The sequence below is a fragment of the uncultured Rothia sp. genome (assembly GCF_963507905.1).
Classification (GTDB): Bacteria; Actinomycetota; Actinomycetes; order Actinomycetales; family Micrococcaceae; genus Rothia.
On record NZ_CAUOUU010000013.1, the window covers coordinates 1 to 57,671 of the forward strand.

General features: G+C 59.0%; 47 protein-coding genes (1 of these 47 running past the window's edge). 28 read left to right on the top strand and 19 right to left on the bottom strand.

Translation table 11 applies throughout. The annotated features are described in order from the left end of the window. Positions 1-218: 218 nt before the first annotated feature. Positions 219-566: a hypothetical protein gene (locus tag RQ593_RS07905; RefSeq protein WP_311450262.1), complete on the top strand. Its 348-nt coding sequence runs from the start codon at positions 219-221 to the stop codon at positions 564-566. An 88-nt stretch (positions 567-654) separates the two neighbouring features. On the opposite strand, the gene RQ593_RS07910 is transcribed toward RQ593_RS07905, so the two are convergent. After that, on the bottom strand, positions 655-1,401 hold the full coding sequence (locus RQ593_RS07910; protein WP_070541689.1) for a hypothetical protein: 747 nt from the start codon (positions 1,399-1,401) through the stop codon (positions 655-657). Between the two features lie 311 nt (positions 1,402-1,712). On the opposite strand from RQ593_RS07910, the gene RQ593_RS07915 reads away from it, so the two are divergent. After that, a complete protein-coding gene (locus RQ593_RS07915; RefSeq protein ID WP_044143532.1) occupies positions 1,713-2,282 on the top strand; it encodes a hypothetical protein in 570 nt (189 codons plus the stop codon). A 326-nt stretch (positions 2,283-2,608) separates the two neighbouring features. Next, positions 2,609-3,274, top strand: coding sequence for a hypothetical protein (locus tag RQ593_RS07920; RefSeq protein ID WP_311450263.1), 666 nt, complete (start codon positions 2,609-2,611; stop codon positions 3,272-3,274). Positions 3,275-3,362: 88 nt separating this feature from the next. Here RQ593_RS07920 and pdxT read toward each other — a convergent pair whose 3' ends face one another. Continuing rightward, positions 3,363-4,001 (bottom strand): pyridoxal 5'-phosphate synthase glutaminase subunit PdxT, encoded by a 639-nt coding sequence (pdxT, locus tag RQ593_RS07925; protein WP_311450264.1) that lies wholly within the window; start codon positions 3,999-4,001, stop codon positions 3,363-3,365. 106 nt (positions 4,002-4,107) lie between these two features. Beyond that, positions 4,108-5,013 carry a pyridoxal 5'-phosphate synthase lyase subunit PdxS gene (gene pdxS / locus RQ593_RS07930; RefSeq protein WP_049333865.1) on the bottom strand — a complete coding sequence of 302 codons (906 nt, stop codon included), beginning with the start codon at positions 5,011-5,013 and terminating at the stop codon, positions 4,108-4,110. Positions 5,014-5,255: 242 nt separating this feature from the next. On the opposite strand from pdxS, the gene RQ593_RS07935 reads away from it, so the two are divergent. Continuing rightward, positions 5,256-6,896, top strand: a complete 1,641-nt coding sequence (locus tag RQ593_RS07935; RefSeq protein WP_311450265.1) for a Na+/H+ antiporter — start codon at positions 5,256-5,258, stop codon at positions 6,894-6,896. A gap of 212 nt (positions 6,897-7,108) precedes the next feature. After that, on the top strand, positions 7,109-8,644 hold the full coding sequence (locus RQ593_RS07940; protein ID WP_311450266.1) for an MATE family efflux transporter: 1,536 nt from the start codon (positions 7,109-7,111) through the stop codon (positions 8,642-8,644). Between the two features lie 89 nt (positions 8,645-8,733). Here RQ593_RS07940 and nadE read toward each other — a convergent pair whose 3' ends face one another. Continuing rightward, the gene (gene nadE / locus RQ593_RS07945) at positions 8,734-9,567 is read right to left on the bottom strand and encodes an ammonia-dependent NAD(+) synthetase (protein ID WP_311450267.1); all 834 of its coding nucleotides are present in this window, start codon (positions 9,565-9,567) and stop codon (positions 8,734-8,736) included. Between the two features lie 288 nt (positions 9,568-9,855). Between nadE and RQ593_RS07950 the strand changes: the two genes are divergently transcribed. Then, positions 9,856-10,158 (top strand): recombinase, encoded by a 303-nt coding sequence (locus tag RQ593_RS07950; RefSeq protein ID WP_294642651.1) that lies wholly within the window; start codon positions 9,856-9,858, stop codon positions 10,156-10,158. 119 nt (positions 10,159-10,277) lie between these two features. Here RQ593_RS07950 and RQ593_RS07955 read toward each other — a convergent pair whose 3' ends face one another. The 5 genes from RQ593_RS07955 to RQ593_RS07975 form a co-directional block, all read right to left on the bottom strand. Beyond that, positions 10,278-10,673 carry a Fic family protein gene (locus RQ593_RS07955; protein WP_311450268.1) on the bottom strand — a complete coding sequence of 132 codons (396 nt, stop codon included), beginning with the start codon at positions 10,671-10,673 and terminating at the stop codon, positions 10,278-10,280. After that, the gene (locus RQ593_RS07960) at positions 10,673-10,936 is read right to left on the bottom strand and encodes a type II toxin-antitoxin system Phd/YefM family antitoxin (RefSeq protein ID WP_049340141.1); all 264 of its coding nucleotides are present in this window, start codon (positions 10,934-10,936) and stop codon (positions 10,673-10,675) included. Before RQ593_RS07960 ends, RQ593_RS07955 begins: the two co-directional genes overlap by 1 nt. A gap of 129 nt (positions 10,937-11,065) precedes the next feature. Continuing rightward, positions 11,066-15,106, bottom strand: coding sequence for a S8 family serine peptidase (locus tag RQ593_RS07965; protein ID WP_311450269.1), 4,041 nt, complete (start codon positions 15,104-15,106; stop codon positions 11,066-11,068). A 393-nt stretch (positions 15,107-15,499) separates the two neighbouring features. Continuing rightward, entirely contained in the window at positions 15,500-19,486 is a 3,987-nt protein-coding gene (locus tag RQ593_RS07970) for a S8 family serine peptidase (protein WP_311450270.1), read from the bottom strand. A 245-nt stretch (positions 19,487-19,731) separates the two neighbouring features. After that, a complete protein-coding gene (locus RQ593_RS07975; RefSeq protein WP_397545903.1) occupies positions 19,732-23,679 on the bottom strand; it encodes a S8 family serine peptidase in 3,948 nt (1,315 codons plus the stop codon). Positions 23,680-24,043: 364 nt separating this feature from the next. Between RQ593_RS07975 and RQ593_RS07980 the strand changes: the two genes are divergently transcribed. The 7 genes from RQ593_RS07980 (at position 24,044) to RQ593_RS08010 (ending at position 32,136) form a co-directional block, all read left to right on the top strand. After that, the gene (locus tag RQ593_RS07980; protein ID WP_311450272.1) at positions 24,044-24,682 is read left to right on the top strand and encodes a hypothetical protein; all 639 of its coding nucleotides are present in this window, start codon (positions 24,044-24,046) and stop codon (positions 24,680-24,682) included. Then, entirely contained in the window at positions 24,679-25,494 is an 816-nt protein-coding gene (locus RQ593_RS07985) for a type VI secretion protein (protein WP_311450273.1), read from the top strand. The genes RQ593_RS07980 and RQ593_RS07985 overlap by 4 nt, the downstream gene beginning before the upstream one ends. A 116-nt stretch (positions 25,495-25,610) precedes the next feature. Further along, positions 25,611-26,561 (top strand): hypothetical protein, encoded by a 951-nt coding sequence (locus tag RQ593_RS07990; RefSeq protein ID WP_070687189.1) that lies wholly within the window; start codon positions 25,611-25,613, stop codon positions 26,559-26,561. A gap of 183 nt (positions 26,562-26,744) precedes the next feature. Continuing rightward, the gene (locus RQ593_RS07995; protein WP_311450274.1) at positions 26,745-27,866 is read left to right on the top strand and encodes a pyruvate ferredoxin oxidoreductase; all 1,122 of its coding nucleotides are present in this window, start codon (positions 26,745-26,747) and stop codon (positions 27,864-27,866) included. Between the two features lie 294 nt (positions 27,867-28,160). Further along, positions 28,161-28,631, top strand: a complete 471-nt coding sequence (locus tag RQ593_RS08000; RefSeq protein ID WP_012904287.1) for a DUF4870 domain-containing protein — start codon at positions 28,161-28,163, stop codon at positions 28,629-28,631. A 236-nt stretch (positions 28,632-28,867) separates the two neighbouring features. Next, positions 28,868-30,160: an adenylosuccinate synthase gene (locus RQ593_RS08005; protein ID WP_012904286.1), complete on the top strand. Its 1,293-nt coding sequence runs from the start codon at positions 28,868-28,870 to the stop codon at positions 30,158-30,160. A gap of 374 nt (positions 30,161-30,534) precedes the next feature. Then, the gene (locus RQ593_RS08010; RefSeq protein ID WP_080973386.1) at positions 30,535-32,136 is read left to right on the top strand and encodes a glycosyl hydrolase family 28-related protein; all 1,602 of its coding nucleotides are present in this window, start codon (positions 30,535-30,537) and stop codon (positions 32,134-32,136) included. A gap of 56 nt (positions 32,137-32,192) precedes the next feature. Here RQ593_RS08010 and RQ593_RS08015 read toward each other — a convergent pair whose 3' ends face one another. Then, positions 32,193-32,897 carry an S-layer homology domain-containing protein gene (locus tag RQ593_RS08015; RefSeq protein ID WP_070675301.1) on the bottom strand — a complete coding sequence of 235 codons (705 nt, stop codon included), beginning with the start codon at positions 32,895-32,897 and terminating at the stop codon, positions 32,193-32,195. Between the two features lie 261 nt (positions 32,898-33,158). Between RQ593_RS08015 and RQ593_RS08020 the strand changes: the two genes are divergently transcribed. Next, positions 33,159-34,196: a magnesium and cobalt transport protein CorA gene (locus RQ593_RS08020; protein ID WP_311450275.1), complete on the top strand. Its 1,038-nt coding sequence runs from the start codon at positions 33,159-33,161 to the stop codon at positions 34,194-34,196. 37 nt (positions 34,197-34,233) lie between these two features. On the opposite strand, the gene RQ593_RS08025 is transcribed toward RQ593_RS08020, so the two are convergent. From RQ593_RS08025 to RQ593_RS08035, 3 genes are all read right to left on the bottom strand, one after another. Then, positions 34,234-34,917 carry a hypothetical protein gene (locus tag RQ593_RS08025; protein ID WP_049358853.1) on the bottom strand — a complete coding sequence of 228 codons (684 nt, stop codon included), beginning with the start codon at positions 34,915-34,917 and terminating at the stop codon, positions 34,234-34,236. Positions 34,918-35,181: 264 nt separating this feature from the next. Continuing rightward, positions 35,182-36,234 (bottom strand): iron chelate uptake ABC transporter family permease subunit, encoded by a 1,053-nt coding sequence (locus RQ593_RS08030; RefSeq protein WP_311450276.1) that lies wholly within the window; start codon positions 36,232-36,234, stop codon positions 35,182-35,184. A gap of 25 nt (positions 36,235-36,259) precedes the next feature. Further along, the gene (locus RQ593_RS08035; RefSeq protein ID WP_070605139.1) at positions 36,260-37,549 is read right to left on the bottom strand and encodes an iron ABC transporter permease; all 1,290 of its coding nucleotides are present in this window, start codon (positions 37,547-37,549) and stop codon (positions 36,260-36,262) included. 123 nt (positions 37,550-37,672) lie between these two features. Between RQ593_RS08035 and RQ593_RS08040 the strand changes: the two genes are divergently transcribed. The 3 genes from RQ593_RS08040 to RQ593_RS08050 all read left to right on the top strand — a co-directional run bounded on the left by RQ593_RS08040 (position 37,673) and on the right by RQ593_RS08050 (position 40,854). Beyond that, on the top strand, positions 37,673-38,692 hold the full coding sequence (locus RQ593_RS08040; RefSeq protein WP_294457642.1) for an iron-siderophore ABC transporter substrate-binding protein: 1,020 nt from the start codon (positions 37,673-37,675) through the stop codon (positions 38,690-38,692). Positions 38,693-38,972: 280 nt separating this feature from the next. Then, positions 38,973-39,884, top strand: a complete 912-nt coding sequence (locus RQ593_RS08045; RefSeq protein ID WP_296546750.1) for a YwqG family protein — start codon at positions 38,973-38,975, stop codon at positions 39,882-39,884. Between the two features lie 49 nt (positions 39,885-39,933). Beyond that, a complete protein-coding gene (locus RQ593_RS08050; protein ID WP_296546751.1) occupies positions 39,934-40,854 on the top strand; it encodes a YwqG family protein in 921 nt (306 codons plus the stop codon). 94 nt (positions 40,855-40,948) lie between these two features. Here RQ593_RS08050 and RQ593_RS08055 read toward each other — a convergent pair whose 3' ends face one another. Next, complete coding sequence (locus RQ593_RS08055) at positions 40,949-42,550, bottom strand: ATP-binding protein (RefSeq protein WP_311450277.1); 1,602 nt, start codon at positions 42,548-42,550, stop codon at positions 40,949-40,951. A gap of 379 nt (positions 42,551-42,929) precedes the next feature. Between RQ593_RS08055 and RQ593_RS08060 the strand changes: the two genes are divergently transcribed. The 8 genes from RQ593_RS08060 to RQ593_RS08095 all read left to right on the top strand — a co-directional run bounded on the left by RQ593_RS08060 (position 42,930) and on the right by RQ593_RS08095 (position 51,730). Next, a complete protein-coding gene (locus RQ593_RS08060; protein ID WP_311450278.1) occupies positions 42,930-44,390 on the top strand; it encodes an O-acetylhomoserine aminocarboxypropyltransferase/cysteine synthase family protein in 1,461 nt (486 codons plus the stop codon). Continuing rightward, positions 44,390-44,896 carry a CoA-binding protein gene (locus tag RQ593_RS08065; RefSeq protein ID WP_070634268.1) on the top strand — a complete coding sequence of 169 codons (507 nt, stop codon included), beginning with the start codon at positions 44,390-44,392 and terminating at the stop codon, positions 44,894-44,896. The genes RQ593_RS08060 and RQ593_RS08065 overlap by 1 nt, the downstream gene beginning before the upstream one ends. Positions 44,897-45,627: 731 nt before the next feature. Beyond that, positions 45,628-46,779, top strand: coding sequence for a PLP-dependent aspartate aminotransferase family protein (locus RQ593_RS08070; protein ID WP_049346545.1), 1,152 nt, complete (start codon positions 45,628-45,630; stop codon positions 46,777-46,779). A 312-nt stretch (positions 46,780-47,091) separates the two neighbouring features. Continuing rightward, a complete protein-coding gene (locus RQ593_RS08075; protein WP_311450279.1) occupies positions 47,092-48,252 on the top strand; it encodes a PLP-dependent aspartate aminotransferase family protein in 1,161 nt (386 codons plus the stop codon). A gap of 98 nt (positions 48,253-48,350) precedes the next feature. After that, complete coding sequence (locus RQ593_RS08080; RefSeq protein WP_049353456.1) at positions 48,351-49,196, top strand: transporter substrate-binding domain-containing protein; 846 nt, start codon at positions 48,351-48,353, stop codon at positions 49,194-49,196. Between the two features lie 270 nt (positions 49,197-49,466). Further along, complete coding sequence (locus RQ593_RS08085; RefSeq protein WP_049338280.1) at positions 49,467-50,285, top strand: transporter substrate-binding domain-containing protein; 819 nt, start codon at positions 49,467-49,469, stop codon at positions 50,283-50,285. Between the two features lie 28 nt (positions 50,286-50,313). Continuing rightward, entirely contained in the window at positions 50,314-50,988 is a 675-nt protein-coding gene (locus RQ593_RS08090; RefSeq protein ID WP_311450280.1) for an amino acid ABC transporter permease, read from the top strand. After that, positions 50,981-51,730 carry an amino acid ABC transporter ATP-binding protein gene (locus RQ593_RS08095; protein ID WP_311450281.1) on the top strand — a complete coding sequence of 250 codons (750 nt, stop codon included), beginning with the start codon at positions 50,981-50,983 and terminating at the stop codon, positions 51,728-51,730. The genes RQ593_RS08090 and RQ593_RS08095 overlap by 8 nt, the downstream gene beginning before the upstream one ends. Positions 51,731-51,829: 99 nt before the next feature. Here the strand turns inward: RQ593_RS08095 and RQ593_RS08100 are convergent, their stop codons facing one another. After that, positions 51,830-52,621 carry a TRIC cation channel family protein gene (locus RQ593_RS08100; protein WP_311450282.1) on the bottom strand — a complete coding sequence of 264 codons (792 nt, stop codon included), beginning with the start codon at positions 52,619-52,621 and terminating at the stop codon, positions 51,830-51,832. Positions 52,622-53,036: 415 nt separating this feature from the next. On the opposite strand from RQ593_RS08100, the gene RQ593_RS08105 reads away from it, so the two are divergent. Continuing rightward, complete coding sequence (locus RQ593_RS08105) at positions 53,037-53,672, top strand: L-alanine-DL-glutamate epimerase (protein ID WP_311450283.1); 636 nt, start codon at positions 53,037-53,039, stop codon at positions 53,670-53,672. A 127-nt stretch (positions 53,673-53,799) separates the two neighbouring features. On the opposite strand, the gene RQ593_RS08110 is transcribed toward RQ593_RS08105, so the two are convergent. The 3 genes from RQ593_RS08110 to RQ593_RS08120 form a co-directional block, all read right to left on the bottom strand. Further along, positions 53,800-54,240, bottom strand: a complete 441-nt coding sequence (locus RQ593_RS08110; protein WP_311450284.1) for a GNAT family N-acetyltransferase — start codon at positions 54,238-54,240, stop codon at positions 53,800-53,802. Between the two features lie 144 nt (positions 54,241-54,384). Continuing rightward, positions 54,385-54,915 carry a carboxymuconolactone decarboxylase family protein gene (locus tag RQ593_RS08115; RefSeq protein WP_005507263.1) on the bottom strand — a complete coding sequence of 177 codons (531 nt, stop codon included), beginning with the start codon at positions 54,913-54,915 and terminating at the stop codon, positions 54,385-54,387. Between the two features lie 3 nt (positions 54,916-54,918). Beyond that, complete coding sequence (locus RQ593_RS08120; protein ID WP_005509190.1) at positions 54,919-55,500, bottom strand: peroxiredoxin; 582 nt, start codon at positions 55,498-55,500, stop codon at positions 54,919-54,921. 225 nt (positions 55,501-55,725) lie between these two features. On the opposite strand from RQ593_RS08120, the gene RQ593_RS08125 reads away from it, so the two are divergent. Beyond that, positions 55,726-56,358: a GNAT family N-acetyltransferase gene (locus RQ593_RS08125; RefSeq protein WP_297605228.1), complete on the top strand. Its 633-nt coding sequence runs from the start codon at positions 55,726-55,728 to the stop codon at positions 56,356-56,358. Positions 56,359-56,376: 18 nt separating this feature from the next. On the opposite strand, the gene RQ593_RS08130 is transcribed toward RQ593_RS08125, so the two are convergent. Continuing rightward, positions 56,377-56,694 (bottom strand): acylphosphatase, encoded by a 318-nt coding sequence (locus RQ593_RS08130; protein WP_049327397.1) that lies wholly within the window; start codon positions 56,692-56,694, stop codon positions 56,377-56,379. A 265-nt stretch (positions 56,695-56,959) separates the two neighbouring features. Here RQ593_RS08130 and RQ593_RS08135 point away from each other — a divergent pair, with 265 nt between their 5' ends. Next, positions 56,960-57,671 carry the start of a DHA2 family efflux MFS transporter permease subunit gene (locus RQ593_RS08135; protein ID WP_311450285.1) on the top strand. The gene runs 872 nt beyond the window's last position, so the window shows 712 of its 1,584 coding nt (coding positions 1-712); its start codon is at positions 56,960-56,962; its stop codon lies beyond the right edge, outside the window.

The window sequence follows — 57,671 nt, forward strand, 5'->3', positions numbered from 1 at the left end:
CCCTGCGACGTGTTTTAAATGATTTTTTTTATAATTGTGGGGGGGGGGGGGGGAGCTGTTTACCTCTTGAATAGGGTCTATGTGTGCTGTAAAGTAACCCACAATACGTTATACACGTGTTGCAGACTACTTGTTTTTGAGAAGTTTTCACCAATGATGGTGCGCCATCAGCTCGTCACCGGCGTAGCGAGCGAACCCCAACATGAAAGGCGGTTCCCATGTTCTTCGATATTTCTCTGATCCCGCTGGCGGTTTTGATCCTTGTGGGTCAACTGAAAAAAGCACCACCAAGGTTGCTAAACAACCCTAGCTATCAAAAGGAGAGGGAGCAGGTGCTAAAGCATCGGCGCATCCTGGATACGCTCGGCGTGGGTTTTGCTCTTGCCCTGATGATTATTCAGTGGGGTAACCCCGCGTTATCGCTTGCCTTTCGGGCGTGCGTTATTTGGTTGATTCCCAGCCAGCTGTATGATCTCTGGCAGAAGTTCAATGTGTCGCGTGGGGTACTCTTCGCGTGTGCTATCGCGCTGATTGTTATTGAGTTTGGGTTGGCGCTCCTACCCTAACCTGAGCCGTATAACAGTTGTGGCGGTGACCGAATAACGGTCACCGCCACAACTATTTTTAAACAGACTCAGATTAGACGGGGTTCGATTAGACAGGGTTGTCGGGGCTGGGCAGGGTTACCACCTCAGACCAGCGAGTATCCTTAGCGGCCGCACGGTTCGCGTCGCTCTTCTGCTTCACATCGGCGGGTGCCTGCTGCGCCCACGCCTCAAAAGCAACAATGTAGTTCTCGGGGTAGTTTGCCGCGAGCAGCTCCTGTCGGGTCGGGAAGTACTCCTTGCCCTCTCGAATATCGACATAGTTGCTTGCCTTGTAGGGGTCGGCGCTCTGGATGTCAGTGCGCGGGCCGGAGGCTACCTTTCCGCTTGCCACGTTATTGTCATCGATAGCGCGTACCCATGCCGCAGCGTAGGTGTGATCGGCCTTGTTCTTCTCGTACAGTGCCAGGCACTCGGATCCTGCTGATTCAGCTTCGGCGCGGGTGGGGAAGTTCGCCTGGTTGCGCACAACATGCCGTGCAGATACATAGGAAGGGAGCGCAGTACCGCGGTCGGCGCTGATGGCTTCCTGCTGCTTGAGGGTTTGAGCTTTCGCGGTTTCGTCAGGTTCAAGACAGGGGGTGGAGCTCTTCTTCGCCGCGGAAGAGGAGGCGGACCCGGTGGAGCTTGCTGCTGACGGGGAGGAAGCCACGGTCGTATTCGAGGGTGCCGGAGTGCTGGATGCCGTGCTGGTGGAGCTGCCGCAGGAAGCAAGAAGCATGGGAAGAATCGCCAACGCGGCACCGCGTCGTAGACCGCTGGAACGGAGCGAAAGAAAAACAGGGGTGTGGGTCATGAGACCACCTCACAAGAGGGATGGAACGATATATTGCGTCTAAACATACCCAAATATTTGATACATGGTCAATGGAAAATACCATCTTAGTTTAAAACCAACACTCTAGACGCAAGATGTGCAACCCAGTAGTCTTAAAGTTCTGACCTGCTTAAACATGAGGTAGACGGGGTAAGAGTGCGGAGGGTTTGCAGGTCGCCTACTTGTCTTAGCATTGGCTTCGGGGCTTAGTGGATAAGAAAAACAATATTGAGGCTATGCGTTCGGTGTTCCGCTACTAGCTTTTTATGCTACTGAAAGGAAATGGCATCATGAATTCTACTTATAAAATGTTCGCCGTAAATGAGAAAATAATTTTGTATATCTTATTTCTCATTGTATTGCAATTTTTCTATATTTTCCCAACTGCCCTGTATGCAGATTTCTATAGATTTGTATCGCCATGTGATAGGTGGCAAAGTGCATATTTCGACTATATACCCTTCTTTGTGGTGGGAGTTGTATCAGCTAGCTTATGGCAGACTTTTAGTATGTGGCTGGGTGTAAAGCTTCGTATAGGAATTTTTTGGATCGCATCGCTATATTTAGTTTTTAAAATGTATGGGACTTATGAAATTTTAAAAGGCAATATCTTAAGTTCATGTAAAGTCCCTACAGAATATATGCATGGAATATTGTGGCCATATGATCTACAGGCATTCATTCTCTGGGGTCCCGATATTATCTCATGCGTTATTTTTATAGCAGTTTTTATTGCATGTTCTAAGCGTAGCTACTGGGTGCCAACCCTCGCAGCTATAGCCGCATTTGTTGTGCAGTGCGTCATCTTGGTACTGCTCTGGGAATACGTTAGGGGACTTATCTATTTCCTCCTGCAGTAGCGTTGGGCCGTTGAGGTGCAGGCTTTTACGGAGTTCGAGGTTGCATAAAGGGCGCTCCAACCGTGCCCCTCTGGATATGTTGGCTTCTGCTGATTATCGGGCAAATAACAATATCTGATGCTGGTGTCTTTGTGCCGTATTTGCTTCAAGAGCCCGGTTGCTTCCGTGTTTGCACAAGTCAAGACGCTGAACAAGCTTGTCCGTCGATTTTCTTTCGAGCTGTTGGATTTTAAAAAATAAACATAATTTTCTCTTGACCACGTATCAAAACCGCCCGTATAGTGAGGGTCAATTCGGTATGTTCCAGCCCACAATGAGGTGACATTATGGCCCTGAATTCTAGGACCCCCAACCCCCGCTATAACGCACTGCGATACGGCGCCGCTCTCTTAACCCTGCCCCTGTTCCTTGCCGCCTGCGGTAGCGCGAACACAGCGGCAAGCAGCACCTCCTCGCCCTCCACTGCGAGCGCCTCAGCAACGGCAAGCACCACGCCGCACATCAGCTGCTCCTCATACTCCGCTGAAGATCTCGCATCAGCAGAAGCCGCTAAACCCGTCCCGCGCACCGATGAACAATACCCCGCGTACATCGAGTACCGGCACATCCTCGGAGACGGCGGCCACATCATTGAGCCCAGCGAAATCGACAGCAAGTGCCACGCCGCACTCAAAGCAGGGCGGAGCACCCTCCCCGAATACGTTCAAAACGTCGATGCCTACAACGCTCAGCCCAGCGTCGGAGTAACCGACCCCTTCGCTGGCAGCGAGTACCGAGACATCAAGAACCGCAACGAATTCATCCCCCACTGCGCAGACCTGGAAGAAGCCGCCTACCTCGAGATGATTATCCGTCTCTACGAAAAGTGGTACGAGGCAGCCCCCGCAGACATCAAGACGCTCAGCGATGCGAACCGTGCACGATTCCTCGCCACGAGCGCCTACCAGCAGTGGAAGGCCCAGCCCCAAACGCCCAGCAGCTCCCGCGCATAAACCCGCTCAAAAACAGTTGTGGCGGTGACCGAACAACGGCCACCGCCACAACTCTTTAACGGGTCTACAACGAGCCTCGGGGGAGGGGCTACTTGCCCTTCACCTCACGCGCCAGAGCCAACAGCTCCTCATGCACGGTCGTATCGCCCGTCACCTCCGGGTGGAAAGAAATACCAATCAGGTTGCCCGAACGCACACCCACAATCTTCCCCTCATGACGAGCCGTCACCTGCACACCCTCACCAGTACCGGTCACAATCGGCGCACGAATAAACGCCGTATCAATAACCACCTCATCACCGGCAGGAGTCAGCCACGGCAGACGCACCTCCGCAGAATCAACCTGCGAACCAAACGCGTTACGACCCACCGAAACATCCAGGACACCCAGCGACTGCTGACCCGGCGCCGGATCATCAATATGCTTCGACAGCATAATCAGGCCCGCACACGTACCCAGGGTCGGCAGGCCCGAAGAAATCGCCTCAATCAGCGGCTCACGCACACCAAAAATACGGGTCAGACGGTCAATCGTCGACGACTCACCACCCGGCAGAACCAGCGCATCCAGACCCTCAAGCTGCTCACCGGTACGCACCCAACGCACCTGCGCGCCCAGGGACTCCAGCATCAACGCGTGCTCACGCACACCGCCCTGCAGCGCCAAAACACCAACCGTCAAACCCTCACCCGGCAAAACACCGGTAGGCTGAACCTTCTCAACCATCACCGCTCCCTTCACAAAACAACAAAACAAGAAGGGGTGGGACCCGCCTCAGCGAACCCCACCCCCTCATCAAACACTCATCCCGCATACGGGGTGCGCGCACGAATTACCAGCCGCGCTCCGCCAGGCGGTGCGGTGCCGGAATGTCAGCAACGTTAATGCCGACCATAGCCTCACCCAGGCCGCGAGAAGCCTCAGCGACCTTCTCCGGGTCGTTGTAGAACGCGGTAGCCTTCACGATAGCCTTCGCGCGAGCAACCGGGTCGCCCGACTTGAAGATACCGGAGCCAACGAACACGCCGTCAGCACCCAGCTGCATCATCATCGCAGCGTCAGCGGGGGTAGCCACGCCACCGGCGGTGAACATGACGACGGGCAGCTTGCCGGTCTGAGCAACCTCAAGAACCAGCTCGTACGGTGCGGCCAGTTCCTTAGCCTTCACGTACAGCTCGTCAGGCATGGTGTTGTACAGGCCCTGCAGCTCAGCAATCTGACGCTTAATGGTGCGGATGTGCTTGGTCGCCTCAGAGACGTCACCGGTGCCAGCCTCGCCCTTCGAGCGAATCATAGCGGCACCCTCGGTGATACGGCGCAGAGCCTCACCCAGGTTGGTAGCACCGCACACGAACGGAACCTTGAACTGGTGCTTGTCAATGTGGTTGACGTAGTCGGCGGGGGAGAGAACCTCGGACTCGTCAATGTAGTCGACCTTCAGGGTCTCCAGAATCTGAGCCTCAACGAAGTGGCCGATGCGTGCCTTCGCCATGACCGGGATCGAAACAGCATCAATGATGCCCTCAATCATGTCCGGGTCAGACATACGAGCCACGCCGCCCTGCGCACGAATATCCGCGGGAACGCGCTCGAGAGCCATGACGGCAACAGCGCCAGCATCTTCAGCGATCTTAGCCTGTTCGGGGGTGACGACGTCCATAATGACGCCGCCCTTGAGCATGTCGGCCAGGCCGCGCTTAACAAGCGGGCTGCCGGTTACGGTGTTGTTATCAGTCATGACCTTATCTTCTCACGTTCTGAGTGTTCGCGCGCACTCACGGGGTCGGATTTTCTGTTCTCTGACACAGTACGACCCCAAGTTCACGTCAGAATGACACAAAACGTCATGAAAGGTAACCGCACCCAGCGACTAGACAGCCCCCGCCAGCGAGCGCCGGGAATAAAACTGCAGGGAATAAAACCGCGGGTGTACTCTTTAAACCCCTGAAGTACACCGGAGACCCCCAGCAGAGGAACAGCATGCTTGAATCCCTCATCGCGCTCTCACTAGCCATCCTGGTGGGAACCATCATTGCGCACAAGACGCATATCACTCCCGCCATTGTGCTGATATTCATTGGCCTGGCTATCGGCATTATGCCCGCCCACGAACTGCACGAAGTTCAGAGTATCGGCCTGCCGCCGCACGTCATCCTCGAAATCTTCCTGCCCGTGATGCTGTTCTGGGAGACCCGAAACACCTCCTGGCGTGAGGCGCGCGCTCGTCTGCGCGGCATTCTGCTCTCGGGCACGGTGCTCGTAATTTTCACGGCGTTCGTTATCGCCTGGGTGCTTCACACATTTATGGGCGTCTACCTGTGGCATGTGGCGCTGATTATCGGTGTGGCGCTCGCCCCCACCGATGCTGTGGCCGTGGCAACGCTCAACGGCAAACTCCCCAAATCTTCCATCACCACCCTTAAAGCGGAAGCACTCATTAACGACGGCACCACCCTAGTTCTTTTCGCACTCGCCCTGCAGCTTGCGGGTGGTCATGAACTTACCCTGGGGACTGCATCCGGAATGTTCTTCTTCTCGTTCCTGATTGGAACTCTCGTTGGCCTGGCCGTCGGATGGGGTGCAGATAAGCTGCGTGCGCACATCGGCAACCCCATGAACTTCAGCGTGTTCATGTTTACCGTGCCGTTTATTGCTTTCTTGCTCTCTGAAGAGATCGAGCCTTTTGAGGGCATGAAAGGTTCCGGAGTGGTGGCTGTGGTGGTCGCCGCTTTCTACCTGACCTATCGCGGACCGGATACCATCAAACCCCAAAACCGTTTCTACGGTCTGCCCATCTGGTCGTTTGTCTCCTATGTCATGAACGGTGCGCTCTTCGTGCTCGTGGGTGTTCAGCTGCCCAGCGCCACAGCGCCTGTGGATGATGTTCTTCGTGAATACAACTATGCGTGGGCTTTGACGTTCGCCGTGATTGTGGTGGCATGGCTTGTTTCCATTGCGGCGCGTTTTATTTTCCTGCACGTCTCGATCGGTATTATTCGTGCCCTTGACCGTTCAGAAAAGCAGAAGCAGCTGCGCACAACTTTCCGTGGCCGTGTAGTGAGTACCTTTGCGGGACTGCGCGGCGGTGTTTCCCTCGCGGTGGCTCTCTCCGTGCCGACTGATGTTCCCGCGCGTGACTTTATTATCTTTGTTGTTGCGGGCGTGGTTCTGCTGTCGATGGTGGTTCAGGGGATGCTCCTGCCGCTCGTTATTAGGTGGGCGAAAATTCCGGTTGATACCACCGAAGAAGATGAGATTAATGAAGCAGTGCGCACGATCATTGCCGAGTCCTTCGACTCTGTGGCTGAGATTGGCCAGGAAATTGGTGCACCACAGTGGATTATCGACCGCGTTGCCGATGAACAGATGTACAACGCGAGTATACACCGCAACCTGCACACTGTTCGTAAAGACGGTGCGAATGCGCCGGAAGAAGCCCGCCGCATTATTGAAGCGGGCGACCTTGAGAAAGAGCTGCGTCTGCGGCATTTGGAGAAGCAACGCAGCGTGCTCAAGCGCCTGCGTAATGAGCGCACAATCGACACGAATGTGCTCCACGCGATTCAGGAAATCCTGGATATTGAGGAGGCTCGCGTGCTTGGTCCGGTTGAGCTCGAATAGCTCACGCTCCTACATGCGATACGTATGAGGCGAGGCGCCCCACCCCTAATAGCGGGGGAGGGGCGCCTCGCCACTTTTTATATCTAAACCTCTAGACCCGCCACCACGTGAAAACGGTACAATACACTAGCCCGTTTTTTGCGCGGACCACACTTTATCCCGCGTCATTCACCGCGCACCGGATACAACACAGACCAGAACCACAGGAATCTATGACACCTCAGCAGACTGAAAACACCGCGCCCAAAAACGGCGCCTTCGAAAACACCGCGCCCGCCGCAGGACACGGTCCGCACGGTCCCCACGGCCCGCACGGCGCAAGCGAAGACCCGCAGAACATCTACCTGCTCAAAGACGCCCCCATCCTTAAGGCGCTCCTCTCCCTCGGCGTGCCCATGGCACTCGGCCTCGCCATCACCAGCATCTACAACGTGGTGAACTCCTACTTCGTCGGCCACTACGGCGGCACCGAAGACCTCGCCGCTACCAGCTACGGCGTGCCCGTCTTCGGCGTCATCATGGCAATCGCAGGCCTGTTCGGCCTGGGCTCCTCAACCCTCGCCTCCCGCAAGCTCGGTGAAGGCCAGCCCGCCCACGAAATTCACCGCGTCACCTCCTTCGCCCTCTACTCGGCGCTCGGTGCCGGTATCGTCGCGGCCGCTATCGGCTTCATCCTCGCTGACCCGATCACCAGCATCATGGGTGCATCCGGCGGCTCCTACGAACCGACCCGCATCTACGTGCACCTCATGTTCCTCGGCGCGCCCCTCGCTATCGGCATGTTCACCCTCGAACAGCTCGTCCGATCCGAAGGCTACGCCAAACAGTCCATGTACGGCATTATCGTCGGCACCGTCGTCACCTGCATCTTCGACGTGCTGTTCATCGCCATCATGGGCATGGGCGTCGCCGGTGCCGGTTGGGCAATGTTGCTGGCGAACGGCGCATCCATGCTGTACTACCTGCTGTTCCTGATGCGTCAGAGCGAGAACTTCTCCGCGAACATCCGCGACTTCTCCCTCGACCCCGCCATCATCAAGCCCGTGGTTGCGGTCGGTGCCGCCGAGCTCATTCAGAGCCTCAACCTGATCTTCGCCGCCCTGCTGCTGAACAACCTCGCCGCCTCCTACGGTGACGACACCGTCGCGGCGTTCGGCCTGGCAATGCGCCTGAACATGGTGCCCGAAATGCTGTGCATGGGCCTGTGCATGGGCGGTATCCCGCTGTACGCCTACGCGTACGGTGCCCGCAACGGCGCCCGCGTGAAGGAGGCGCTGCGCACCGCAACGATCCTGTCCGTGGCGACCTCTGCGATCATCACCATTCCGGTGCTGATTTTCCGCCGTGAACTGCTCGCCGTGGTTGGCGATGCAAGCCTCATCGATACCGGCGAAGAGGTCATGATCGCGCTCATGCTCGCCGCCGTGTTCAACGCGGTCAGCATCGTGTTTGTGTCTTGGTTCCAGGCGTCCGGTAAGGGCGGCCCGGCAATGCTGATGACCATCGGTATTGCGTTGCTGTTCTTCCCCGCCGTGTACTTCGGCAACATGTGGTTCGGATTTAAGGGTCTGACCTGGGCGTTCCCCTTCACCCAGGTGCTCGCCTGCGCGCTGGGCCTGGTGCTGTTCCTCGCCACGGGTGGCGCGAAGGTACCGCCCGCTGAAGCTGAGGTTGAGACTGAAGGTTCTGAGGATTCGGACGTTCAGGATGCTCAGGTTTCTGGCGCACAGCCCGAACAGAAGGCATAGTCCTCGGTCTGCAAAAGCATAGTAAAAGCCCCGAACTCCTACCAAGGGAGTTTGGGGCTTTTACGTTAGGTCATTTGCCGGTTGAGGCGCTAGTTCTTCCACCAGGAATCAAAAATCGTCACCGGAGTAGTACGCTTATGGCGGCTACGCAGGTAAATCTGCTCCAGCTTCGCAGCTGCCGCCTCGTCGATTTCCTTACCCTCCAGGTAGTCATCAATCTGCGGGTAGGTCAGACCCAGCTCATCCTCATCGGTACGGCCGGGCACACCGTCCAGCAGATCAGCCGTCGGCGGCTTAGCCCACAGACGCTCAGACGCACCCAAAACACGCAGCAACAGCTGGTTCTGGCGCTTATTCAGGCCGTACAGCGGCAGCAGGTCCGCGCCGCCGTCACCGAACTTCGTGAAGAAACCCGTAATGGACTCCGCCGCGTGGTCGGTACCGACCACCAGGTAGCCGGGGTCGCCAGCAATCGCGTATTGGGCAATCATGCGGGCGCGCGCCTTCACGTTGCCCTTGTTGAAGTCGCTGATCTGCTCGCCGGTCGCGGCAGTGTAGGCGCTGTCGAAACCGTCGACGGCTTCGGCAATGTTAAAGGTCAGGGAGCGGGTGGGCTGGATGAAACGCAGCGCCTCCTGCGCGTCTTCTTCGTCGTGCTGCACACGGTAGGGCAGGCGCACCGCCACGAACTCGGTGGTGCGGCCGCGCTCGTTGAGGCGGTCCACCGCCAGCTGGCAGAGGCGACCCGCCAGGGTGGAGTCGATGCCGCCGCTGATGCCCAGTACCAGGCCGCGGCTTCCGGTGGCTTCCAGGTAGTCGCAGATGAACTGGATGCGGCGCTCCACTTCTTCGCGTGCCTGCTCTTCGGTCATGTTGGGCTTGACGCCCATTTCACGGATGATCTGTGCCTGTAATTCACGCATGACTTAAGTGTACGCTCCACCTTATAGCCCGTGCGGTGAACCGCCGAGGGAGGCGAGGTAGTGTTCCACACGGTGCGTTCAGCGCGGCGTACGCGGCGGGTTCAGTATCGTTTCAGCCCTGAAAATACACAGCATACTCACCGGTAAAAACCCTGTGCGACAACCCGTGCGGCTGTTAGCATGAACATACGGTTCAAATACCGTTCAAAATAGCCGGTGATGAGGGAGAACACCCACACACCCGCTACGCCACAGAACACGTCAACCAAGGACGGTGAAGACAGCACCATGGCAAAGACAAAAACTGAACTCTACGACGAGCTCGTAGACATCGAAACCAGCCTCGAAAACCACCCGCTCACCTCGGGGAAAATAGCGGAGGCGAACATCATCGTCGAGCAGATGAAGGAGCAGGGCGCCACCCAGGAAGAAATCAATGAGGCACTCATCCGGCAGGGGCTGCCTTCCCTCGTGGAGATAGGCAAGAGTACCTTGACGCAGTCTTTCAGCCTCTGGAAGCTGAGTCACCGCAAGTTAAAGGTGGAAGCCGCCATTGAGAAGCTCAACCGTAAAGAAGCCCGCCAGCGCTAACTAGGCCGCCTCGGGCAGGGCGAGGCAAGCAAATACCCCCGGCAGATGCGTACGGCATCCACCGGGGGTATTTCTTATAAAAGCACAGTGTTTTCGTGCCCTTGGAAGTGGAAACGTACTCACTCGAGACTAGAAGTAAGATGCGAATGAACGTATTGAGTGAACTCTTCAACGCTACAGTCATGAGTGACTAATCCGATGATTTTGTTATACAGATGAGTAGAGTCATCTACTAAATAGAGACCGTGACACTCTAGAAGGGCACCAAGGAGCGCAACCGCTACACGCTTATTGCCGTCAACAAAAGGATGTTGACGAATAATCTCTGCACAGAGATGAACGGCCTTATCTACAATGTGCGGATATAGCTCTTCTCCACCAAAAGTTTGGTAAGGGCTCTGAAGAATTCCTTCGAGAATATCAAGGTCTCGAACGCCTGCAGACCCTCCAAAGCGGTTGATAAGCAACTGGTGGATAGCTAAAGCAGTATCAACGGAGATATGTGCAGAGGACATCACTGGCTCAGACGTTCAAAGACGCTTTCGTAACGGTCAATGAAGCTAGTCGCTGCCCCTAAAATCTTCTCCTGATCGATAGTTTCAGAAGAAGTCTTCGCTACGGCTTCTTTGTTATCAGAAGTGGAATCTACTCCCAGAGGAACAATCTTGAAAGCAGGCTGATTGCGCTTAAATACAGTGATTTCTTCACCTTCCTGAATGACCTGATTAGTCACGGAAGTGAGGTTGGCACGTAGTTCAGAAAATCCAACGGTGAGCATAGTATCTTTCCTTTGTACTATTTCTTGTACAAATTTTAGCACTATATCTACTGATGAAGTCAGCCCACAGAAAAGGCCGTGCCGGGGCAGAAAACTCCACCCCGACACGGCCCTCACATCCGCATCCGACTAGCGGTTATTCAGCACGCGCACGTTGTAGCGGTGCAAGAACGCCGCCATCGCGCCACGCTCAATCGGCTGAACCGGACGGAACGAACCATCAGCCCAACCAGTCGTAATACGCTGCTCAGCCAACCACGAAATCTCACGATAGAACTGGCTACCGGCCGACACGTCACTAAACGGCGACGCCACCGGAGCAGAATACGCCGGTGAACCCGCAAAACGGTAGAAGAACGCCGCCATAGCATCACGATTCACCGCAGCATTCGGACGGAACGTACCATCCGACCAGCCGGTCGTAATACCGCGGGCACGCATCCACTCAATCTCCTTGAAGAACGGGTGATCACGCGGCACATCCTTAAAGCTCGGGGTGCTCGGCGCAGTGAACTGCGGCGAACCCGCCATACGGTAGAAGAACGCCGCCATCGCGCCGCGCTCCACCGAACCGTTCGGGCGGAACGTGCCGTCAGGGTAGCCGGTCGTAATACGACGCTGAGCCAGCCAGTTAATGTCATTCACGAACGGGTAATCCGCCGGAACATCCTTGAAGTGCGCGCTCGCGGCGGTATCCTCAGAGTTCGACGAGACACGCAGAACCTGCGCACGCTCACCCGCAGCTCCATTCACGCCGGACAGGTCGCCGGTCGCATTGTGCATGTGCAGGAACAGCGCAGAAACGTTCTTCGCGTCGCCGTTACGGTGCGCCACCAGCTGAGTCTCCGGTGCATCCACGAACAGGTTCGGCACGCCCGCCGAATCGCCGCTGAACCACAGCTTCGGCGTCGCATAGTTGAACACCACCGAATCAGTCGTATCAACCACGGTCGTAGCGGAGAACGCACTAGAAGTGGTCACCGAGTACGAAATCTCGGTGGATTCGGCGTTCGGGTCCAGACCCAGAACGCTCAGCGGAACAGTCATCACCAGGGTGTTCGAATCCATGATGTTGGTGTCCGTATCACCCCAGGTGCCGTTCAGCGGGTACAGGGCGTTCTCAATTGCCACCCACTTGCCGTTGCTGCGCTTAGAAACCTTCACCAGCGGGTAGTCCAGGCCCTTCTCACGCACCGTCTGCAGGCGGTAGTCGCTCGTGCCGTCCTTGTTGGTATCAACGAACACGTAGTAGGAGCCGCGCGGGGTCACCTCCTGCCAGTTACCCCAGGTGGAAATACCGAAGGACAGGCGCGCATCGGAGGTGTCCTTGCCGGCAGCCTTCAACTCAGCCACGTTCGAGGCGGCACCCACGTACTGCAGGTCCATGCGGGAATCCGAGCCGACACCCAGCTTCGCGGTGGGGATGCGCGGGCTCGAAGCGCCCAGCTCAAAGGCACCCAGCAGGGAGCGGTAACCGCCCTGATCCACTGCGGTTCCCTGCAGGGTCAGAGTCTGCTCAGTCGCGCCGGAGCCCTCCGCGTCGAAGGCGATATCGGAGCCAGCCACACGCATCGCGGAGACAGGCTTCGGTGCCACGTGCAGGGGCATGCGCAGGGTCTTCACCGCAGCCGAGGAGTCAGCATCGGTCAGAATCAGGCGGCCCGAAGCGCTCGCAATGTACTGGCGGGCGCCCGAAATGGTCACCGTACCGGTCGAGTAGTTCACCGAATCCTGGTTCGGGTACATGGACGGGTCGCGGGTCTTCTCCAGCTTCGACGGGTCAATGCGCACCGTCACGGTGAACGTTGCCTTCTGGCCGGCACCCACAGACACGGACTGCGGGTAGGAGAACTCCACACCCGGGATGCTCGTGCTGCCCTCATAGTTCAGGGTGTAGGTGTGCGCCACCGAGTCGGTGTTCTCGACGCTCACGCGGTGCTGCAGGGTCTGCACACCGGCGTTCGGGGTGTACTCGAGCACGCCGAAAGTGTCCGAAACCTGTTCGGGGCGTGCCGCGTTGAACAGCATGACGCGGTCAGCCACCGCCGCACGCGTGTTAATGCGGCCGGTACCCACACGGTCCACCGCGTAGGGGTTGCCCCAGGCGTCCTGCATGTGGTGGTCGGCGGTGTTCATGATGGCGGTCTTAATCATGCGCGGACCGTACTCCGGGTGCGCCTGCATGATCAGCGCCGCAACACCGGCAACAAAGGGCGTGGACATGGACGTACCGGTCTTCACGCTCGAACCGGTACCGCTACCAACCTCGATGGAGGAAATGTTCGTGCCCGGTGCCGCAACATCCGGCTTGGTGATGCCGTGCGAACCGTGCAGACCACGCGCGGTGGAGGTGTTCGCCTGATCCAGCTTGCCGTTGGGCACGCGAATCGAGTCGCGCAGGTTCTCGCCGAGCTGCAGGGTCAGCTCACCCGAATCAATCTGCGCGGAAAGGCGGTCCACCTGGCTCTTTGACAGACGCACGCCCGGAATGGAGGAGTTACCGCCGATAGCGGTGTCACCGACCTCAGTGTTCGAGGTGAGCACCACGCCGGTCGCGCCCGCCGCCTGCAGGTTGTCGAAGCGCACCTTCGAACCGCACGGTGCGGAGCCGTCAGCGTCTGCCCAGTCGATGAGAGCCCACTTGCCCTTCAGAGCGGCGGCTTCCTCTTCGGTGAATGCTTCACAGCCGTAGCGGTTGCGGGAGGCGGCACGCACCACCGTGCCGCGCAACTGCTCCTCGGTCGCCTTTGCGTAGTCGAAGTTCACCGAGTAGTCGCCGTAGGTGTCCGCCTCGTTTGCGGGGGCAAGAATCTTCACGCGGTCCACCAGCTGGGTTGAGCCGATGGAGTTCGCCACGGTCAGGCCGTAGGCGCTGGTGCCGGGGCCGCCCGAGTTGGAGTAGGTGTCGCCCACGGCGTTGTAGTTGTTGGCGTTACCCGCCGCAACCACGGAGAGGATGCCCTCGCGGTAGAGGGAGCCGACCGCGTAGTTCACGGTCTCATCGAACACGCCGAACTCGTTACCGAGCGACAGGTTTGCGATGTCGGCGCGGTCCGAGAAGTCGCCGTCATCGTTGGGGTCAAGCACGCGGTCTAGGCCCTTGGGGACGAACGCGGTAGTGCCCTTACAACCGAAGATGCGCAGGCCAATCAGCTGGGCGTCCGGTGCGGAGCCGGGGCCGATCTTCATGTCCTTGAGCTGCTCTTCGGTGAGCTTGGAGTAGTCGCCGTGGAAGGTGCTACCGTCCGCGTTCACGCCGTAGCCTGCCGCGGTGCCCGCCACGTGGCTACCGTGGCCGCCGCAGTCGAGCGGGTTGTTATCCGGGTGGGGCGTGGAGGTTTCCTTCTTGCCGGAGTTGTAGTCGTCACCGACCAGGTCGTAGCCGCCAAGGAACTTCTTCGGATCGTAGGTGCCCTCGGGAATCGTGTCGGAAGCCTTCGCCTTCTCGAAGGCTTCCTGCGTGCCGGGGCCACCCAAATCGGCGTGCGTGTAGTCGATACCGGTATCGAGCACGACAATCTTCACGCCCTTGCCGGTGTAGCCGGTGGAGGCGGGGTTCGCCGGGCTCTTCGCCCACACGGAGAGCGTGTCCGTATCAATGAGGGTGCCGCTGTTCTGCGGTGCCATGTCCTCAATGATGCTGATGCGTTCCACATCGTCACGGTTCGCGAGCGCACGAATCTGCTCGACGTTACCGTAGAGCGCCACGCCGCGCATCGTGTTGTGGGTGGTGTACAGGACCTGCGCGCCGGATTCCTTCGCCGCGGAGGCGCCCTGCTGCTGCACGCTGGCGCGGATTGCCTGCACCTGTGCTTGCGCGTTGACGGGTGCCTGCGCGCGGGAGCGGACCGCGTCCGGCTGGGTCTGGGCGTATGCGCCCTGGCCCTTGAATCGGACGAACACGGCGCGTTCGCCGGTTGCGCCGTCCAGGCTGGGGGAGAGAACTTCGTTGCTGTTCTCGCCGGTGCCGGTGTCCTGGCGGGGTGCATCCCGATCTGCGCCACGTACTACGCCCGGTGCCGCGTAGGCGGCGGTACCGAACGGCAGGGCGGTCAGCCCGAGGGTGAGCCCCAGGGTGAGTGCGCCGCAACTGCGTGCCAGCTGCTTGAGGCGACCCGGCCGTGTGTGCCGGGTGGCTCGCGCGGGGGTAGCTTCAGGGAAGGTTGCCACTGAATGCTCCTTGATTCTTTTATTGATGGTGTGTTTCTTAGCGGTTTCTGCACCTGTAGCGTTGCGCGGAAGGTTGTACACCGAGAGTGCTTCGGTGCGTCTGCACTGTGTTTCCAGTGCGCCTCCAGTGTGTCCATGCGGCGTGAACGTCAAGGTTCATGCCGATGGTGAAGAAACCTTCATTTATTGTCTCAATGATTCTTTATATAACCTAGTCAGACTCGTATTACGGAACATGACGCGGAATACAAACTTACCCAACCACAGAAAAAGGGAGCCGCACCGCGCAGAAACTGCAACGGTACGGCTCCCTCGGTGAAACCTGCTGAGGTAGCACCTACAGCGGTAGAACCTTACGAAACCTAGAATTTAGGGTTCTTAGATTCTGTGCCCCTAGATTTCAGGGCTTTCCTTCAGCACACCCGTGCTGTAGCGGTACACGAACGCCGCCATAGCGTCGCGGTGTACCGGCTCCACGGGGCGGAACGAACCATCGGGCCAACCGGTGGTCACGCCCTGCTCAGCCAGCCACGAGATTTCGCGGTAGAACTGCTTGTCGGTCGGAACGTCCGTGAAACGAGCCTGCGCGGGGGCAGTGTACTCGGGCGAACCCGCGTAACGGTAGAAGAATGCAGCCATCGCGTCACGGTTCACCGAACCCTCGGGGCGGTAGGTGCCATCGGGCCAGCCGGTGGTGATGCCCTGAGCCTTCATCCACTCAATCTCCTTGTAGTAGGGGTGGTTGAGCGGAACATCCGAGAAGCTCGGGGTGGACGGTGCGGTGTACTGCGGCGAGCCGCTCATACGGTAGAAGTACGCAGCCATGGTGCCGCGGTCCATGTTGTTCAGCGGACGGAAGGTGCCGTCCTGGTAGCCGCGGTCAATCTGACGGGCAGCAATCCACGTGATTTCACGGTAGAACTGGTTATCCGCCGGAACGTCGGTGAAACGTGCATCGTGGATGGTGCGAGCCACCTTCACGACCTGCGCACGGTCGCCAGCGGCAACACCGTTAGCGGTCTTACGGCCGCTCAGGTCACCGGTCGCGTTGTGCATGTGCAGGAACAGAGCCTGACGCTCCTTGTTGTTGTTCTTGCGGTGAACGGTCAGCTGACCGCCGTCACGGTCCACGAACAGGCCGGGCACGCCCGACTCCTCACCGGTGAACCAAACACCGGGGTTGAAGGGGGAGTACTCGATAGCCGAGGTGGTGTCCACGTAGGAGTTACCCTCGTTGTGCCAGGTGTCGGTCTGTACCGTGTACTTGATGCTCTGAGCCTTCTCAGCGGTCAGGCCCAGGTCCTTCAGCGGCACACCCAGAATCATGGTGTTGGTGTCCATGATGTTGGTGTCGGTGTCGCCCCAGGCGTTGTTCAGCGGGTAGCGAGCCACCACGGTGGATGCGTTACCGGAGATGGACCAGACCTTCACCAGCGGGTAATCCAGACCCTTCTCGCGGGTCACCTCCAGAACGTAATCTGCGGCGGAGTCGTTATTCGTATCAATCTGCACCTGTACCTGACGGCCCCAGTGCATGCTATCCCAGGTGCCCCAGGTCGAAATACCGAAGAACAGAGAACCATCGTTCGGGTTCTTACCGGCAGCCTTCAACGCCGGAGCGTCCGAGGCGGCACCCACATACTGCAGGTCAACAGCCTGGTTCGACGGCAGCTTCAGCTGACCGGACGGAATACGGTCGCTGACCGCACCCAGCTCAAACGCACCCAGAAGCGAACGGTAACCACCCTGGTTCAGGGTCGTACCGCGCAGAGTCACCGTGGACTCCTTATCGGAGACGCTCTTGTAATCAATACGGGACGCATCAACGCGCATCTTCGAGACGGGCTTCGGTGCCACGTGAATCGACTGGCGGATAGCCTCGCGGCCATTCTCCGAGAAAATCAGGCGACCAGAAGCGCTCGCAATGTACTGACGCTTACCAGCAGCCAGAGTCTTACCGCTCGTCCAGTCCTGAGCAACCTGGTCGGCGCTCATCGCCGGGTCCATGGTCTTCTCCAGCTTGGACGGGTCAATACGCACGGTCACGGTTACGTTCTTACGCTCACCGGCACCCACGCTCACCTGCTGCGGGTAGGAGTACTCCACACCCGGGATGGTCGTGCTTGCCTCGTAGCTCAGAGTGTAGGTGTGAGCCTGCGAATCGGTGTTGTCCAGCACGATTTCACGCTGAACAGTCTGAATACCCGAATCGGGGGTGTACTCCAGCACACCAAACGCGGTCGAAACACGCTCGGGGGTCTTCGCATCGTACGCAATAACCTTCGCGTCCACGGCTGCGCGAGCATTCACCATGCCCGTACCCACACGATCCACCGCGTACTGCGCACCCTGCTCATTCTTAATCGGGGTGGACGCGCCGTTCATCAGCGCAGCCTTAATCATCTGCGGGTTGTAATCCTGATGCGCCTGCATCACCAGAGCGGCAATACCGGTCACATGCGGGGTCGCCATGGAGGTACCGGTGAAGGAAACACCCTTATTACCCGTGCCCACAGCGGCAGAGACAATCTCAGTACCCGGTGCCGCAAGGTCAGGCTTAATGAAGCCATCAGAACCGTGCTGACCGCGAGCGCTCGAGGAATTCAAATCAAAAGCGTGCGAGTGAGGACCGCGGCCCGAAGCCTTGTAGTCCAGGTTCATCTCAACGGTCACCGGACCGGCTGCCAGAGCCTTCTCCAGGTCCTTCGTCGAAGAAGCAGTCAGACGCAGACCCGGAATGGTCGCATTACCACCAATGCCGATCGTGTAGCGCTCAGCCTTACCGGCCATCACCACGCCAACACCGCCGGCAGCCTGAACGTTATCGAAACGCACCTTCGAACCGCACGGGAACGTCAAATCGTCCTGATCCCACTCGAAGTAAACCCACTTACCCTTCAAAGCCTTCGCCTCTTCAGCGGTGAAAGCCTCGCAAGCGTAACGGTTACGCTTCGGTGCGGCAACAACCTCGCCGCGCAGCTGATCAGCGGACGCCTTCGAATAATCGAAGTTCACCGAGTAATCACCCTGCAACCACTCCAAACCAGTCTTCGTGGTCACGCGGGCACGGTCAATCGGCTGAGTGGAGCCGTAGGCGTTCGCCACCGACAGCGCCGCAGCAGCATTCGCCGGGCTACCCGAATCGGAGTAGGTGTCACCCACACCGTTGTAGTTATTGGCGTTACCGGCAGCAGCCACAGTGAACACACCCTGGCGCGCCATCGTATTAATCATGTACGACTCAGGGTCGTCAGCCGGGGCGAACTCGCCACCGAGCGACAGGTTCACAATATCGGCGCGGTCAGAGAAATCACCGTCACCATTCGGGTCCATCACGGTATCGAGCGCCTTCATCACAACACTCGAATTGCCGTAGCAACCGAACACACGAATCGCCAAAATCTGAGCATCAGGAGCAGTACCGGGGCCAATAGACATGCCCTTCAGCTGCTCCTCCGTCAGGTTCTTGTAATCGCCACGGTAAGTCGTACCGTTCGCCGTCACACCATAACCGGCGGCAGTACCCGCCACGTGCGTGCCGTGACCGCCAGAACCGAAACCATCCGGGCGGCAATCCAGCGGGTTATTATCCGGCTGCGGAGTCGACTTCTCAGCCACCGACGCATTGTAGTCATCACCGACCAAGTCAATGCCGCCAATGAACTTATTACGATCAATCAGACCCGAATCAGCGGACGGAAGCTCCGTCATCGCCTTAGCCTTCAGGTACGAATCCACCGTACCGGGGCCACCAAAATCAGCGTGCGTATAGTCAACACCGGAGTCAACAACCGCAATCTTCACGCCCTTACCCGTGTACCCCGTATTCTCACGAGTCCACGTGGCAAGAGTCTTCGTATCAATCTCGCTACCGGAGTTCATACGCTCCTTCGCGATAATCGGCGAAATACGCTCCACATCCGGGCGCTCCGCCAACGCACGAATCTGCGCAGCATCACCAGTAATCGCCGCACCACGCATCGCATTATGCGTGGTGTACATCAGCTTCGCGCCAGAAGCAGCCGCCACAGACTGAGCCTGCGACTGCACCTGGGCTGCAATAGCCTGCACCTGCGCCTGACGGTTCGCCGGCGCCTCCTTACGTGCCAGAACAGCCGCGGACTGGGTCTGCTCATACGCGCCCTTGCCCTTGAACTGCACATACACGGTGATTTGGCCTTCAGCCTTCTGCAGGCCCGGGCTGATACGCGAGGCAGCGTCACCGGATGCGCTCGCAGTGCTTCCTTCGACCTGCTGGGGGCTCTGAGCGTGAGCTGCAGAGAAAGTGGCGGGAACGCCGAGAGTAAGGGCAAGAGCCGCACTCAAACCGGTCGCACCGACAGCCTTCATTCTGCGGCGTGGCGCATGAGGCGTTGTCATGGAATCCTCCTTCGGATTTTCTGTTTTTCGATAGTGCTGTGTGCTCTGTGGTTATGTATCGGTGATGTGCGGAGGCGGCCCCACCGGCAGACGACGAGTGAGTGCATCCGCCGGTGAAACCGCCACCAAAACTTGAGAGGTTCCGGGGTCTTCAGGCCCCAGAGCCTGTCGGTTCTGGGTACCCCTCCCACCCCATGCAGGAGGTGGGAGGGGACCCGAAATGTTCGCTACCGGTTAGCTACCGTCTAGCGGCCTGCCTGGTTAGCGACCTTCTCGGTGTAGCGGTAGATGAACGCCGCCATTGCGTCGCGGGCAATGGGGGTCACCGGGCGGTAGGTGCCGTCCGGCCAGCCGGTGCTGATGCCCTTCGAAGCCAGCCACGTGATTTCACGGTAGAACTGGTTATCGGTAGACACATCGCTGAAGTGGCTGGTCGTGGGCAGATCCACGTGCGGGGAACCCGCTGCACGGTAGAAGAACGCAGCCATGGCGTCACGGTTCACCGGTGCGGAGGGGCGGAACGTGCCGTCCGAGTAGCCGGTGGTGATGCCCTGAGCCTTCATCCACTCAATCTCCTTGTAGAAGGGGTGCGTGGTGGGCACATCCTTGAAGCTCGGAGTGGAGGGGGCAGTGAACTGCGGGGAACCCTGCATGCGGTAGAAGAACGCCGCCATTGCGCCACGTTCCACGGACTCCAGCGGGCGGTAGGTGCCGTCCGGGTAGCCGGTGGTGATGCTGCGCTGAGCCAACCAAGAAATCTCAGTGTAGAACTGGTCGCCGCGCTTCACATCGGTGAAGCGGGACGGAGTAATGTACTCGGTCTGCTGCTCCTTGATGCTCAGTACCTCGGCGCGGTTACCCTTGGCGCCGTTGGTGCCGGAGAGGTCGCCGGTGCCGTTGTGCAGGTGCAGCAGCAGCGCCTTGGCGGGTGCGCCGGATTCACCGAGCGCGGGGATTGCGTCAGCGGAGCGGTGCGCCGTCAAGGTGGTGCTGGAGGCATCCGGGAAGAGGCCAGCCACGGCGGAGGAGTCGCCGCTGAACCACAGCTTGGGGCTGAAGGGGCGGTACTTGATCCAGCCGGTTTCGCTGACGTTACCCCACTCGTACTGGGTGGTTGCGCTGACTCGGTACTGGATGTCCGGGTTGTTTGCGCTGGTCAGGCCCAGGTCCTTGAGGGGTGCGCTCATGATGAGGGTGTTGGTGTCCATCATGTTGGTGTCCACATCACCCCAGGCACCGTTGAGCGGGTAGTAGCCAAGCTCGACGAGGTTGCCGTTCTTGTAGCCGTAGAGGCGAACCAGCGGGTAGTCCAGGCCCTTAGCGCGGTCGGTGACCAGCTTGTAGTCGGCGCGGTTGTTGCCGTCAGTGTCGATTTCTACGGTGAAGGTGTTCTCGTAGGAGACAACATCCCAGTTCGCCCAGGTGGAGATACCGAAGCGCAGGGTGCCGTCATCAGCGTTGCCGCCGGCTGCCTTCAGCGCGGGTGCATCCGAGGAAGCACCGACGTACTGCAGGTTCGCCTTAACGTTGCTGTTCAGCGACAGGGAGGTGGGAGCCACACGGTCCACGCTCGCACCGTACTCGAAGGCGCCGAGCAGGGAGCGGTAGCCGCCCTGGTTGACCTCGGTGCCGCGCAGCGAGATCTGGGACTTGGTCCAGCCGGTGTTTGCCTTCTGAGCCTCGTCGCTGGAGGGCTTCTGGGTGAAGGTGACGTTGTCTTCGGCAGCGTGCATGGTGCTCACGGGCTTGGGTGCCACGTGAACGGGCAGGCGCAGTGCCTTGGTGCCGTCCTCGGTGAGGACGAGGCGACCGGAGGCGCTCGCAATGTACTGACGGTACTGTGCGGGAACGGTTTCGTTGCCGGTGTAGTAGTCAGTTGCGTTCTGGGTTACGTCCATTGCCGCGTCGCGGGTCTTCTCCAGCTTAGACGGGTCGATGCGCACGCTCAGTTCGAACTTCTTGGTCTCACCGGGTGCGAGGGTGACCGAAGAGGGGAAGGAATATTCCACACCGGGAATATTAGTGCTTTCAGCGTAGGACAGGGCGTAGGTGTGTGCTACGGAGTCGGTGTTCTCGACCGTCACCTCGCGGGTGAGGGTCTGAACGCCAGCATCCGGTGCGTACTCGAGCACACCGAAGCTCAGAGACACGGTGCCGCTCTTGTCAGCGTTGTAGACGAGGGACTTCGACTGCACGGCAGCGAGGGTGTCGACTCGTCCGGCGCCCACACGGTCCACCGCGTATGCGGCACCGGATTCGGTGCGCACATCGTGGGTTGCGGTGTTCATGAGGGCGGACTTGACCTGTGCGGGGGTGTAGCTCGGGTGGCTCTGCATGACCAGGGCCGCGGAGCCGGTCACGTAGGGCGCCGCCATGGAGGTGCCGCTGAAGGTCACGGAGTTGTTACCGGTCGCTACCGCCGCGGAGGTGATGTACGAGCCGGGTGCCGCAATGTCGGGCTTGGTGTAGCCGTAGCTACCGTGGAAGCCGCGGGCACTCATGGGGTTCAGCTGATCCAGCTTGCCGGTGTCCACGCGCAGGGAGGACTTCAGCTCGTTGCCGAGGCGCACGGTCAGGGGCTTACCTGCCGCTTCTGCCGCGGTGATCTGTGCACGCAGGTCCTTAGCGGCGGATGCTGCCAGGCGGAAACCGGGCAGGGTATCGTTACCGGCGATGCCCAGGCCGGGCTCCTCGTCGTGGCCTGCAAGCAGTACGCCCTTGGCGCCTGCCGCCTCCAGGTTGTCGAAGCGCACCTTGGAGCCGCAGGCGAGTTCACCGTCATCTTTAGCCCAGTCGATGAGCACCCACTTGCCCTTTACAGCTGCCGCTTCGTCGGCGCTGAGGGCGTTGCAGGCGTAGCGGTTGTTCTCGGAGATTGCGGTGAGTTCACCGGTGAACTCCTTGCTGCCCGCCTGTGCCCAGGGGTAGGAGACGCTGTAGTCGCCGCGTACCTTGCGGGTGGTGCCGGTGGCGGGGTCGGTCAGCTCGGCCGCATCCACGGCGCGGGTGGAGCCGTAGGCGTTCGCCACGGTAATTGCGCTGGAGGCGGTGGCGGGGTGACCGGAGTTGGAGTAGGTGTCGCCACGCAGGCTGTAGTCGTTGGCGTTACCCGCGGAGATCACGGAGAGCACGCCGGCGCGGGTGAGCGCGTCAACGGCGTAGGCTTCGGGGTCGTCCTGCGGGGAGAACTCGCCGCCGAGGGACATGTTGACCACGTTCACGCGGTCGGAGAAGTCGCCGTCGCCGTTGGGGTCGAGGGCACGGTCGAGCGCCTCAATAACGACGTTGGTGCTGCCGCTGCAACCAAAGACGCGGAAGGCGTAGATTTCAGCGTCGGGGGCGACGCCGGGGCCGATCTTCATAGTCTTGAGCTGCTCTGCGGTGAGCTTGCTGTAGTCGCCGGTGAAGGTGGTGCCGTCGGCGTTCACGCCGTAGCCTGCCGCGGTGCCCGCCACGTGGGTGCCGTGGCCGCCGGTGGTGCAGTCGAGCGGGTTGCCGTCGGGGGTTGCGGTGTTGGTGCCGTCGTAGGCGTCACCAACGAGGTCGTAGCCGCCAGCAACCTTGGTGCGGTTGATGAGCCCGGAGTCTGCGGAGGGCAGCTCGGTGAGCTTGGATGCCTTCTCGTAGTCTTCGAGCTTGCCGCTACCGCCGAAGTCGGTGTGGGTGTAGTCGATACCGGAGTCGATGACGGCGATCTTCACGCCCTTGCCGGTGTATCCGCCCGCGCCGGCGGGGTTGGTGGTGCCGGTCCAGGTGGCGAGGGAGCCTGCGTCAATGGCGGCGCCCGCGTTCTGGCGGTACTTGGGCAGGATGGGCGAGATTTTCTCCACATCGGGGCGGTTGGCGAGTGCCTTGATGGACTCGGCGTCACCGCGCACTGCCACGCCGCGTACTGCGTTGTGGGTGGTGTAGAGGACCTGCGCGCCGGACTGGCTGCTGACCTGCTGTGCCTGGCTTTGCACCTGGGAGGCGATTGCCTGCACCTGCGAGCTGGTGTTGACGGGTGCCTGCGTGCCGGCGCGTACGCCTGCGGGCTGGGTCTGTTCAAAGGCGCCCTTACCCTTGAATCGGACGAAGGCGGTGACGGTGCCGCTGGCGTTCTTCATGCTTTCGCTGAGTACTTGCTTGACGGCGTCGGGGTCTTCTGCGGCGTGGGCGGTGGTGCCCAGTGCTGCGAGGGGGCTCAGCGCCATGCTGAGGGTGAGTAGCCCGCTGCCGATTCGGCGTCGATGCGACCGGCCGCGGGGGTTTGGGGAGGCGGTGTGTGTCACGGTGCTCCTTTGCTTGGCTCCCGGGGTGTTTCTGGGAGGCTTGTGGTGTTGTTCTGGTGGGTTCTAGTTGAACTTGAACACACTAGATGTGAACTAGGATACACCTCAAAAGGGCTTGTGAAGCGTTTATTACCCCTAAATGAATCAAATTATGGACATGTTCGCCCCTTTTCTTTTTCATGCTTTTTATTTGCACTCGGGTTCAGGTTCTTTTCAGGTTCGGTTGTTACTGTAAAACCATCTATTGAACATCTATCAAAAATGCTGGGATATGGAGGGCCGGACCATGGTCAAGCGACGCGTTTCTGGTGACGATTCCGTTCTGCTGATGTCGCCCCAGGTTGTTTACGGCCGCCCCGGCCCCCGGTTGGAACGCATCCTTAGGGGAGAGGTGCAGGGCATCCTCACCGACTACAGCTCATCCGCCTGGCAGATTGGCGAGGTGGTCGGCTACGCCCCCGTGGAGAAGCCACCCGAAACCTTGGACGTGAAGAGCCTCTTCACAGACTGGAGCGGCTTCACCTGGTATGTACTGGGGCCGCTGCTTCGGATGGTGTTCTGGGTGGTCTTTTTTCTCGTGCTGATGAGTCCGGTACTTTTCAGCCTGGGTTTCAGGGGAGTGGACGAGGAAACGGCGATGATTTTCTTTGCCTTGTTGATTCCGCTCTTTTATTTCCCTCCGCTGATTTTGCTTGTGGGCTTTATCGGCCTCGTCGCAGAAATCTGGTTGCTGCTCCTCTGCGTAGGAAAGTTTCTAAATGCTGTTGGGGATGCTGTCGAATCGACGCGCCTGCTCATTAGGCAGCACAAGGTTCAGCAGGATTTTCAGTTCCGGCTGGTGTACGAATGCACCCCGCTTGACGGTAGCTCAGCTGAGGCATTGCTGCACCGCATCCTTGAGTCGCACCCTGAGGAGGAATCATGACCGCCGATAAGAATCAGCCCGCTTCCCCTGGTCAGCGTGTTTTGAAGATTGCACCGCAGGTGTATTACGGCTACCCCAACCCGCAGCTGATGCACATCCACGCGGATGACGTTCAAGAGACTCTCCCCGAGGAAGAATTGCCGGAGGAGCACGGCGGTGAACTGGTCGGGTACAGCCCCGTGTCGGTTCCTTACCGTAAGCCGAGTTCAGAGAGAGCTGGGAAGGAGGCGCTGGCGTACCTGGCGTTGGCTATCGTGGCGGATCCATTCGTCTATATCCTGGGAGGTCCTATCCTGGGCGAAGAAACCCTGGTATCTCTTTTTGGGGCAGGCGTAGGATTTTCGATGCTGAGCTTCGGCATTCTTCCGTTGGTGCTGTTCCTCTTCTCCCTGTGGGCTGTTATCAACTTCTTCGCTGTGATGGTGAAATCCACCGGTAAGCGCGAGACCGAGGAAAGAATCAAGTTCCGGTTGGTGTACGAGTACACCTCCTCCTCTGAAGGAAGCCAGGAGGGCGACGATTCACTTCGTTATGGTGATATCGACCAACCGGTGATGGACCCTGGCCCCCCGCCCACTTCGTTCCAGAAGCAGAAGGCATGGCTTCTGTTCTTGGGAGTTTCCGTGCTGAACCCCTATATTGCGGCGGCGATTCTCTCTGTCACCGCTCTGTTCGGGCGGGGAGAACTCGTCGCAGGTCTCTTTATGGCGGTGAATCAGGTGAGCGCAGGGCTCATGGGGATTCCCGGCATTATCTGGTTTGTGGTGTGGATTATGAGTATTGCGCGGCTTGCCGAAGCGAATGAGGCTTAAGCAGACTAGCCACTGGCTCAAAGAACAGCTGCGGGATTGAGCCCCCACGCACCGAACACACAATGTAGACAACACAACAGACACATAACAGCAGACAAGCATTGGAGGAGGTCACCGTGGCGGAGCATAGCGAAGCACCGAAAAACCCTCAGAACCCAACCGAGAAGAGCGGTAGTGAGTATCAGCCGCTGTGGGATATGGAGCAGCCCGCCCCCGATTACTCGGCTTTGCTGCTTCACGGAACACCCGTTCCCGCACCAACCGGGGAGATTCCCGAGCCAGTGAGGGAGGTTCTGGAAATACAGAAGGCTCGTTCTGCATCCGCCCCTGCTGACTCCGCGGTTCCTGCAGCACCTGATTCTGCGGTGCCAGCTCTGGCGGTTTCTGCTCCTGCGCCGTCTGTGCCGGCGGCGAATTTTTTCCCTTCGGCGGAGGGGTACCCGGTGCTGAATCGACCGCTGTATGGCCGCCCGGGCCCCACGATGCGCCGAATGTCCCCCATGGGCACGGATACTGGCGCATCTGCAAACCAGCAGGTGCCAAGTGTGTTTCCTACCTGGCAGGAGGGGAAAGTAGTGGGTACACCGCGACCCATCGGGTATATCTCAGCGACCCCACTTGCGGGCAAGGTGCGTGTATCAGACTTATGGTGGAAAGCCTGGCCTGAGTTCATAGTGCTCTTCTTCGTGGGTGTGGTGTTTAATCCCCTGACTTATCTTCTGCTGGCTACCGTTACAGAGGACCCTCGCTTCGGCGGGTTTGTTTACTATTTCTTCCTGATATTTTCTCTGGCAACGTTTGGTCTTCCCCTGTTCTTGTGGGCTGGTGCGCTGATTTTTGCGCTGATCCGAGTGAGCCGAAAGTACCGAGCGCTGAAATGGAAGGCCATGCCTCTCGGGTCGTTCTGGTTCTACCTGGTGTATGACCGCCTGCCTAGGGATGCCGAGGAGATGCAGGGAATCCTGGGCGCGGCGTCTTCGATGTCTTCCGTGGCGCCAGCCCCTCAGCCGCTGAGTGCCCAGAGCCCTACCTCAAGCCCTGTTCCAAACTCAGCGGATGCATCGTAGTCGACTTCCCGTGAGCCCCTGGACTCCGGTAGCGCTGAACCCCCGGCAGTGTTAACACGTGCGTGTTGGCGCTTGTCGGGGGATTTTTCTCAGCTTTTATCGGGCAGGTTTCAAGGGACTGCCCAGCGCACGCTGGTACGGTGGTGCCGCTAGGAGTATGTCTGGTAAGCGAAGGAGACGACCATGGCAGACCGACTCACTGAAAAGAAGGAAGCTGCAAAGAAGGACGAGGCGTACCAGCCCCTCTGGGACACCGACCAGTCCATCCCGGAATACATGGCGCTACTCATGGGCGAGCAGACGCAGAAAAATGAAGACGTTGAGCTGCACGAAGCCTCCGACAGCGAAGACTCCGACGGTAGCAACGAACCGGAAGACACCTCAGAAGACACCCCGGAAGATACTCACGAATCTCGCAAGGACGACGAGGCGAACCACCCGGTAGCGCTCGCCTCCACTGAACAGGCTCAGCAAGAGCAGGCTCAGGCAACGCACGCCTACGGCGAGTACGTTCGGCTGGAACACCTCGGTCTGCAACCGGGCGCTATTCTGCCGGTCATCCCGGAGCCTTTCTTCGGCATCCCCGACTCGGAACTTATCGAAATGCGCCTGCTGGACCGCTCGCTTGAATCCTCCGCGCCCATGCAGGCGTGCGCTACCCACCTGAACCCGGTCAAGATTGAGGAGAACCCCACTTCACGAGCAGCCGAGCTGCAACCGGTGGGCTACGTCCCCATCAATAATCCGTTGGCTGGCTCCAACATTGAAGAGATCGAAAGTCAGCGCACCTTCTGGAAGACCGTGCTTATTGTCCTACTGATACTGAACCCGTTTGTGCTGGTTCCTTTGGTGAGTATGTTCGATAGTAGCGCCGGCATGTCGATGCTGCTCTTCTTCATCACTATCGGTCTCGGCTCATTTTTTGTGGTGCCAATCCTGTGGATTGTAGGTATTGTTCAGGCGGTGAAGCATAAGAACCGGCTGAGGGAACTCATCCAGAAAACAAAGACGACACATGCCGAATTCTGGTACTACCTGGTGTACAACCGTCTGCCGGACGACTACACGGGCATCAACGGATACACGAAGAAACAGGGTTTTTTCGATGAGTATGAGGCGCTGAAAAGGCAGGAACGCGCAAAGCTACGCGAGTCTGCAGCACAGCATGAGCCTGCAGCACAGCATGAGCCTGCAGCACAGCATGAGCCTGCAGCACAGCATGAGCCTGCAGCGCAGCGCGAGCCTGCCGCGCTACATAAGCCCGCCGCGCATCCTGGCTCACCCGGTGTAGAGAAACAGGACTAACCTCGGCCAATCCACACCGTATAACGCCATGCCCCTCCACGCACGTAACACCGTGTGGAGGGGCAGGGCGTCTTTTTCTTGTCATATTCGGGTTTCTTCGCCTGTTATCCGGCGAGGGTTAATATTCCATTTACCTTGCCTTGATAGGGTGAAACCATCACGAGCGCTGCGACCTGGCAGAGCGAGGCGGGCACCCGCCGAAAACGGCAAGTTAGCCTGCCGTCGCGCCTCAATGATTAGCCGCACCTCAACAATTAGCTGTATCCACTCATCGATAGATTAAGGAAAAGAACGATGTCCCAGAACCCGAACCCTGAACAGTACAACCAGTACTCCCAGCAGGCACCCTCCTACTCGCAGGCGCCGGGTCAGCAGCCCAACGGTTACGTAGTCTCCTCCAAGGACGACCAGAACATGGCGATGCTCGCGCACCTGGCTTCTGCAATTCTGTCTCTGCTGTCCTTCGCATCCGCAAGTATTCTCGCGCCGCTGGTCATGTGGTTCATCTACAAGGACAAGCCCGGTTACTCCTTCACTAAGGAAGCATCCCGCCGCGCGTTCAACTTCAACTTCTCCCTGTGGGTCATCAGCATGGCTTCCTGGCTGCTGATTATTCTGACCTTCGGCATCCTGGGCATCATCCTGTGGGTCGTCCCGATGGTTGTGGCTATCCTGATGGTTATCTTCCACAGCCTGGCTGCTCTGGCCGCAAACCGCGGTGAGCAGTACACCTACCCGATGACCTTCATCGAGATCATCAAGTAGTCTTCATAAGCTCATACCGGTAGCGCCCCCGTCCAAATATCGGATGGGGGCGTTGCCGTGCCCGGTGAGGCTCATTAGCACTGTACCCGGCACGCCTACCGCCCCGTCACACGGGACTTAAAGGGGCGGGCACGGTATCATTAGAAGAGGTGTGCCTACCCGGGTCATGAGGCGGTAGGTCGCCGCCGCGCCGTGAAATCCGGTGCGTATCTTCAAAGCTTTCAAGGAGCACAAAAATGTCAGCTGTCGTGATTGTGGGCGCCCAGTGGGGCGATGAGGGTAAGGGTAAGGCAACCGACCTGCTCGGCCCCCGCGTAGACTACGTGGTCAAGCCCAACGGCGGTAACAACGCCGGTCACACCGTGGTGGTGAACGGCCAGAAGTTTGAGCTGAAGCTGCTGCCCGCGGGTATTCTGAGCGATAACGCCGTCCCCGTGATTGGTAACGGCGTGGTTGTTAACCCCGAGGCTCTTTTCGCTGAGATTGACGGCCTTGAGGCCCGCGGCGCTGACACCTCCCGCCTGAAGATTTCCGCTAACGCACACCTGGTTGCACCCTACCACCAGACCATGGACAAGGTGACCGAGCGTTTCCTCGGCAAGCGTGCTATCGGCACCACCGGCCGCGGTATCGGCCCGACCTACATGGATAAGGTTGGCCGCCTCGGCATCCGTGTTCAGGACATCCTGGACGAGTCGATCCTGCGTCAGAAGGTTGAAGGCGCACTGCGCCAGAAGAACGAACTGCTGGTGAAGGTCTACAACCGCCGCCACGTTGAGGTTGACGAGATCGTCGAGTACTTCATGTCTTACGCCGAGCGTCTGAAGCCGATGATTGTGGACACCACCCAGCTGCTGAACAAGGCACTGGACGAGGGTAAGACCCTGCTGATGGAGGGCGGCCAGGCAACCTTCCTGGACGTTGACCACGGCACCTACCCGTTCGTGACCTCCTCCAACCCGACCTCCGGCGGCGCGTGCGTCGGTTCGGGTGTGGGCCCGACCCGCATCTCCCGTGTGATTGGTATTCAGAAGGCGTACACCACCCGCGTGGGTGCTGGCCCCTTCCCGACCGAGCTGTTCGATGAGATGGGCGAGTTCCTGCGCACCACCGGCGGCGAGTTCGGCGTGAACACTGGCCGTCCGCGTCGTTGCGGCTGGTACGACGCCGTGCTGGCGCGTCAGGCTGTGCGCATCAACGGTTTCACCGACCTGTTCATCACCAAGCTGGACGTTCTGACCGGCCTGGATAAGATCCCGGTCTGCGTGGCTTACGATGTTGACGGTGTGCGCCACGACGAGATGCCGATGACTCAGACCGAGTTCCACCACGCTAAGCCGATTTTCGAGTACTACGACGGCTGGACCGAGAACATTTCGGATGCGAAGAGCCTGGATGAGCTGCCCGAGAACGCCCGCAAGTACGTGCTGAAGCTGGAAGAGATTTCTGGTTGCCGTATCTCCGCGATTGGTGTGGGCCCGGACCGCGACCAGACCATTGTGGTTCGCGACCTCATCAACGAAGACTAAAAACTGACGAGAAGGACCCCTGGTGAGGCTTTGAATGCCTCATCGGGGGTCCTTTTAGCTGCGATAATTTGTAACATACTGTCTTATTTAGGGCACTATTTTGAATTAGTGTCATTCTGACGTTGATAAATGCTTATAGTAATGAGTAGACTTTTCTGTAGTCAGGGTTAAATAATTATCTAATATGAGGTTTATCTTTAAATGAATAAATCCAAAAACCATAAATATGGATAAAATTTATTTCGCGTGAGTGATAAGATTAAATCATCCAAGATATACCGCATCGGTATACAGGATTTAAGTGCTAATGCGTCATAAAATACTTATGCGCTGGATGCATTTAATATTCTCACTCAACACGATTGGAGACAGCGATGTCTGCATTATCGCGCCGCTCAATGATTGCTGGCGCCGCATTGTCAGTTCCGTTTGCCTCAGCAATGGTATATGCTGATGCGCATGCTGATGAAGTTCAAGGTGGAATTACTCCGCAAAATCACACGAAAAACTACATTAATCTCCTGAGTAATCCGCAGGTGAAAGCTGATGGGTCTCAAGATTGTACTCAGGCCATTAATGATGCAGTAAGGACTTTGGCTTCAGCTGGAGGTGGAGCTCTAGAAATTCCTGCTGGAAAGTACAGGGTCAGTGCTCCTTTTATTCAGCTACTTGACCGGGTTGAAATCTTTGGGCATGGTAAGGCCACACAGATTATTGCTCATCCTGGCGGTGACCTAGTGCAGAAGGACGAAGACGAAGCGGAGTGTGTTGGTGTTTTCCACGTTGGATCTTACCTTGTTGCTGGACCGGAAAAGCCAAAGCCAGGTGATAAGGGGGCCAATCAGTGGTTCTCTGAGGCCCCTATGCGTTTTGGGGTTCGTGATTTAGTTATTCGTACGAATGCTGATAATGTCCGTCTAAATCGGGATGACCCTTATAGTCGGGCTCGGCACACTCCCATTATGAAGGGTGTGGCGGGAGTTATTTTGCATACGTACTATGCAAATAAAAACTATCGGCCTGAGCCTGAAGCAGTTGCAACACTAGAGAACCTTGAAATCTGGGATACAGATATGGGAGTTGCTATTTTGGGTCTCCATGACCGTGCGATGAAGGTCCATGACATTCGCGTGCGTATGACATGGAGGCAGGGATTCCTTGTGGGTAAACCTATTGGTCATAAGGCAATTAATGTGGATGGTATCGGTGCAGCTGATAATAAGTTCAGTATGTTGGATGTATCCGATGCCAACAAGTGTGGCAGGAATTATGCCGGCATTGAGGTCTACGCTTCGCAGTGTAAGTTTTCACAGTCAACGAGTTGGTATAACCACCGGTATTCGTCTGGAGAATCGCTGTATCAGTCGCGCCAGGAGGGGAAGCCACATTACGCATATGCAGGTAAGGCTGGTGCAGGCTGGTATGTTGCGGCAAGTCGTAATATGTTTATCGGATGCACTGCTCAAGAAAATGGGGGTCATGGCTGGGTAAGTGATTTTGAGCGTAATATCTTTGATGGTTGCATTGGCGAATCGTCCAGCTACTTCGATACAGTTCATGGTCAAGCTCAAAATAATCAAGCAGCCAATTGGTACATTAGCAATTGGTCGCATGAATGTAAGTTCATCGCTCCACGTTCCGATAATCCTCATAAGGTAGGTGATGGTGCTGTAAAAGCGGAGAAAGATGTACGTGCTGCACGGTGGGGCTTCTACTTTGAGCAAAATTGTAGGGATATTGTGGTAGTTGGTGGTGATGCCTACGATGAGCATCGTAAGAAGCATCCAGATAATTACTCATGGAAAGTTCACTTTGGCCCGTGGCGTGCAGGGTATATGGATGTCACGATTAATAACTTTGTTATGCGGTATGGAATGTATGACATTGAAGAAGAATCCAAGAAAAACCGGAAATATTTTGACAAAAATTCTAATTACAGTCGCGGTATTTATGAATCTAATTCTGTGGAATTTTAAATAAAAATTTGGGGCTCTATATCAATATCAGTATTGATATAGAGCCCCAAAATATTCTATAAGATTCCCATCAAATCCAATCTGTAGAGGGTATATAGAATATCTGAAAAAGTAACTTCATCATTATCGATATACCCACAGCTCATGTTTGGTGAACCATACCAGCTACGTGCCTTGTGCATGTCGCTATTTTCTTTAACGCAATGTGCGTATTCTTCGGGGATGGGGGTAAGGTTGACCGTCGGCTTACCGTGCATTCGATAAAGGAAAATGAGCGCAGTATCAATGTATGCGGTGGCGTCGTAATGGAACTTTCCGTCTCCCCATCCGCTGCTGATACCTTCACGAGTAGCCCAGATAGCAATAGGGTAGTGCGGGTCATTGACCGAGATATCGCTGTACGGTGAAGTAGCAGGAAGGTCCTTAACCACGGGCCTGCCCTTCACATGGTACAGAAACTCAAGAAGCTGCCCACGAGTCATCGCAGGCTGGGGAGCATTCTTATTCTTCTGAAGATAAAGACGGCGGCCGTGAGTAATAAGTCCAGTGCACTCCGCCCAAGCGATCACCTTATCCTGATAATCACCCGGGGTATTGTACTCAGACTCATTAATGCAGGTGACTTCCAGTTCATCACCCGGAAAAGGAGAAAAAGTCTTAGGGTGTAATTGCGCCGCAGAAGCAGGCGCCACCGCAGACAACAAGAGAGAGGCAGCGGCAAAAGTACACGCCGCCCCCTTCACAAACGGTTTCAACAGCATCGTTGACTCCTCAAAAGAAAATAGTGGTTGGTTCTAAGACAATCACAGTCTTATTAACTAGAAGTTTAGACTTTATTAGTTCTCAAGGGAAGGTTGAAACTCTATAACCCCCAGATATCTTAAAAAGAAAATCCAAGACTCACCACAACACCCCAGCCTCCAGCGCCTCCGAACCTGCACATGTGACCGGACGGGGCGTGTGCCGTATGCTGGAAAGAGTGCCCACACACGAGGCGCCAAAGCGTTCAGAGGAGGACAACGATGACCTACATTACCGGAGCCATCTACCCCAGCGGCGACCGCATCCGCATAGGCGCACCCGAAGAAGAAACCCTCAACGCCTACCAGCAGCCCAACACCGCCGTAGCCCTCGGATACGCCAACCCCGATATCCACGAACTACACGCCCTGCAAGAAACCTTCAACCTGCACGAACTCGCCATCGAAGACGCCGGACGAGGCCACCAGCGCGCCAAACTAGAACGATACGGCGACTCCCTCTTCACCGTCATCCGCCCCGCCATCTACCTCGACAAAGAAGAAGAAGTGCGCCTCAGCGAACTGCACCTCTTCACCGGCCCCCGCTACACCCTCGCACTCGTTCGCGACGAACAACGCAGCAACCAGCGCATCAACGACCAGTTCAACCTGCTCTACGCCACCCCCGATGCATCCCCCGCCCGACTGCTGCACCGCATCCTCGACAGCACCGTCGACGGGTACACACCCGTGCTCGATGGCCTCGAAAACGACAGCGACGAAATCGAAGACATTCTCTTCTCCCACAGCGAGCGGAGAGACGCCAACTCCCTCGCACAGCGCATCTACGAACTGCTCAACCAGGTTATCGACTTCCAGCGTGCCTGCCGACCCCTCGAATCTATGATTGGCCGCATCATCGAAGGGATGCGCACCGGCGCGCTCGACCCCTCACCCTACCCGGGCGTATCCGACGAAGAAAAGAACGAAGAAGCGGTCGAGCTCGCCCGGCAATTCCGCAACGTGCTCGACCACGTAACCCAAACAAAAGAACGCCTCGAAGACCTTCGCAGCTCCCTCGAAAACGCCCTGCGCGTGCACGACACCCTGCTCGGTCAGCAGCAGAACGACGACACCAAGAAAATCTCCGCCTACGCGGCGCTGCTCATGGTGCCCACCATCGTTGGCTCCGTGTACGGCATGAACTTTGAGGTCATGCCTGAACTCAAATGGGAGTTCGGTTACCCCGCTGCGCTGCTACTCATGGTGGGCTCCTGTCTGCTCCTCTACTGGTTCTTCAAAAAGAACAAATGGCTCTGATATGCGCGTATGCCGCATAAGGCATACACGATATACCTTATGCGGCGCGGTCGTACTGGGCACGCATCGCGCGGCGGCAATCACGACGCTCACGCTTGAACTTCTTACACACAGCCTCCGAATCGGCAAACATGTAGAAGTCCTCCGGCTCAGCCGACAGACCCAAAGTCGACAGCTCAACCAGCGACAGCATCGCGTAGAACATCTCGCGGCGTAGCTCAAAATTGCAGGCACCCGGAGCGGACTCCACCGCGAACACGCCGCCGGTGCACTCCAGCGCGCGCATCGCCCAGTGCTGAGTCCACAGGTCACCATTGACCGGGCTCACACCCAGGCGAGTCAACGCCAGACCGGTACCCTGCACACGCTCAAAGCGCAGGCACATCTCCAGGTCCTTCTCCAGGGGGAACACGAACAGCAGCGCGTTCTGTGCCGCCGCACGCAGCTCAGCCAGGTTCGCCTCGTAACCGGAAGCGCCCTGGGTCAGGTGACGCATCACGCGGCCCATGGTCGAGGACGCCGGTGCGGTGCGGAAGCACGAACCGTCCGCCACCAGCTGCTCCAGAACGCCGCGGAGCTCCTCCACATTGAAGCGCTCCATACGGACGATGGTGCCCGCCTGCATCAGCAGGTTGAACTCTGCATCACGGCACAGCTGCTCATCGGCGGTGCAGGAAATCTCTGCGTGTGCGTACTGGCTCTCGTGAGTGGTGTTGTCCATGACCGTTCCTTCCGTAGATGCTGAATCAACCTAGCGGCAACACCGCAGGAGACGGCGTGCCCGGTCGGAAGGATCGTCCCTTCCAACACCTACACTCTATGAGCGACCCCTGACACGATAAGCAGTTTTTAATCTACCCCGGGGTAAAACTGGGAAAATTCTGAAACCACCCGTGAAACCCAGCGAAACCCCGTGAAACACAGAAAACCGGGTGCCCCCACAATCGGGAACACCCGGTCACTCATACGGAATAAGACGGCGCAACTAGCGTTGACGGTACAGCAACCACAGCATATACACGCCACCCAACGCGCCCGTCACCAGACCCACCGGAATCTGGAACGGCGCCAACGCACGAGCCGACACAAAATCAGCCAGCACCAAAATAACCGAACCCAGCAACGCCGAATGCCACATCGCCATACCCGGAGTGTTCCACAGGCGGCGCGCAATCTGCGGGGCAACCAGCGCCAAGAAACCAATTGGGCCGGCAACAGAAATCGCCACAGCCACCAGGAGCACGGCAGCCGCCACCAGCATGTTCACGGTCCTCTTCACAGGCAAACCCAAACCCGCCGCCAAATCGTCGCCGAGCTCCAAGACGCGCAGGCGGCGCGTCAACAACAGAACCAGAGGAATAGCCACCAGCAGCAGCACTGCCTGCACCGACATCTGATTCCACGACAGCGCATTCAGCGAACCGTGCTGCCAGGTCTTCGCTGCCTCCGCCTTCTCCAAATCACCCCGCGTAATCAGGTAATCGTTCACGGAACTGAGCATCGCACTCACCGCAATACCAATCAGCACCATCTTCTGACCCATCGTCGCGCCACCGCGCACACCCGCCAGAAGCATCACCACGGCCGCCGTCGCAAAACCGCCAATAATAGCGCCCATGCCCATACCCACGCCGGTAGAACTCAACGACCCAATCAGCACCACAGACAGGGCACCGGTCGCCGAACCCACCGTGAAACCGATAATATCCGGCGAACCCAGAGCATTACGGGAAACCGACTGAAAAATAGCGCCCGATAAGCCCAAAGCCGCACCCACCACCACGGCGGCAAGCATACGCGGCAGACGCTGATTCAACACCAGCTGACGCTCAATCTCCGTGCCCTCACCCTGAAAAATCAGGCGAAACACCTGATCAGGGCTCATCTGATAACTACCAAACACCAGGGAGGCGACCGCCGCCACCACAAGCACCGCCACCACCAGCAGAGTACGCGGAATAGGGGTGCGGTAACGCCCAGGGATACGCACAGACCCGGCAACAGCAGACCCGGCTACAGAACGAGACACAACGCTCACAATAAAACCTCTCAGAAACCGGGGCCTACAAACCAGATACGCCAGTCGAACCAGACGAACCACGCGCAACAGGGCGCTGAGCACGATGCGGACCGTGCTCCGACGCATGAGCCGGACCCGATTCATCGTGCGCCTGCGCCTTCTCACCCATGCGGCCCTTCTTCGCACCGCGCGCACCCGTACTCAACCGCAGCACCAGAACCATCAGCACCGGGGCACCAATAAAGGCGGTCACAATACCCACTTCAAGCTCACTCGGCATCACCAGAACGCGACCCAAAATATCGGAGGCAAGTACCAATACCGGGCCGTACACCAGCGACAGCGGCAGAACGCGCGCAATATCGGAACCCACCAGCAGACGCACCACATGCGGCACGACCAGACCCACAAAACCAATCGGGCCCGCAACCGCAGTCGCCGCACCACACAGCGCCATAATCGCAATAATCGTCGCGCCACGGACCAATGTCACCGGCACACCCAGGCCAGCTGCCGCATCCTCACCGAGTGCCAGGGCACGCAGAGGACCAATCAGCATGAAAGAGAGCACCAAACCCAATGCCACAAAGGGCAGCGCAGACAGCACCTGCTCAAAGGTGCGGTTCTCCAGCGAACCCACCACCCAGAAACGGTGCGAATCAAAAGCCTTCGAATTAAACATCGTGATAATGCCGGTAATCGTGCCCAGGCAAGCGTTCACCGCCACACCAGTCAGCACCAGACGCGCCGTCGAATCCAGGTTCGGTTTAGAATCCACCAGGCCCATGACGAACACCAGCGCCGCTGCCAGACCCGAACCCAGTAGAGCCAGCCACAGCTGAACGAACGGGGAGGACACCCCAAAAACGCCCACACCCACCACCACGGAGGCGGCAGCACCCGAGTTCACACCCAGCAGACCCGGCTCAGCCAGCGGGTTACGGCTCAACGCCTGCATGAGCACACCCGACACCGCCAACGCGGCACCCACCAGCAACGCCGCGGCGGTACGCGGGGCACGCTTCGCCCAAATCAGCTTCGACTCAATAGTGTTCGCCTCCGGGTGGAGGAAACCGTCAATGGAGCGATCCAGGGGGAACATGCGCGAACCCACCGCAAACGACAGGGCGCAAAGCAGCACCAGCAGAACGCCGCCAATAATGAGCGCAACCGCCAGACGCGAGATAGACTTGCCGCCCTGACCGCCCGAGGAGGCGCCAGATACGGCGTCCGAAGAAGCGGAGAGGGCACGAATTTTCGCCAGGGAGGCAGCGCTGACGGTGGAGCCTTCGCTGACGGCGGGTCCGGAAGGGGTGGTGGTCTGTGGGGTCATATGCCTTGGAGGTGGTGGGGGAGCGGTGCGCTCCCGTGCGGACGGAGGATGCTTAACGTATCAATAGATGAGTATTAAGTATCGCATATGCATATATGAGGTTATCCTAATAAAATGGCAAATATGACGAATAAGATCACCCGCCGCTCCTTCGGCGCACTCGCACTCGGTTCCTTCGGTGCCCTCGCCCTGGCGGCATGCGGCTCCTCCAACACTTCCGGCTCTTCCTCCGCGTCTGCTTCTGCGACCGGTAAGAAGGTGGCACCCTCCGCCCTGCCCTCCGGCATGGGCACCACCACCGTTGACGGCGAATTCCCCCGCACCGTCAAGCACTTCCGCGGTGAAACCACCATCAAATCCGCACCCTCCAAGGTCGTGATTCTCTCCACCGGTCAGCTCGACGGCGTGCTCTCCCTGGGCATCGTACCCGTCGGCGCGGCAACTGCCGGTGACGCCGACCTGGTCCCCACCTACCTGAAGACCAAGTTCTCCGATAAGTCCGCAGAGCTCGACAAGATTGCCAAGGTCGGCAAGCGCACCGACCCGGACGTTGAGGCCATCGCAAACCTCAAGCCCGACCTGATCCTCATCAACAACACCAACAAGAAGGACGAGCTGTACGAGTCCCTCGCCAAGATCGCGCCGACCGTGGTCACCGAGGGTACCGGCGTCAACTGGAAGCAGGACTTCCTGCTGATTGCCGCCGCGCTGGGCACCACCGAGAAGGCTGAGAAGCTCATGGAGGAGTACAACACCAAGGCGAAGTCGGTCGGTCAGAAGGCTGGCAGCGAGAAGACCTTCTCCTTCCTGTACGCTTCCGCTGACCGCACCCGCATCTTCGCGAAGTCCTCGTTCGTGGGCTCCATCTGCGCGGATGCATCCCTGGCACGTCCCGCAGCTGCGCAGGTTGAGAAGACCTCCATCGATTTGAGCTCCGAGCAGCTCGATCAGGCTGACGGCGACTACCTGTTCTACGGTGTGCAGGGCGGCGACGAGTCCAAGCTGACCGGTGAGGCACTGTGGAGCACCCTCAAGGCTGTTACCGGGAAGCACGCGCACAGCGTGGATTCTGACATGTTCTTCCTGAACGCTGGCCCGGCTGCCGCGCTTGGTGTTCTGGAGACCATCGAGAAGGCTCTCTAAAGGTTCTAGCCTCTCGTAGAGATTCGTAGAGATTCGCTGGGAAGCCCCGCGTTCTTACCTCTCATGCCTGCGCATGAGGGTGAGGAGGCGGGGCTTTCTGCACGCTTGGTACCTGCTTTCGCACCTGATTGTCGCCGCCGGATGCACTCGTGACCGGAATTGGTGCGCGCCCGCCCGAAATAGGGTCTAATGGGGGTAGAAGGCGCAGCGGTACCGTAGCCCCGCGCCCGACACACCGAACCTTACACACCGATTAATTCACCGACGAAACGAGCACACAATGCCGAAGAACAAGCCCTCCGAAGAGACCCTGGCGCAGGCACGCCGCGTCATCGACGCGCTCAACGAGCGTGGCGCCCACAAGCAGGCAATCCGCCTGAAGGTAACCCGCCCCGACGCCCCGCTGCCGCAGACCGCATCCAAGTTTGGTGGCCGACCGTACCTGCCCGCGGGCGAGTCCGCGCCGACCAATGAGAAGGGTGAGCCGTTGGGCATGATTGCGCAGATTAACTGCGCTGACCTGCCTGAAAACGACATCTACCCGGCGACCGGTATGTTGCAGTTCTGGATTAACCCGAATGACGAAGAGTGCATGTGGGGTTACGACTACGAGAACCCGCTCTCGCAGAAGAACCACCGCGTCGTCTACTACGAGACGCTGGATGAACCGAACCCGGATGTGCAGTTCCCGGTTCCCTTCCCGACCATCGACTGGGGCGATTACGGCTGGCCTCTGGGACCTGAGGGCAAGGACGTTTCTGAGGCAACCACCGAGTACGCACTTGCCTTCGAGCCCTGGGAGCAGGGCTTCCTGGATGGCGGCTTCGAAATCTACGACCAGTTCGCTGACGCCTGGGACGAGATGTACCCGGACCAGAAGCTGCCCGAGGAACCGAACGCACGCGGTGACGCCTCCTACAACCTGCTGGAGCCCTTCGAATCGGAGGAGAGGGATTACTCGCATATCGGCGGCTACCCCTCGTTCGTGCAGGAGGACCCGCGCGATGAGTTCGAGGAGCTGCGCGGCCACACGGTGAACCTGCTGACCATTGAGTCGGAGTGGGGTGAGGACGCCGAGGAGGGCGTGTACGTGATGTGGGGTGATGCCGGTGCGGCGAACTGGCTAATTACCCCGGAGGCGCTTGCCGCCCGCGACTTCTCGCAGGTCGTCTTTGAGTGGGCTTGCGGCTAGACACCGTACTACTTTCACACCGCCACATCATCAATGAGGAGACCCTAAAATGTTTGACAACAAGCCGTTCGAGGACATCGAAAAGCAGGCGAAGCACGTTATCGACCTACTCAACCAGGAGGGCGCCCGTAAGAAGGCTATTGCCCTGAAGCCCTTCGTTCCCGCCGAGCCCTTGCCGCAGACCGCTTCCAAGTTTGGTGGCCGACCGTACCTGCCCGCAGGCGAGTTGCCGCCGACCAATGAGAAGGGTGAGCCGCTGGGTATGATTGCGCAGATTAACTGTGCTGAGCTGCCCGAGAACGACATCTACCCGGCGACCGGTATGTTGCAGTTCTGGATTAACCCGAACGACGAAGAGTGCTTGTGGGGCTTTGACTACGAGAACCCTCTCTCGCAGAAGAATCACCGTGTTGTCTACTACGAGACGTTGGGTGAGCCGAACCCGGATGCCCCGTTCCCGAACGTGGACTGGGACGAGGGCGGTTGGCCCATTGGTGGTTTCGACTGTGAGAGCGGCCCGCTCGAAATTGAGTACGGCATGACCTTTGAGGTGCGTGAGCAGGGCGTGACTGCCTCCGGCTACGACTACTACGACGTTTTTGGTGCGAAGTGGGATGAAACCTACCCGGATGAGTTGCTTCCCGAAGCGCACGAGAACCCGTATAAGAACCAGCCTCGCCGCGAAGCTCTCTACGAGCTGACGGAGCCTTTCGAATCGGAGGAAGAGTACTCCCACGTGGGCGGATACCCGTTCTTCGTGCAGAATGACCCGCGTGACGAGTTCAAGGAGCTGCGCGGCCACACGGTGAACCTGCTGACTATCGTCTCCGAATCGGAGAACGAGGAGAACGAAGACGAGGAGATTGAGATCATGTGGGGTGATGCCGGTGCGGCGAACTGGCTGATTACTCCGGAGGCGCTTGCCGCCCGCGACTTCTCGCAGGTCGTCTTTGAATGGGCTTGCGGCTAAACGTGGTTTTGGCTGAATAGTCGAAGGGGGAGGGAAATAGAGAATAACCGCTCTATTTCCCTCCCCTTTTTTGTATACCTTTTATCGGGCACGTCTAAGCAGCGCGATACTTACGGTTCTTACTACGCGGCGGAGCCGTAGGAACAATCAGCTTCGCCTCCACAAGATGGCGCAAATCATTCGTAATGGAGGTACGTGAAGCGCCCCGACCCCAATGCTCTTGGATATATGTCGTGGAAACAGCCTCGCCCTGTGCACGCAGGCCACGCACAATACCAGCCTGGCGTTCGCTGAGGCCGTCAAGCGACGCATCGGCGCCTGCCGGTTCGACGGTGTCGGCTGAATGTTTGCCCGTGGAATGGGTTGCTTGCTGAGTCTTATCCTCAGGCGCGGTCTTCTGTTCCGTAGAAGACGCACCCTGCGGGGGCTGCATCAGAGTGACCTGCACATAGAGTAGACGGTCAGCAAACTGGGGAGCGGGCAGACCCGCCTCCTTCAGCGCGCGCAGAACCGTGGGAATACCCGAAGCCCTGTTCTCCGCAATCAAACGCCCCGTCGCCGGGTCGGGCAGGTCAGTCAGAATGCTCGCCAGGTAGCTATTGCGGGTTGAAGAAACACCGGGCTGACCAAAATCTCGGATAGTCACGGCACCGTAAATACCACCCGGGCTACGCACCACCAGGCGGTTGGTGTAGAGCTCAACCTGCACCTGCGAGCCGCGCGCACCCGGCGAGTAGTCGCGGTGCATGAGGGCGTTAACCAGGAGCTCACGGATAGCCTCCAGCGGATACTCGTAGCGCTCAACCCGCCCGATACCGCTGCTGTTGAGACCCTCCATCGTGGACGTTTTGCGCATATTGCGAACCAAAACGCCCATCGCTTCATCCAGCATGGAGGGGATAGGCCCGGTACAGCTGTGATTGTCTAGGAAACGTCGACCGTCCTCGGTGACCTCACCGAGTTCTTCACCGGGAAGAACAACGACGCTCATCATCAGCTGCGGGAAGAACGCCTGCGGGTAGGAGCCCATGGCGAGAAGCGCCCCAAGAGTGGGCACTTCTCGACCCTCAGAATCGATGCGCAGAATGCGTGCCTGCAGAAGAACCTCACGGTCAGAAAGCGCCGCAAAAACGCGAGGCTGTTCTTCGCGGAGGCGGGCAACGTAGGCGCTGACGAGGGTGGGTGAGAGGTCCTTGAAGCTTGCCTCGCTGACGAGTTCCTCGTCGTAGCGGGGCTGACTGCGGTTCTCTAGGAGGCGGTCAATCTCGTACTTGGTGAGGCGAATATCGGCCTCGCCGACGCGCTGGTAGGAGCCGTTGTACATGCCGTGTGTTTCGATGTAGTAGGGCTTCTGCGTCGGGTCGCCGGGGAGTACGTCGATGCGCACGATACGGTGCTGCTCATCTGCCGCCTCAATTTGAATATCTACCGGGGGTCGAGGCGTGATCTTGGAACGGATTGCCTCAACGGATGCGTCGTGGACTGCCTGTGCATTGAAACCTTCAACCGGTTGCAGACCCTCTGCCGGGTCGGTCAGGCCAAGAAGGATGGTGCCACCGTCGCCGTTAGCGAAGGCGCTAACGGTTTCAAGAACGGACTTAGGGAACCCGCCAGCGGCAGCTTTGACTTCTACCCGCCCGTTTTCAGCCCGGTTATGGCGTAGGTTTTTGATGAGTTCGGCGGTGTTTGTTTCCATGCATGCTCCCGATGGCTACTTCTTGGTGAACGTCATAGCAACGTCATAACAGCATCATAACAATTTCTGTTATGAAGTTGTTATGATCCTGCGATAATGTTGTTATGATGCGATATTTTCCTCGCGCCTTGAACCTTGAAAACCCCGGATTTGCAAGCTAAAACCGGGTATTTTGCCGGCGCTGATTGAGCGCGCATCATAACAGCCGTCATAACAACTTCTGTTATGACAGCTGATATGATGCCCCGTCATAATCCGCAATAAACGACACATAGGTACCCGCACTTGGTGCGCCCCCGTGACGGTGGCACAGTATAAAGTCGAGCCACTATCGACTCCCCGCCCATCCCCGGCGGGCAGATACACCAGGAGCAAACCAATGGCTGAACACACTTTCGGCTTCCGAACCCGCGCACTACACGCGGGCGGCACCCCCGACGCCGAGCACGGATCCCGCGCGGTCCCCATCTACCAGACCACCTCCTTCGTCTTCAAGGACGCTGACGACGCGGCGAACCTCTTCTCCCTGCAGAAGTACGGCAACATCTACTCGCGTCTGTCCAACCCCACCGTCGCCGCGCTGGAGGAGCGCATCGCCTCCCTCGAAGGCGGTATCGGTGCGGTAGCGACCGCCTCCGGCATGGCCGCCGAGTTCATCACCTTCGCGGCACTCTGCCAGCAGGGCGACCACATCGTCGCCTCCTCGCAGCTGTACGGCGGCACCGTCACCCAGCTGGACGTGTCCCTGCGCCGCTTCGGCATTGAGACCACCTTCGTTCCCGGCACCGACCCCGCCGACTACAAGGCGGCACTGACCGAGAACACCAAGGCAATCTACACCGAGATCGTGGCGAACCCCTCCGGTGAGGTTGCCGACCTGGAAGGCCTCGCAGAGGTCGCCCACGAGGCGGGCATCCCCCTGGTCGTGGACGCAACCCTGTCCACCCCCTACCTGATCCGCCCCATCGAGCACGGCGCGGACATCGTCATTCACTCGGTCACCAAGTTCCTGGGAGGTCACGGCACCACCCTCGGCGGTATCGTCGTCGAGTCCGGTCGTTTCAACTGGGGTAACGGCAACTTCTCGTCCATGACCGAGCCGGTTCCCTCCTACAACGGCGTGTCCTGGTGGGGTAACTTCGGTGAGTTCGGTTTCCTGACTAAGCTGCGTTCTGAGCAGCTGCGTGACTTCGGTCCGTCGCTGAGCCCGCAGTCCGCGTTCAACCTGCTGCAGGGTGTTGAGACTCTGCCGCAGCGCATGGATGCGCACCTCGCCAACGCTAAGCAGGTCGTCAACTGGCTGGTTGAGGACGAGCGTATCGCCTACGTGAACTACGCTGGCCTGGAAGACCACCCGCACTACGAGCGTGCGAAGAAGCTGCTGCCGCTGGGTGTTGGTTCCGTGTTCTCCTTCGGTGTGAAGGCGACTGAGAAGGCTTCCGGCCGTCTGGTTGGTGGCGAGTTCATTGGTGCGCTGCAGCTGGCAAGCCACCTGGCGAACATTGGTGACGCCCGCACCCTGGTTCTGCACCCGGGTTCGACCACTCACCAGCAGCTGACCGCTGAGCAGCTTAAAGCTGGCGGTGTCGGTGAGGACCTGATCCGTATCTCGGTGGGTCTGGAAGACGTCGAAGACATCATTTGGGACCTGGACCAGGCGCTGACTTACGCGACTGGCCTGAACCACGCCGGTGAGCGTGTGGGCGAGTCCAGTGCAGACAAGATTGTGGAGGCTGAGGAGGCGGTTGCCGCCGCTAAGGCCGCCGAGGACGCTGCCGCCGCTGAGGCTGCTGCTGGCGCATCCTGCTCCCTGCCTACTACCATTCAGGAGGAGAAGTAATGACTGAGAAGCGTACCTGGGTGGGTCCTTCCGCCCCTGAGCGTCTGAACATTCTGCGTAATACCCGCACGATTGCGATTGTGGGTATGAGCGATAAGATTTCGCGTGCCTCCTACTTTGTGGCGACGTACCTGCAGTCGGCTTCGCCGTACAAGCTGTACTTTGTGAACCCGATTCTGGCGGCGAAGGGCAAGCTTGTGCTGGGTCAGCCGGTGTACCCGTCGCTGCAGGACCTGCCGGAGGTCCCGGATCTGGTGGAGATTTTCCGCCGTAATGAGGACCTGCCGGGCGTGGTGCAGGAGGCTGTTGACCTGGGCGCGAAGACCGTCTGGATGCAGCTGGGCTCCTGGAACGAGGAGGCCGCCGCAATCGGTGAGGCCGCCGGCCTGACTGTGGTGATGGATAAGTGCGTGAAGATTGAGCATGCGCGTTTCCACGGTGGCCTGCACCTGGCTGGTTTCAATACGGGCGTGATTTCTTCGAAGCGTCAGGTGCTGTCGAAGTAGCCTGTGCTGTATAAGCCGCGGCTGTGGCTTGTAATTACAAAAATTAGGCGCTTGTAAGCGTTTGAGCGGAAGGGGGCGTACCCGGGGTGATTCCCGGGTGCGCCCCTCCCGTATTTCTGCCGGTGTCTCTGATTTCCCTTGAGGTCGTGTCTCGCCGGTGTTACTCTGCTAGTAACAGTCCCCCCTCCGCCTCTGATTCAAGCGCATCTCGAGGGGGTCCTTTTTATGTTCGGTTCTACGGCGAACCGAAGTACGGCAGAGTACATGGGAGTAAACCATAAGCACTTTGAGGGTCGTCTTAGGTCTCTGACTACTCTGAGAAACCGTGTAGCTCATGGTTCTCGTCTCTGGATGATGCCGACGACTGATACCTCTGCAAAGCCCAAAATTCCGGCGTGTTTGGGCGAGATTGAGAGCGCAGCATCGCCCCTAGTGGAGGGAAGTTCAGCTTTAAGGTAAACCTACCCTTATGTTCTGGGGTGCTGAGCCGGTATCCTAGTGTGGAGCCCGGCGGCCGGTACTCAGCACACACGCGTACCGACCGCCGGGTCTTTTCACGCGCGAAATATGACGAAATATATGTCTAAAATGTCGAAATATAACGCTATTTTTCGGTCATAAAAAGTCACTCGGTCACAGAAAAGAAAAAACTAGTCAGCCACTAAAAAGAGCCATAAGCTAGCAATATATTTATCCCCCGCATTTTATGCCCAACCTTAGCCGAGGACAGCATGACCGGATTTACGACGAAGGCAATTCACACTACGGACCGCGACAACCCGTACGGCTCCATCCTGCCTCCGATCTACACGACCACCACCTACGCCCAGCCCTGTGACGGCACCGAAGGTCCCTACGACTACCAGCGCGGCGGCAACCCCACCCGCGCGGCCCTCGAAACCACGCTCGCAACCCTCGAAGGCGCCAAGCACGCCTTCGCCTACCCCTCCGGAATGGGCGCCACCGCTGCCGCCCTCGGCATCCTCAAGGAAGGCGAGACCCTGCTGCTGGGAATGCCCTCCTACGGCGGCACCTACCGCTTCGCGACCATCGAGCTGCCCGCCCGCGGCGTCAAGACCCGCTTCATCGGCGACTTCACGGCCCTCACCGACGAGGACTTCGCCGACAACGTGACCATGGTGTTCCTGGAGAGCCCCTCCAACCCGCTACTGCGCGTGAGTGACATCGCCGCCATCGCCGAAATCGCGCACCGCAACGGCGCAATCGTGGTCGTCGACAACACCTTCATGACCCCGCTGCTGCAGAAGCCCCTCGACCTGGGCGCAGACATCAGCGTGCAGTCCGCCACCAAGTACCTGGGCGGTCACGCCGACCTACTCGGAGGCGTCGCCGCAACCAACGATGACGCGCTCGCCGAGCGCCTCTGGCACCTGCAGATGATTACCGGCGCAATGCTTTCGCCCACCGACTCCTACCGCCTGCTGCAGGAGGTCAAGACCCTCAAGCTGCGCCTGACTCAGCAGCAGAAGAACACCATCGAGGTCATCAACTACCTGGAGGCGCACCCCGCCGTGAAGCGCGTGCTCTACGCGGGTTCGCACAGCGAGTATGAGGCGCAGGTGCACGCCCGCCAGGCGAACGGCCTGGGCGCGCTCATCTCCATGGAACTGGTGGACGGCGCAGACCTGCCCGCCTTCCTCGAAGCCCTGAAGATTTTCACCCACGCGGTGAGCCTGGGCGGTATCGAGTCGCTGGTGGTTCGTCCCGCGCTCATGGTGCAGGCCGCCTACACGCAGGCGCACCGCGACGAATACGGCGTGAGCGACAACCTCATCCGCCTGGCCATTGGCATCGAGGAGATTGAGGACATTATCGAGGATTTGGAGCGCGGCCTGACCGCGGCCCTGGCGCATCAGGCATAGTCCCTGAACATGAGGCACCGCACGACCGTATCGCGTGATTCGAGGTGCCCCAAATACGCGGTGTAATGTCACCCATAATAATTACTCAAAATACCCGGATTAACGTATTTCTTTCAACGTAAAAGAATGTTTTTAATGCGGGTATTTTGTGTGCCCTCACCGCATTTTTATATGACGTTGCGTGAACATATTAACCCCCGTGAAGTTTATCTAGAACGGCATAAAAAATGCGGGTAGGGTAAATCTCAGATACACGACGACACCCAGCAGCTACACCCGCGTTTGGGGTAGCCCGGACGAAAGAGAACCACCATGAGCCAGCAGAATCAGCTCGAACCGACCGGCTTCACGACCCGCACTATCCATGCCGTGCACGATACCCGCTACGATGCGTCCGTACCACCGGTCTACCTGGCGAGCACTTTCGGTACCGCAGGTGAGGACACCACCTACATGTATCAGCGCGGCGCGAACCCCACCCGCGATAACCTGCAGGCGACCCTCGCTGCCCTCGAGGGTGCCGAGCACGCTTATGCGTACCCCTCCGGCATGGCGGCAACCGCGGCGGCTCTTGGTGTTCTGGAGGCGGGCGACACCCTGCTGCTGGGCATGCCGACCTACGGCGGCACCTACCGCTTTGCGACCACCGAGCTGACTAAGCGCGCCGTGAAGACCCGCTTCATCAGTGACTTCACGACTCTGAGCGATGAGGACTTTACCCCGGACGTGAAGGTCGTCTTCCTTGAGACCCCCACGAACCCGACCCTGCAGGTCACTGACATTGCCGCGGTTGCGGAGCTGGCGCACCGCCACGGCGCCCTGCTGATCGTAGACAACACCTTCATGACCCCCTACCTGCAGCGTCCCCTGGAGCTCGGCGCGGACATCACCGTGCAGTCCGCCACCAAGTTCCTGGCCGGTCACGCAGACCTGCTTGCCGGCGTTGCGGCGACGAACGACCCCGACCTGGCGGTTCTGCTGCACCGCGGTCAGCTCGTCAGCGGTGCGCTGCTGCCCCCGATTGACTCCTACCGCCTGCTGCAGGACGTGAAGACCCTGGCCCTGCGCCTGGAACGCCAGCAGCAGAACGCCCGCGAGCTTATCGAGTTCCTCTCCGAGCGTCCCGAGGTCGAGAAGATTTTCTACGCCGGCAACTCCTCCGAGGAACAGGCGGAGGTGCAGTCCCGCCAGGCCCGCGGCATCGGCTCCGTCTTTTCGCTGCTGCTCAAGAACGGCGGCGACGCGCAGGCCTTCGCCCGTTCCCTGCCCATCTTCGTGAACGCCGTGAGCCTGGGTGGCATCGAATCGCTCGTGAGCCTGCCCGCGCACACCACGCACGGCGCCTACGCCCAGGAGCACCGCGACGAGTTCGGCGTGGATGACCGCCTCGTGCGCCTGGCAATCGGCATTGAGGATGTTCAGGACCTCATCGCGGCCCTGGAGATTGGCTTGAAGGCCGCCTTCGCCGGCTAGGTTCGTGCCGCCGGTTCATACCGCTGGCGAACGTCGCCGGTTCATACCGCAGATTTCAACTTTCACACCACACATCAACGTAGATTAAGGAACCAAGAATGACCGTTCTCAACACCTCCGCCGTGCTGAACCGACGCTCCCTGCTACTGGGCGCGGCCCTCGCCGGAACCACCGGCCTGCTCGCCGCCTGCTCCGGCGGTAACGGCTCCAGCGCAGGCTCCGCACAGAGCTCCTCCAACCTGCTGGAGTCCATTAAGTCCGCGGGCAAAATCCGCATCGGTGTGGAGGGTACCTACCGCCCCTACACCTACCACGACGCCTCCGGTAAGCTCGCCGGCTTCGAGTATGACATCGCCGAGACCCTCGCCAAGGACCTGGGCGTGACCGCCGAGTACATCGAAACCCCCTGGGACTCGCTTATCGCCGGCGTGGACGCGGGCCGCTACGACATCGTGCTCAATAACGTGGCACCCACCGAGGAACGTAAGAAGAAGTACGATTTCTCCGTGCCCTACGCGCACTCCCGTGCCCGTGTGGGTGTGAAGAAGGACTCGAGCCTGAAGAACGCCTCCGAAATCTCCGGCCATAGCGCCGCCCAGAGCGCCACCAGCAACTACCGCAAGCTCGTGGAGGAACGCGGCGCCACCATCATCGAAGTCACCGGCTTTGACGAGGCCATCGAGCAGGTGCTCACCGGCCGCGCTGAGCTGACCGCCAACGACTCCGTGTCCTTTGCCGAGTACTTCAAGGAGCACCCGGACGCCAACCTGCGCCTGCTGGATGGTGAGGTCGGCCCCGGCACCAACGTCGCCGTTCTGCTGCCCAAGAACCAGACCGCGCTGAAGGATGCGATTGACGCCTCCATCAAGAAGCACCTGGGCAACGGTGACTTCAAAGCAATTTTCGAGAAGCATGTGAGCGAGGACTTGAGCCCCGCCTCCTAAGCTTTCGTGAAAGGCTCGGAAGGGGCCCGGAAAGGGCTCACCCGCCAGGACTTCTGACACCGCGTCGTGATTGATGTCTCTGTGGCTTATCCTGCACCGATGAGAGAATATGACGGAATGTTACGTTGAATTCTTTCCCACCGGGAATAGCTGTAGGATAGCCAGCGTTGCACCCGCAGAGAGGGGCACACCGCACGATGCCCCCGGGTTACCTCAGGGTGACAACCCGCAACTACAAGAGCATCAACCACCACACGAAAGAAGAACACCATGTCCGCAATGATTAACCGCCGCACCGTCCTCGCAGGCTCCGCATTCACCGGCCTGGCTGCACTGCTCGCAGCGTGCGGTTCGTCCAGTAGCAGCACCGCATCCAGCACCAACAAGCTGGAGGCTATCAAGTCTGCCGGCAAGATCCGTGTGGGCCTGGAGGGCACCTACCGCCCCTTCTCTTTCCACGACTCGAACGGCGCCCTGGTCGGTTTCGAGAAGGAAATCATCGACCTGGTCGCTAAGGATCTGGGCGTGACCGCAGAGTTCACCGAAACCCCCTGGGATTCGCTGATCGCTGGCGTGGACGCTGACCGCTACGACATCGTCATCAACAACGTTTCCGCAACCGACGAGCGCAAGCAGAAGTACGACTTCTCCGTGCCCTACCTGTACTCGGAGCCGAAGGTCGCCGTGAAGAAGGACTCCTCCCTGCAGAACGTGAGCGAGATTTCCGGCCACTCCTCGGCACAGTCTGAGACTTCGAACTTCCGCAAGATGGTGGAGGCGAAGGGCGCCTCGATCGTGGTTGTTTCCGGTTTCGATGAGGCTATCGAGCAGGTCCTCTCGGGCCGTGCAGAGATGACCGCGAACGACTCCGTGTCCTTCGCTGAGTACTTCAAGGAGCACCCGGACGCTAACCTGCGCCTGCTCTCCGGTGACCTGGGCACCGGCAGCAACTCCTCCATCCTGCTGCCTAAGGGTCAGGACGCCCTGCGTAACGCTATCGACGAGTCGCTGAAGAAGCACCTGGAGAACGGTGACATCAAGGCGATTTACGAGAAGTATGTGGGCGAAGACCTCTCCCCGAAGAACTAACACTCTCATAAGGAGCTGAGTTCCGCGCATGGAACGCTACCTCAACCTCTGGGCAGAATCACTGCCGCAGCTGCTGACCTCGACGGTGGCAGTGACCATTCCGCTATCGCTCATCTCCTTCGCGCTGGCGCTGCTGGTGGGCATTGTGTCTGCCGGCGCGCGCACGAGCCGGTTTGCGCCGGTGAACTGGCTGGCCTGGCTGTATATCTGGGTCTTCCGTGGCACCCCGCTGCTGGTGCAGCTGTTCATCGTCTTTTACGGCTTGCCGAAGGTCGGTATCGCCCTGGACGTGTGGAGTGCAGCGATTATCACGATGAGCCTGCACACCGGCGCGTACGTGGCGGAGACCTTCCGTTCCGCGGTGGCGGCTATTCCGCGCGGCCAGTTTGAGGCGGCGGCAACCCTGAACTTCACCCGCATGCAGACCCTGCGCCACGTGGTCATTCCGCAGGCGGTGCGTATTGCTCTGCCGAACCTGGGCAACAACTTCATCGACCTGATTAAGGGCACCTCGCTGGTGTCGGTCATTTCGATGGTTGACCTGTTCCAGACCGGTAAGCAGATTGCGTCGCGTACCTTTGAGCCGCTGGCAATGTACTCCGAGGTCGCCATCATTTACCTGGTGATTTTCACCCTGCTGACCGCCGCGCAGTCGGCGCTGGAGAAGTACAGCAACCGTTACGTGAGGAGCAACAATGCTTAGCGTTGATTCCATGTCGAAGAGCTTCGGTGAGACGCAGGTGCTCAAGAACATTAGCCTGGACATCCCCGACGGTGAGACCACGGTGATTCTGGGCCCCTCCGGCAGCGGTAAGTCCACTCTGCTGCGTTGCCTGAACCTGCTGGAAACCCCGCAGTCCGGCACGCTCACCATTGACGACGCGCAGGTGGATTACAGCCAGAAGCTCACCGACGCGCAGGTGCGTGATATTCGTTCCCGTTCGGCGATGGTGTTCCAGCAGTTCAACCTGTTCCCGAACTACACGGCGTTGAAGAACGTGGCGCTCGCCCCGACCCTCAACGGTACCCTGAGTGCTCGGCAGGCGCAGCAGCGCGCCCGCGAGCTGCTGGCGAAGGTGGGTCTTGCCGACAAGGTGGATTCCTACCCGGATGCCCTCTCGGGTGGCCAGCAGCAGCGTGTGGCGATTGCCCGCGCCCTGGCGCTGGAACCCTCCTACCTGCTCTTTGATGAGCCGACGAGTGCGCTGGATCCTGAGCTGGAGGCGGAGGTTATTCGCGTGCTCATGCAGCTGGCGAAGGAGGGCCGCTCCCTGGTCATCGTGACGCACAATATGGCGTTTGCGAAGAAGGTCGCGGACCGTATCGTGTTCCTGGAGAACGGTACCCTGCGTTATAACGGTGAGCCGACCGGTTTCTTCGCGTCGGATGATGAGCGTATCCGTAAGTTCTTGACGGTGTACGACAGCACCGAGTACAAGATTTAGGCATATTGCACATAGTAAATATGGGCTGGTTTCTGCCGGTCAGATAATCATCTGACGAGCGGAAACCAGCCAATATTCTATATTCGGCATATATTAGTTTTACTCTGAGAGCCCCTTAGAGCGGCGGTACTCCTCCAGCTGTTCAGCATTAATCACCTCAAGCTGCTCAGTGAGCGGCTCACCGGGCGACCAGCCCTCATTAGCCACCGTATGGTCCTCGCGCCTGAACAGAGTGAGAAAACGCGGGCGAGGCACACGAAGCTCAGACGGAGTGGTCGGCAACTGCCAATTCTTCGCGTGGGAGAGCAGACCAAACACCAGGCACAGGAGAATCGATAGTGCCATCGCCAGGTTGGGGCGGTGAAACAAACCGGTTACCAGGGCGGTCTCAGAGGCACCCACAAACGCGACCGTCGCGTACAGGGAGTTACCGCCAAAAATCGCCGGAATGCGGTTGACCATAATGTCACGAATAACGCCGCCGCCAACCGCGGTGGTCACGCCCAGTGCAATAGCGGGCAGCCAGTGCAGACCCAGGTTCAGGGACTTAATGGTGCCGGTTGCCGCCCACGCACCCATGCCGACAAAGTCAATAATGAGCATGGTTCGGGTTGCCCAGCGGGCACTCAAATCGAGGCTGTACGCCAGAATTGAAGAGCCGATAGCACCAACCCAGTAGCCGCCGTCGGTGAGTGCCACCGGCAGGCCCGAGTTGAGCAGAATGTCACGGATCATACCGCCACCCATGCCGCAGGCGACCGCGAGCAGCAAGAAGCCCACAATGTCGAACCGGAAGGCGCGCGCCACGGCACCGCCGAGCAGGCCGTTAGCGACAACGGCGGCAATGTCGACGATGCGGAATACCTGGTCCGGGTCAAAGAGCTCGTGCATGGGCGTTCTCCTGCGTACGTGATGCATGTCTGGGTGGGTGCCGATAGGGAAGGCGCGCACGGTGGGCGGGTCGGGTGACGACGTTATCACCGCATCCGGCTCTGTCTGCCTGTGCGCGTACCTGAAATGGCACCGATTTATTGTAGACCCGCCGCCGCTCCTGCTCCTAGTTGGAAAGTGGCCATGACGAGCTCTGAGACAGAAAGAGAAGCTTGTGAGCACATTAAAAGTTGGGCGTAGAATGGGAAATCTCCACCCCCAATGCTCTGTCATGATTGTTTTTGCGCTTGGCGCCACATGGTGTGCCATTGCCGGCGCGGCGCTGTCGGCGCTCATGGTGTGGTTGCCATCGCGCAGCCGGAACGCTCGCTAAGCTGGGACTAGACGAAATCTGCGTAAGGTGAAAGGAGCCGCCGTGGCGGTATCACGCGACGACGTTTTCGGGGTCCTGCAGGGGATCGTACCCCACCTGGAGGAGGCGCTTCCTGGCTGGTCGGTGCGCCCCAACACTACGGGGACCGGTGCGGTGGGACTCTACCTGGACGGTCCCGATCTGCCCCTGGCCGGCGTGAACGTCGATGGTGAGCCGGTCGCCCGGCACCTGTGCGGTACGATTCAGACCGCCGACCGCGGCCTGCCGCAGGAGCTCGGGCAGGTGCGTTACCAGTACATCCTGGGTGTGAGCGTGGCGGAGCACGAGAGCGAGTACCCCGAGCTGGCCGACCTGGCGAGCGTGGGGGAGCCGAGCTGGGTTCCCGCGTTGAGGGCACTGGAGGCTCTGGTTGAGTGCGAGGGGCGCGAGGCGCTGTTCATCAGCCGCGGCGGGTACGTTCCGGGCCGTCGCGCCCTGGGTAAGCGCCGCGTGGCGCTACGCCGCGAGTTCTTTCCGGGTAAGCCCTGGCTGGGGTTGGGCACGATTGACTGGTGCGCAGGCGTGCGCTCGACCCCGGTGTACGCCGAGGACTTGGCGGCTCTGGTTGCCGCGGTGACGCGCCTGGCGAGTAGCTGGGATGCAGCCCTGCGCACTGTCTCTGCGGACAGCCAAAAGTAGTTAAAACAAAGCGGCGCCTCCGCCCCGAAAAGGGAAGGATGCGCCGCTTTGTCAAGCTCTAACGCTTAGTGGGTTTAGCCCAGTGCCTCAGCTAGCTTGAACGAGTCGAGCCGTATGAGATATTGCCTTATCGATAGCATGCAAGGGTGATGCATCCTGCTGCCTCTACGGGGGCGTAGCCGTAGCGTTTGTAGAGCGTAACGGCGTGTTCATTACCGACGTCGGTAGTAATGAGTCGCTGTCGAATGTCTTCTCGGTCAAAGTCCTCAATGACACGCTTTAGAAGCGCAGAACCAACGCCCTGTCGTTGGGCGTGCGGATGCACTAGGAGGTCCTGAATGTAGGCGATAGAATGTCCATCCCCGACGGCGCGGACTAGCCCGACGAGCCGTCCCGTTCCGTCCGTGGTTGCCTCTCGTGCGGTGTAGAGATACCGCGATCCTTCCACCATCGGGACGAGACGTTCGGGCGTTTTGGTATAGGCACTCCAGCCCACAGAATCGTAAAGCTCAGTAAGTTCTTCCACGCTGGGAAGGGGGCTGGTGGAGTCCAAAATACAGTACCGCATACAGGCATTGTATAGCGCCAAATTGGGGGATTTAGGGAACTGCCGTCCAACACGTTGGTGGGCTTGAGGGCATAAAGAAGCGGCGCATCCGACCCGCAAAGGGGTGGACGCGCCGCTTGTTTCAAGCTCTAACGCTTAGTGGGTTTAGCCCAGTGCCTCAGCCAGCTGAATGCCCTGTGCCACGCCACCGAGGGTTGCAGCAATACGGATCAGGTCGTTGACCTGCTCCTTGGTTGCGCCCTCTTCACGCAGGGTGTGCTCGTGAGCCTCAACGCAGTGGGAGCAGCCGTTGACTGCGGACACTGCCAGAGCGAACATCTCGAAGTCCAGCTTCTCAATGCCACCGTTCTTGCCGATGATCTGCATACGCAGGTTTGCGCGCTGGTCATCGTATGCACCATTCAGGAAGCCACGGGTGCGGTAGAAGATGTTGTTCATGCCCATGATGGATGCAGCACCCAGAGCAGCCTCGTAAGCGGTGTCGCTCAGGTGCTCCTTAGCCTCTGCAGCAATCTCAACAACAACAGAGTCAACCTTGGTTGCTGCTGCGGTTGCGAGGATTGCGCCCCAGAGCTGCTGCTCGGTGAGAGAGCTAATGCGGGGCAGGGAGGACAGGTTGAGGTTCATGTCCTTCGCGTAGGAAGGCAGAGCCGAACGCAGGTTATCGATGCTCATGGATTACTTCATCTCCTTGAATGCGTCGATGGTTGCTGCACCCTTCTTCCAGTTGCATGCGCACAGCTCGTCGGACTGCAGTGCGTCCAGCTGGCGGAGCACCTCGTCGGTGTTACGGCCGACGGAGTCAGCGGTAATGGAGACCGACTGGATGGTGTTGTGGGGGTCGATGATGAAGGTTGCGCGGTCTGCAACGCCGTCCTTGTTCAGGATGCCCAGTGCTGCGGTCAGTTCGCGCTTGAGGTCGGATGCCATGACGATGGGCAGGTCCACGAGCTCTTCGTGGGAGCGGCGCCATGCGTAGTGGGTGTACTCGTTGTCAACGGAAACACCGATTACCTGGGTGTCGCGTGCCTCGAACTCGTCAGCGAGCTTGCCGAATGCAGCAATCTCGGTGGGGCAAACGAAGGTGAAGTCCTTCGGCCAGAAGAAGACGACGCGCCAGGTGTCTTCGTCCAGACCCTCGGAGGAGACGGTGGTGAAGTAGTCTTCGGGCTTGGTTGCTTCGATGTCAGCCAGCTTACCGGGGACAACGCCGGTGAGCTCGTATGCGGGGAACTGGTCGCCGATGGTCAGAACTGCCATAGTGTTCTTCTTTCTGCTTCGTGCCGCGCGGATTCGTTGCGCGGCGCTTGTTCTAAATGGTGCCCAGTGGGCGGGCTCTCTACTATTTTATTATGAATAATTCATAATAATCAAGTGATGACGCATTAAAACAGAAGTGTTTAACTATGATTTGCATCACCGAGCATCCTGGGATGCTCACAAAAGCTTTTCCGGCGCACAAACCTGAGGGTTTAAGCTCGAATCATGACCCCCGAACACAGTAACTTCTCAGAACACAGCGAACATGCAGAGCCCAGCCAGCCTGAACTCATTACCGAACGCCTCACCCTGCGCCACCTGCGCGAGGCGGATATCCCCGACATCGTAGAAGCCTGCCGCAACGAAGAAACCCTCCGCTACACCCGCATTCCCTTGAACTACACGCGCGCCGACGCCGAGGACTACCTGCTCACCACTGCCCGCCAGATTGCCGCCGGGCAAATCCAGCGCTGGGCGATTGACGCCTCCGGCGTGTTTGCCGGAACCATTGAATTACGCCTGGCTGACGGCACCCCCGAAGGCCCCGGAACCCGCGCCGAACTGGGCTATTACACCGCCCCGAAGGCGCGCGGCAAGGGCTACATGACCGAGGCGCTGCGAGCCGTCCTCGGCTACGCCTTCGACCCGCTCGGGCTGGGCCTCGAGACCGTCCGCTGGACCGCCCTGGCGGGTAACGAGGCCTCCGAACGAGTGGCGGTTAAAGCGGGTTTCACCGGCATCTACGACGATATTGACCCGAACTCCGGCCGCCCGGACGAGAACGGTCACCCCGTGCAGCATCGGGTGCGCCGCACCGATATGACCCGCGCCCAGTTCGCGGCGCTCTGGGCTAACTAAGGCTCGGAGGCTATCTAGCTACCGAATGCCGAAGCCGCGGAACGAGCCGCTCGGCTCCTCCCACTCGACGAGCACCTCATCCACGCGCCCGGCGGTGTCGTCGCCGCGCAGCACATCCACCAGGCGAGCGCAGGAGGCGGCGGTACCCTCCGCAACGACTTTCACGCGCCCGTCGTCGAGGTTTTCGGCGTAACCGGTCAGGCCCATGGGCTTGGCGGTTCCGGCGCACCACCAGCGGAAACCCACACCCTGCACCTTGCCGCTCACGAAAGCGACGAGGCGGATTTCGGCGGGTTCTGCCGGGGTGCGGTCGGTGAAGAAATCAAAGAAACCCATGGGTCCTCCCGGGGTCATCTCGTTGAGGGTGGTCTGATGGGGGTGAGCGCCGGTGGTGGCGCTCTGATAGTTTCTCTAGCTTCAGTCTAGAGGGTGCGGGGTGCCTGTTGCCTGGTTGCCGCGCGCACGCGCCGTGAGGAGTTGAATAAGGGTAGAGCAACCGAAGCCGCGCTCTGAAAAGGAGTAACATTAGGGACAATTCGCTAAGCGGCAACGCCGACCACGCAGACATCTACCCGCATGCAACCCATCTACTGGAGGATCATTGAGTTCACGCCCTAAAAAAGCGCCTCTTGTCGGTAACCCGGCGAAGACACCCTACAAGCCCTGGCCTGCTCTCTGGTCCCTCGTCATTGGCTTCTTCATGATCCTGGTGGACGGCAATATTGTCACCATCGCCCTGCCGCACATGCTGCGGGATTTGGAGGCGTCCCTCTCGGAGGGCATGTGGGTGACGAGCGCCTACCTGTTGGCGTACGCGGTGCCGCTGCTTATTACCGGCCGTATGGGTGACCGCTTCGGTCAGAAGAACCTGTACATGATCGGCATGGGTATTTTTACGCTTGCTTCCCTGTGGTGTGGTCTGGCGGCGGACGTTGAGTCGCTCATCGCTGCCCGCGTGGTGCAGGGCCTGGGCGCATCGCTGATGACCCCGCAGACCATGTCTCTGATTACGCTGATGTTCCCGCCGAATGCGCGCGGTGTCGCCATGAGCATTTGGGGTGCTACCGCGGGTATTGCCGCGCTGGTCGGCCCGATTCTGGGGGGCGTGCTGGTGGATGCCCTCAGCTGGGGCTGGATCTTCTTCATCAACATTCCGGTTGGCCTGGTCGGCCTGTTCTTGGCGTGGCGTAATGTGCCGGTGTTCGAGCAGAAGAAGCACAGCTTCGACTGGTTGGGCGTGGTGCTTTCGGCGGTCGGTCTGTTCCTGCTGGTTTTCGGTATTCAGGAAGGCGCTACCTACGACTGGGGCACCA

What these genes read in the sequence shown, in the direction of transcription:
- RQ593_RS07905 (WP_311450262.1), top strand. Translation starts at nt 219, where the DNA reads ATGTTCTTCGATATTTCTCTGATCCCGCTGGCGGTTTTGATCCTTGTG.
- RQ593_RS07910 (WP_070541689.1), bottom strand. Translation starts at nt 1,401, where the DNA reads ATGACCCACACCCCTGTTTTTCTTTCGCTCCGTTCCAGCGGTCTACGA.
- RQ593_RS07915 (WP_044143532.1), top strand. Translation starts at nt 1,713, where the DNA reads ATGAATTCTACTTATAAAATGTTCGCCGTAAATGAGAAAATAATTTTG.
- RQ593_RS07920 (WP_311450263.1), top strand. Translation starts at nt 2,609, where the DNA reads ATGGCCCTGAATTCTAGGACCCCCAACCCCCGCTATAACGCACTGCGA.
- pdxT (WP_311450264.1), bottom strand. Translation starts at nt 4,001, where the DNA reads ATGGTTGAGAAGGTTCAGCCTACCGGTGTTTTGCCGGGTGAGGGTTTG.
- pdxS (WP_049333865.1), bottom strand. Translation starts at nt 5,013, where the DNA reads ATGACTGATAACAACACCGTAACCGGCAGCCCGCTTGTTAAGCGCGGC.
- RQ593_RS07935 (WP_311450265.1), top strand. Translation starts at nt 5,256, where the DNA reads ATGCTTGAATCCCTCATCGCGCTCTCACTAGCCATCCTGGTGGGAACC.
- RQ593_RS07940 (WP_311450266.1), top strand. Translation starts at nt 7,109, where the DNA reads ATGACACCTCAGCAGACTGAAAACACCGCGCCCAAAAACGGCGCCTTC.
- nadE (WP_311450267.1), bottom strand. Translation starts at nt 9,567, where the DNA reads ATGCGTGAATTACAGGCACAGATCATCCGTGAAATGGGCGTCAAGCCC.
- RQ593_RS07950 (WP_294642651.1), top strand. Translation starts at nt 9,856, where the DNA reads ATGGCAAAGACAAAAACTGAACTCTACGACGAGCTCGTAGACATCGAA.
- RQ593_RS07955 (WP_311450268.1), bottom strand. Translation starts at nt 10,673, where the DNA reads ATGTCCTCTGCACATATCTCCGTTGATACTGCTTTAGCTATCCACCAG.
- RQ593_RS07960 (WP_049340141.1), bottom strand. Translation starts at nt 10,936, where the DNA reads ATGCTCACCGTTGGATTTTCTGAACTACGTGCCAACCTCACTTCCGTG.
- RQ593_RS07970 (WP_311450270.1), bottom strand. Translation starts at nt 19,486, where the DNA reads ATGACAACGCCTCATGCGCCACGCCGCAGAATGAAGGCTGTCGGTGCG.
- RQ593_RS07975 (WP_397545903.1), bottom strand. Translation starts at nt 23,679, where the DNA reads ATGGCGCTGAGCCCCCTCGCAGCACTGGGCACCACCGCCCACGCCGCA.
- RQ593_RS07980 (WP_311450272.1), top strand. Translation starts at nt 24,044, where the DNA reads ATGGTCAAGCGACGCGTTTCTGGTGACGATTCCGTTCTGCTGATGTCG.
- RQ593_RS07985 (WP_311450273.1), top strand. Translation starts at nt 24,679, where the DNA reads ATGACCGCCGATAAGAATCAGCCCGCTTCCCCTGGTCAGCGTGTTTTG.
- RQ593_RS07995 (WP_311450274.1), top strand. Translation starts at nt 26,745, where the DNA reads ATGGCAGACCGACTCACTGAAAAGAAGGAAGCTGCAAAGAAGGACGAG.
- RQ593_RS08000 (WP_012904287.1), top strand. Translation starts at nt 28,161, where the DNA reads ATGTCCCAGAACCCGAACCCTGAACAGTACAACCAGTACTCCCAGCAG.
- RQ593_RS08005 (WP_012904286.1), top strand. Translation starts at nt 28,868, where the DNA reads ATGTCAGCTGTCGTGATTGTGGGCGCCCAGTGGGGCGATGAGGGTAAG.
- RQ593_RS08010 (WP_080973386.1), top strand. Translation starts at nt 30,535, where the DNA reads ATGTCTGCATTATCGCGCCGCTCAATGATTGCTGGCGCCGCATTGTCA.
- RQ593_RS08015 (WP_070675301.1), bottom strand. Translation starts at nt 32,897, where the DNA reads ATGCTGTTGAAACCGTTTGTGAAGGGGGCGGCGTGTACTTTTGCCGCT.
- RQ593_RS08020 (WP_311450275.1), top strand. Translation starts at nt 33,159, where the DNA reads ATGACCTACATTACCGGAGCCATCTACCCCAGCGGCGACCGCATCCGC.
- RQ593_RS08025 (WP_049358853.1), bottom strand. Translation starts at nt 34,917, where the DNA reads ATGGACAACACCACTCACGAGAGCCAGTACGCACACGCAGAGATTTCC.
- RQ593_RS08035 (WP_070605139.1), bottom strand. Translation starts at nt 37,549, where the DNA reads ATGACCCCACAGACCACCACCCCTTCCGGACCCGCCGTCAGCGAAGGC.
- RQ593_RS08040 (WP_294457642.1), top strand. Translation starts at nt 37,673, where the DNA reads ATGACGAATAAGATCACCCGCCGCTCCTTCGGCGCACTCGCACTCGGT.
- RQ593_RS08045 (WP_296546750.1), top strand. Translation starts at nt 38,973, where the DNA reads ATGCCGAAGAACAAGCCCTCCGAAGAGACCCTGGCGCAGGCACGCCGC.
- RQ593_RS08050 (WP_296546751.1), top strand. Translation starts at nt 39,934, where the DNA reads ATGTTTGACAACAAGCCGTTCGAGGACATCGAAAAGCAGGCGAAGCAC.
- RQ593_RS08055 (WP_311450277.1), bottom strand. Translation starts at nt 42,550, where the DNA reads ATGGAAACAAACACCGCCGAACTCATCAAAAACCTACGCCATAACCGG.
- RQ593_RS08060 (WP_311450278.1), top strand. Translation starts at nt 42,930, where the DNA reads ATGGCTGAACACACTTTCGGCTTCCGAACCCGCGCACTACACGCGGGC.
- RQ593_RS08065 (WP_070634268.1), top strand. Translation starts at nt 44,390, where the DNA reads ATGACTGAGAAGCGTACCTGGGTGGGTCCTTCCGCCCCTGAGCGTCTG.
- RQ593_RS08070 (WP_049346545.1), top strand. Translation starts at nt 45,628, where the DNA reads ATGACCGGATTTACGACGAAGGCAATTCACACTACGGACCGCGACAAC.
- RQ593_RS08075 (WP_311450279.1), top strand. Translation starts at nt 47,092, where the DNA reads ATGAGCCAGCAGAATCAGCTCGAACCGACCGGCTTCACGACCCGCACT.
- RQ593_RS08080 (WP_049353456.1), top strand. Translation starts at nt 48,351, where the DNA reads ATGACCGTTCTCAACACCTCCGCCGTGCTGAACCGACGCTCCCTGCTA.
- RQ593_RS08085 (WP_049338280.1), top strand. Translation starts at nt 49,467, where the DNA reads ATGTCCGCAATGATTAACCGCCGCACCGTCCTCGCAGGCTCCGCATTC.
- RQ593_RS08090 (WP_311450280.1), top strand. Translation starts at nt 50,314, where the DNA reads ATGGAACGCTACCTCAACCTCTGGGCAGAATCACTGCCGCAGCTGCTG.
- RQ593_RS08095 (WP_311450281.1), top strand. Translation starts at nt 50,981, where the DNA reads ATGCTTAGCGTTGATTCCATGTCGAAGAGCTTCGGTGAGACGCAGGTG.
- RQ593_RS08100 (WP_311450282.1), bottom strand. Translation starts at nt 52,621, where the DNA reads ATGCACGAGCTCTTTGACCCGGACCAGGTATTCCGCATCGTCGACATT.
- RQ593_RS08110 (WP_311450284.1), bottom strand. Translation starts at nt 54,240, where the DNA reads ATGCGGTACTGTATTTTGGACTCCACCAGCCCCCTTCCCAGCGTGGAA.
- RQ593_RS08115 (WP_005507263.1), bottom strand. Translation starts at nt 54,915, where the DNA reads ATGAGCATCGATAACCTGCGTTCGGCTCTGCCTTCCTACGCGAAGGAC.
- RQ593_RS08120 (WP_005509190.1), bottom strand. Translation starts at nt 55,500, where the DNA reads ATGGCAGTTCTGACCATCGGCGACCAGTTCCCCGCATACGAGCTCACC.
- RQ593_RS08125 (WP_297605228.1), top strand. Translation starts at nt 55,726, where the DNA reads ATGACCCCCGAACACAGTAACTTCTCAGAACACAGCGAACATGCAGAG.
- RQ593_RS08130 (WP_049327397.1), bottom strand. Translation starts at nt 56,694, where the DNA reads ATGGGTTTCTTTGATTTCTTCACCGACCGCACCCCGGCAGAACCCGCC.